Source organism: Cupriavidus sp. USMAA2-4 (genome assembly GCF_001854305.1).
GTDB lineage: Bacteria > Pseudomonadota > Gammaproteobacteria > Burkholderiales > Burkholderiaceae > Cupriavidus > Cupriavidus malaysiensis.
The window spans coordinates 2,482,214-2,539,290 of record NZ_CP017748.1 but is presented as its reverse complement, the minus strand read 5'-3'; the positions used below and the strand labels follow the sequence as shown (position 1 = coordinate 2,539,290).

At 69.9% G+C, this 57,077-nt stretch carries 46 protein-coding genes (2 of these 46 running past the window's edge); 20 read left to right on the top strand and 26 right to left on the bottom strand.

The annotated features are described in order from the left end of the window. The 6 genes from BKK79_RS11125 to BKK79_RS11100 form a co-directional block, all read right to left on the bottom strand. A protein-coding gene (locus BKK79_RS11125) for an AbrB family transcriptional regulator (protein ID WP_071037716.1) crosses the window boundary here: on the bottom strand, nt 1-634 show its 5' portion. The gene continues 425 nt to the left of window position 1, outside the view; 634 of the gene's 1,059 nt are visible here — the first part of the coding sequence; its start codon is at nt 632-634; its stop codon lies beyond the left edge, outside the window. A 145-nt stretch (nt 635-779) separates the two neighbouring features. Further along, nucleotides 780-2,294, bottom strand: a complete 1,515-nt coding sequence (locus tag BKK79_RS11120; RefSeq protein WP_071037715.1) for a tripartite tricarboxylate transporter permease — start codon at nt 2,292-2,294, stop codon at nt 780-782. Nucleotides 2,295-2,361: 67 nt separating this feature from the next. Next, entirely contained in the window at nt 2,362-2,835 is a 474-nt protein-coding gene (locus BKK79_RS11115) for a tripartite tricarboxylate transporter TctB family protein (protein WP_071010485.1), read from the bottom strand. A gap of 253 nt (nt 2,836-3,088) precedes the next feature. After that, on the bottom strand, nt 3,089-4,051 hold the full coding sequence (locus BKK79_RS11110) for a Bug family tripartite tricarboxylate transporter substrate binding protein (protein ID WP_071010486.1): 963 nt from the start codon (nt 4,049-4,051) through the stop codon (nt 3,089-3,091). 392 nt (nt 4,052-4,443) lie between these two features. Further along, on the bottom strand, nt 4,444-5,931 hold the full coding sequence (locus BKK79_RS11105; RefSeq protein ID WP_071010487.1) for a sensor histidine kinase: 1,488 nt from the start codon (nt 5,929-5,931) through the stop codon (nt 4,444-4,446). A 1-nt stretch (nt 5,932) separates the two neighbouring features. Continuing rightward, nucleotides 5,933-6,607, bottom strand: a complete 675-nt coding sequence (locus tag BKK79_RS11100; protein WP_071010488.1) for a response regulator — start codon at nt 6,605-6,607, stop codon at nt 5,933-5,935. Between the two features lie 185 nt (nt 6,608-6,792). On the opposite strand from BKK79_RS11100, the gene BKK79_RS11095 reads away from it, so the two are divergent. Next, nucleotides 6,793-7,953 (top strand): ABC transporter substrate-binding protein, encoded by a 1,161-nt coding sequence (locus BKK79_RS11095; protein ID WP_071037714.1) that lies wholly within the window; start codon nt 6,793-6,795, stop codon nt 7,951-7,953. A 24-nt stretch (nt 7,954-7,977) separates the two neighbouring features. On the opposite strand, the gene BKK79_RS11090 is transcribed toward BKK79_RS11095, so the two are convergent. Next, entirely contained in the window at nt 7,978-8,691 is a 714-nt protein-coding gene (locus BKK79_RS11090; protein ID WP_071010490.1) for a TetR family transcriptional regulator, read from the bottom strand. Nucleotides 8,692-9,167: 476 nt separating this feature from the next. Between BKK79_RS11090 and BKK79_RS11085 the strand changes: the two genes are divergently transcribed. The 4 genes from BKK79_RS11085 to BKK79_RS11070 all read left to right on the top strand — a co-directional run bounded on the left by BKK79_RS11085 (nt 9,168) and on the right by BKK79_RS11070 (nt 16,682). Next, on the top strand, nt 9,168-10,388 hold the full coding sequence (locus BKK79_RS11085) for an efflux RND transporter periplasmic adaptor subunit (RefSeq protein WP_071010491.1): 1,221 nt from the start codon (nt 9,168-9,170) through the stop codon (nt 10,386-10,388). A 30-nt stretch (nt 10,389-10,418) separates the two neighbouring features. After that, the gene (locus BKK79_RS11080; protein ID WP_071010492.1) at nt 10,419-13,574 is read left to right on the top strand and encodes an efflux RND transporter permease subunit; all 3,156 of its coding nucleotides are present in this window, start codon (nt 10,419-10,421) and stop codon (nt 13,572-13,574) included. Between the two features lies 1 nt (nt 13,575). After that, a complete protein-coding gene (locus BKK79_RS11075; RefSeq protein WP_071010493.1) occupies nt 13,576-15,054 on the top strand; it encodes an efflux transporter outer membrane subunit in 1,479 nt (492 codons plus the stop codon). Nucleotides 15,055-15,356: 302 nt separating this feature from the next. Next, on the top strand, nt 15,357-16,682 hold the full coding sequence (locus tag BKK79_RS11070) for an RNA polymerase sigma factor (RefSeq protein WP_071037713.1): 1,326 nt from the start codon (nt 15,357-15,359) through the stop codon (nt 16,680-16,682). Between the two features lie 16 nt (nt 16,683-16,698). Here BKK79_RS11070 and BKK79_RS11065 read toward each other — a convergent pair whose 3' ends face one another. The 6 genes from BKK79_RS11065 to BKK79_RS11040 form a co-directional block, all read right to left on the bottom strand. Next, nucleotides 16,699-17,547: an OmpW/AlkL family protein gene (locus BKK79_RS11065; RefSeq protein WP_071010495.1), complete on the bottom strand. Its 849-nt coding sequence runs from the start codon at nt 17,545-17,547 to the stop codon at nt 16,699-16,701. A 90-nt stretch (nt 17,548-17,637) separates the two neighbouring features. Next, entirely contained in the window at nt 17,638-18,999 is a 1,362-nt protein-coding gene (locus tag BKK79_RS11060; protein ID WP_071037712.1) for a DUF2957 domain-containing protein, read from the bottom strand. A gap of 275 nt (nt 19,000-19,274) precedes the next feature. Further along, nucleotides 19,275-20,192 (bottom strand): DUF1571 domain-containing protein, encoded by a 918-nt coding sequence (locus BKK79_RS11055; RefSeq protein ID WP_071010497.1) that lies wholly within the window; start codon nt 20,190-20,192, stop codon nt 19,275-19,277. A 238-nt stretch (nt 20,193-20,430) separates the two neighbouring features. Then, nucleotides 20,431-21,369, bottom strand: a complete 939-nt coding sequence (locus tag BKK79_RS11050; protein ID WP_071010498.1) for a TetR/AcrR family transcriptional regulator — start codon at nt 21,367-21,369, stop codon at nt 20,431-20,433. A 273-nt stretch (nt 21,370-21,642) separates the two neighbouring features. After that, nucleotides 21,643-23,238 (bottom strand): GMC family oxidoreductase, encoded by a 1,596-nt coding sequence (locus tag BKK79_RS11045; protein WP_071037711.1) that lies wholly within the window; start codon nt 23,236-23,238, stop codon nt 21,643-21,645. Between the two features lie 7 nt (nt 23,239-23,245). Continuing rightward, nucleotides 23,246-23,884 carry a hypothetical protein gene (locus BKK79_RS11040; protein WP_232346205.1) on the bottom strand — a complete coding sequence of 213 codons (639 nt, stop codon included), beginning with the start codon at nt 23,882-23,884 and terminating at the stop codon, nt 23,246-23,248. A gap of 189 nt (nt 23,885-24,073) precedes the next feature. Between BKK79_RS11040 and BKK79_RS11035 the strand changes: the two genes are divergently transcribed. The 6 genes from BKK79_RS11035 to BKK79_RS11010 all read left to right on the top strand — a co-directional run bounded on the left by BKK79_RS11035 (nt 24,074) and on the right by BKK79_RS11010 (nt 30,231). Next, nucleotides 24,074-25,156, top strand: a complete 1,083-nt coding sequence (locus BKK79_RS11035; RefSeq protein ID WP_071015902.1) for an AraC family transcriptional regulator — start codon at nt 24,074-24,076, stop codon at nt 25,154-25,156. Between the two features lie 329 nt (nt 25,157-25,485). Next, nucleotides 25,486-27,066 (top strand): flavin-containing monooxygenase, encoded by a 1,581-nt coding sequence (locus tag BKK79_RS11030; RefSeq protein ID WP_071037710.1) that lies wholly within the window; start codon nt 25,486-25,488, stop codon nt 27,064-27,066. A 183-nt stretch (nt 27,067-27,249) separates the two neighbouring features. Then, on the top strand, nt 27,250-28,149 hold the full coding sequence (locus BKK79_RS11025) for an SDR family NAD(P)-dependent oxidoreductase (RefSeq protein ID WP_071037709.1): 900 nt from the start codon (nt 27,250-27,252) through the stop codon (nt 28,147-28,149). After that, the gene (locus BKK79_RS11020) at nt 28,146-29,204 is read left to right on the top strand and encodes an alpha/beta fold hydrolase (RefSeq protein ID WP_071037708.1); all 1,059 of its coding nucleotides are present in this window, start codon (nt 28,146-28,148) and stop codon (nt 29,202-29,204) included. The genes BKK79_RS11025 and BKK79_RS11020 overlap by 4 nt, the downstream gene beginning before the upstream one ends. Next, nucleotides 29,201-30,070, top strand: a complete 870-nt coding sequence (locus BKK79_RS11015) for a metal-dependent hydrolase (protein ID WP_071037707.1) — start codon at nt 29,201-29,203, stop codon at nt 30,068-30,070. Before BKK79_RS11020 ends, BKK79_RS11015 begins: the two co-directional genes overlap by 4 nt. Next, nucleotides 30,067-30,231, top strand: a complete 165-nt coding sequence (locus BKK79_RS11010) for a rubredoxin (RefSeq protein WP_071010504.1) — start codon at nt 30,067-30,069, stop codon at nt 30,229-30,231. The genes BKK79_RS11015 and BKK79_RS11010 overlap by 4 nt, the downstream gene beginning before the upstream one ends. Before the next feature lie 695 nt (nt 30,232-30,926). Here the strand turns inward: BKK79_RS11010 and BKK79_RS11005 are convergent. After that, nucleotides 30,927-31,793: a MerR family transcriptional regulator gene (locus BKK79_RS11005; RefSeq protein WP_071010505.1), complete on the bottom strand. Its 867-nt coding sequence runs from the start codon at nt 31,791-31,793 to the stop codon at nt 30,927-30,929. A gap of 102 nt (nt 31,794-31,895) precedes the next feature. On the opposite strand from BKK79_RS11005, the gene BKK79_RS11000 reads away from it, so the two are divergent. From BKK79_RS11000 to BKK79_RS10990, 3 genes are all read left to right on the top strand, one after another. Continuing rightward, nucleotides 31,896-32,825, top strand: a complete 930-nt coding sequence (locus BKK79_RS11000; RefSeq protein ID WP_071010506.1) for a LysR family transcriptional regulator — start codon at nt 31,896-31,898, stop codon at nt 32,823-32,825. A gap of 130 nt (nt 32,826-32,955) precedes the next feature. After that, on the top strand, nt 32,956-33,936 hold the full coding sequence (locus tag BKK79_RS10995) for a Bug family tripartite tricarboxylate transporter substrate binding protein (RefSeq protein ID WP_071037706.1): 981 nt from the start codon (nt 32,956-32,958) through the stop codon (nt 33,934-33,936). A gap of 490 nt (nt 33,937-34,426) precedes the next feature. Further along, on the top strand, nt 34,427-35,407 hold the full coding sequence (locus BKK79_RS10990; protein ID WP_071037705.1) for a M14 family metallopeptidase: 981 nt from the start codon (nt 34,427-34,429) through the stop codon (nt 35,405-35,407). 43 nt (nt 35,408-35,450) lie between these two features. Here the strand turns inward: BKK79_RS10990 and BKK79_RS10985 are convergent, their stop codons facing one another. The 3 genes from BKK79_RS10985 to BKK79_RS10975 form a co-directional block, all read right to left on the bottom strand. Continuing rightward, nucleotides 35,451-35,975, bottom strand: a complete 525-nt coding sequence (locus tag BKK79_RS10985; RefSeq protein ID WP_071037704.1) for an Sbal_3080 family lipoprotein — start codon at nt 35,973-35,975, stop codon at nt 35,451-35,453. Nucleotides 35,976-36,182: 207 nt separating this feature from the next. After that, entirely contained in the window at nt 36,183-36,752 is a 570-nt protein-coding gene (locus BKK79_RS10980; protein WP_071010510.1) for an OB-fold putative lipoprotein, read from the bottom strand. A gap of 496 nt (nt 36,753-37,248) precedes the next feature. Continuing rightward, nucleotides 37,249-39,570: an NADP-dependent malic enzyme gene (locus tag BKK79_RS10975; RefSeq protein WP_071010511.1), complete on the bottom strand. Its 2,322-nt coding sequence runs from the start codon at nt 39,568-39,570 to the stop codon at nt 37,249-37,251. A 212-nt stretch (nt 39,571-39,782) separates the two neighbouring features. On the opposite strand from BKK79_RS10975, the gene BKK79_RS10970 reads away from it, so the two are divergent. Then, complete coding sequence (locus BKK79_RS10970) at nt 39,783-40,802, top strand: LysR substrate-binding domain-containing protein (protein ID WP_071037703.1); 1,020 nt, start codon at nt 39,783-39,785, stop codon at nt 40,800-40,802. Nucleotides 40,803-40,845: 43 nt separating this feature from the next. Here BKK79_RS10970 and BKK79_RS10965 read toward each other — a convergent pair whose 3' ends face one another. The 6 genes from BKK79_RS10965 to BKK79_RS10940 all read right to left on the bottom strand — a co-directional run bounded on the left by BKK79_RS10965 (nt 40,846) and on the right by BKK79_RS10940 (nt 48,409). Then, on the bottom strand, nt 40,846-41,505 hold the full coding sequence (locus BKK79_RS10965) for a methyltransferase family protein (protein ID WP_197523958.1): 660 nt from the start codon (nt 41,503-41,505) through the stop codon (nt 40,846-40,848). Nucleotides 41,506-41,686: 181 nt separating this feature from the next. After that, a complete protein-coding gene (locus tag BKK79_RS10960; protein WP_084084683.1) occupies nt 41,687-42,679 on the bottom strand; it encodes a tripartite tricarboxylate transporter substrate binding protein in 993 nt (330 codons plus the stop codon). Nucleotides 42,680-42,705: 26 nt separating this feature from the next. Beyond that, nucleotides 42,706-45,102, bottom strand: coding sequence for an acyl-CoA dehydrogenase family protein (locus BKK79_RS10955; protein WP_071037702.1), 2,397 nt, complete (start codon nt 45,100-45,102; stop codon nt 42,706-42,708). A 176-nt stretch (nt 45,103-45,278) separates the two neighbouring features. Then, nucleotides 45,279-46,049: an enoyl-CoA hydratase/isomerase family protein gene (locus BKK79_RS10950; RefSeq protein ID WP_071010515.1), complete on the bottom strand. Its 771-nt coding sequence runs from the start codon at nt 46,047-46,049 to the stop codon at nt 45,279-45,281. Between the two features lie 15 nt (nt 46,050-46,064). Then, on the bottom strand, nt 46,065-47,387 hold the full coding sequence (locus BKK79_RS10945; protein WP_084084681.1) for a CaiB/BaiF CoA transferase family protein: 1,323 nt from the start codon (nt 47,385-47,387) through the stop codon (nt 46,065-46,067). A 47-nt stretch (nt 47,388-47,434) separates the two neighbouring features. Further along, nucleotides 47,435-48,409, bottom strand: a complete 975-nt coding sequence (locus BKK79_RS10940; protein ID WP_071037701.1) for a Bug family tripartite tricarboxylate transporter substrate binding protein — start codon at nt 48,407-48,409, stop codon at nt 47,435-47,437. Nucleotides 48,410-48,619: 210 nt separating this feature from the next. On the opposite strand from BKK79_RS10940, the gene BKK79_RS10935 reads away from it, so the two are divergent. Beyond that, the gene (locus BKK79_RS10935; RefSeq protein ID WP_071010517.1) at nt 48,620-49,618 is read left to right on the top strand and encodes a LysR family transcriptional regulator; all 999 of its coding nucleotides are present in this window, start codon (nt 48,620-48,622) and stop codon (nt 49,616-49,618) included. A gap of 69 nt (nt 49,619-49,687) precedes the next feature. Here the strand turns inward: BKK79_RS10935 and BKK79_RS10930 are convergent, their stop codons facing one another. Together BKK79_RS10930 and BKK79_RS10925 are read right to left on the bottom strand one after the other, a co-directional pair. Then, the gene (locus tag BKK79_RS10930) at nt 49,688-51,757 is read right to left on the bottom strand and encodes an esterase/lipase family protein (protein ID WP_157903133.1); all 2,070 of its coding nucleotides are present in this window, start codon (nt 51,755-51,757) and stop codon (nt 49,688-49,690) included. An 11-nt stretch (nt 51,758-51,768) separates the two neighbouring features. After that, nucleotides 51,769-52,773, bottom strand: coding sequence for an Lnb N-terminal periplasmic domain-containing protein (locus tag BKK79_RS10925; protein ID WP_442873253.1), 1,005 nt, complete (start codon nt 52,771-52,773; stop codon nt 51,769-51,771). A gap of 439 nt (nt 52,774-53,212) precedes the next feature. On the opposite strand from BKK79_RS10925, the gene BKK79_RS40310 reads away from it, so the two are divergent. From BKK79_RS40310 to BKK79_RS10920, 4 genes are all read left to right on the top strand, one after another. After that, nucleotides 53,213-53,389 carry a hypothetical protein gene (locus BKK79_RS40310; protein ID WP_157128423.1) on the top strand — a complete coding sequence of 59 codons (177 nt, stop codon included), beginning with the start codon at nt 53,213-53,215 and terminating at the stop codon, nt 53,387-53,389. A gap of 810 nt (nt 53,390-54,199) precedes the next feature. Then, entirely contained in the window at nt 54,200-54,430 is a 231-nt protein-coding gene (locus tag BKK79_RS40305; protein ID WP_157128422.1) for a hypothetical protein, read from the top strand. A 440-nt stretch (nt 54,431-54,870) separates the two neighbouring features. Then, nucleotides 54,871-55,350 carry an ImmA/IrrE family metallo-endopeptidase gene (locus BKK79_RS38955; RefSeq protein WP_084084679.1) on the top strand — a complete coding sequence of 160 codons (480 nt, stop codon included), beginning with the start codon at nt 54,871-54,873 and terminating at the stop codon, nt 55,348-55,350. Between the two features lie 5 nt (nt 55,351-55,355). After that, nucleotides 55,356-55,862, top strand: a complete 507-nt coding sequence (locus BKK79_RS10920; protein WP_071037700.1) for a hypothetical protein — start codon at nt 55,356-55,358, stop codon at nt 55,860-55,862. A gap of 380 nt (nt 55,863-56,242) precedes the next feature. On the opposite strand, the gene BKK79_RS10915 is transcribed toward BKK79_RS10920, so the two are convergent. Beyond that, on the bottom strand, nt 56,243-57,077 hold the 3' portion of the coding sequence (locus BKK79_RS10915) for an anti-phage dCTP deaminase (protein ID WP_071037699.1). The gene runs 797 nt beyond the window's last position; the window shows 835 of its 1,632 coding nt (coding positions 798-1,632); its start codon lies off the right edge, out of view; its stop codon occupies nt 56,243-56,245.

The window sequence follows — 57,077 nt, the reverse complement described above, 5'->3', positions numbered from 1 at the left end:
CGATGACGAAGGGATTGGGCAGGTTGAGCCGCTTGAGCGCCAGCGCCGCGGCCAGCGTGATGGCGATCAGCACCAGCAGCCCGGGCACGTTGACGCTGCGCGGCCCCGGCACGAAGGGGTCGAGGCCGTGCACGCCGCCGTATTGCAGGATGGCCGGCACCACCACGACCACCAGCAGCACGCGCAGCGAATGCGCGGCGGCCACCTGGTCGATGCGCGCGCCGTTGCGTTCGGCCAGGTTGGCCATCTCGGAGGCGCCGCCGATGGCGGTGGAGAAGTAGGCCGTCTTGAACGCCACCCCGGTGGCGCGGCGCAGCAGCAGCGCGCCGCCGGCGCCCAGCGCCAGCGCGAGCAGCGAGGCGGCGACGATATAGGGCAGGAACTCGACCAGCTTGGCCACCACGTGGGGCGTGAAGTAGAGGCCGAGCGCGGTGCCGATGGCCCACTGGCCGGCGTTGCGTGCCTGGGTCGGCGCGCGCAGGTCGGCGCCCAGCATGCGCGCGGTCGCCACCGACAGCAGCGGGCCGATCATCCAGGGCAGCGGCGTGCGCAGCAGCAAGCAGGTCAGCGCGGCGGCGAGGCCGAGCAGCAGCGTCAGCAGGACCGGACGCCAGCGGTGAAGCAGAGAAGGCATTGGGAGGCGGCCTGGCGGCTGGCGCCGGCGCGTTTCTTCTTGTGGAAGGGTCGGGGGGTGCCGCCGGGGCGGCGCCGGCCGTCCCCGGCAATGGAAAAGGCCCGGCGCGCGCCTGGCGTGCCGGGCCTTGCCGGTGCGTGCGTGCTCAGCCCGCCGGGTCGGCGACGCCGCGGCCGGCGCTGCGCCGGGCCAGCCAGCCCAGCAGGCGCGGGATCAGCACCACGGCCACGGTCATGGCCAGGATGGTGGCGGAGATCGGCTGGGTCACGAAGACCGACCAGTCGCCCTGGCTGATCGACAGCGCGTTGCGCATCTGCTTCTCGGCGATCGGCCCCAGGATCAGGCCGACGATCACCGGCGCGGTGGGGAAGTCGAAGCGGCGCATCGCCATGCCGAGCAGGCCGATCACGAACAGCAGCAGCAGGTCGAACCACGACTGGCGGATGCCGTAGGCGCCCAGGCCGGCGAAGATCAGGATGCCGCCGTACAGCAGCGGCGTGGGGATGCGCAGCATGCGCACCCACAGGCCGATGGCCGGCAGGTTCAGCACCAGCAGCATCACGTTGCCGACGTAGAGCGAGGCGAGCAGGCCCCAGACCAGGTCGCCCGAAGTCTGGAACAGCATCGGGCCCGGCTGCAGGTTGTAGTTCTGGAACGCCGCCAGCAGGATGGCGGTGGTGTTCGAGGTGGGGATGCCCAGCGTCAGCAGCGGTGCCAGCGTGGCGGTCACGGCCGAGTTGTTGGCGGCCTCGGGGCCGGCCACGCCTTCGATCGCCCCCACCTTGCCGAACTCATCCTGGTGCTTGGACAGCTTCTTCTCGGTGGCGTACGACAGGAAGGTCGGGATCTCGGCGCCGCCGGCCGGGATCAGGCCGAAGGGGAAGCCGATGACGGTGCCGCGGATCCAGGCCGGCACCGAGCGCTTCCAGTCGGCACGGTTCATCATCACCGAGCCGACCTTGTTGAAAGTGCCGGCCGGCTGCGGGAAGAAGGCGTTGAAGAGTGCCTCGCCCACGGCGAACAGGCCCACCGCCACCACCACGATGTCGACGCCGTCGTACAGCTCCTGCACGCCCATCGAGTAGCGCGTCTGGCCCGACAGCGAGTCCATGCCGATCAGGCCGATGCCCAGGCCCAGGAACAGGCTGGTCATGCCGCGCAGCAGCGAGGAGCCGAGCACCGCCGAGACCGTGGTGAAGGCCAGCAGCATGATCATGAAGTACTCGCCCGGACCGAACTGCAGGGCCACGTCGGCGGCCACCGGCGCGAACATCGACAGCAGCACGGTGGCGATGGTGCCGGCCACGAAGGAGCCGATCGCCGCGGTGGCCAGCGCCGGGCCGGCGCGGCCGTTCTTGGCCATCAGGTTGCCTTCCATCGCCGTCACCATGGTGGACGACTCGCCCGGGGTGTTCATCAGGATGGACGTGGTGGAGCCGCCGTACATGGCGCCGTAGTAGATGCCGGCGAACATGATCAGGGCGGCGGTCGGGTCGACCTTGGTGGTCAGCGGCAGCAGCATGGCCACGGTCAGCGCCGGCCCGATGCCGGGCAGCACGCCGATGGCGGTGCCGAGGAAGCAGCCCACCAGGGCCCACATCAGGTTCAGCGGTGTGATGGCCACGGCGAAGCCGTGCATCAGCTGGTTCAGGGTATCCATATCAGACTCCGTGCCGGATTCAGGACCGACGAAACGAGGGCTTGGGGATTCGGTCTGAGGCGCGGCTTCAGAAGCCGGCCACCGGCAGCAGCGGCAGGTTGATGCCGAGCAGGAATTCGAACAGCGCCCACATCGGCAGCGTCACCGCCAGGCCGATCAGGGCATCGCGCACCAGGCGGCGGCTGCCGTAGCCGCGCGCCACGCACACCATCAGCAGCGTCGACGACAGCACGAAGCCGAGCGTGCCGATCAGGGCCATATTGGCCACCAGGCCGGCCGACACCCACAGGAAGCCGCGCAGGTTGTGCGGCGCGGAGGGCAGTTCGGCGTCCTCTTCCGGCATGTTGCGGAAGCCGCCGCGCACGCCCTGCCAGGTCAGCAGCGCGCCGCACACGGCCAGGCCGATGGCCACCAGCGTGGGCACGAAGCGCGGCGACAGCCCGGCATAGCCGGCATCGTCGGAGATGCCGGGCAGGCCGGTGAAGAAGAAGACGGAAAGCGCCAGCACGGCGATGCCGATGGCGAGATGCGAGGGCTTCATGGGGTGGGGCTCCTTCAGCCGGCTGGTGCCGGCGGGAGTCGATCGGATCCCGCGCGAGCGGGGGCCCGGCGACGTATATGGTTCTGGTTTTTCGGTATCGCAGGTGGCAGACGCCGGGCCCCGGCCCGTTCTCCACCGGCCGGCGCATGCCGGTCGGGGGCGGGTACGACGGGTGAAACGGTAGAAACGACGGAAACAGCGGCAACGACGGCAACGGCACGGGCGCCGGCGCTGGCGCCCGCGGGACGCGACCTTACTTGGCCACGCCCAGCTCGCGCAGGGTCGAGCCCAGGCGGGCCGATTCGCTGTCGACGAAGCGGGCGAACTCGTCGCCGGTCAGCAGGAAGGGCGTCCAGTCGTTCTTGGCCAGGGTTTCCTTCCACACCGGGCTCTCGGTCGCCTTGACCACCGCGTCGATCAGTGCCTTGCGCTGGGCGTCGCTGATGCCGGGTGCGCCGTACACGCCGCGCCAGTTGTAGATCTCGACGTTGATGCCCTGCTCCTTCAGCGTCGGGATGTCGGCGGTGCGGTCCTTCGAGGTCACGGCCAGCGCGCGCATCTTGCCGCTCTTGATGAAAGGCAGGAACTCCGACACGCCGGCGATGCCGGCGGTCACGTGGCCGCCCAGGATGGAGGCCGAGGCCTCGCCGCCGCCCTGGAAGGGCACGTAGTTGATCTTCTTCGGATCGACGCCGCCTTCCTTGGCGATCAGGCCGGCCAGGATGTGGTCGATCGAACCCTTGGAGCCGCCGCCCCAACTGACGCTGCCCGGGTTGGCCTTGAGCTGGGCCACCAGGTCCTTCATCGACTTGATCGGCGAGGAGGCCGGCACCGTGATCACCATGGTGTCGGCGAACAGGCGCGCGATCGGCGTGGCGTTCTTCAGCGTGACGGGCGGCTTGTTGGTCTCGATGGCGCCCACCATCACCGCGCCGGTCACCACCAGCGCGTTCGGGTTGCCCTTGTCGGTGTTGACGAACTGGGTCAGGCCGATGGTGCCGCCGGCACCGCCCTTGTTGTCGTAGGAGGCCGACTTGGCCACGCCCGCGGCGACCATCGCGGCGCCCAGCGAGCGGCCGGTCTGGTCAAAGCCGCCGCCGGGGTTGGCGCCGATCATGAACTTCACGCTGTCCACCGCATGGGCGGGGGCCGCGGCGATGGTGAGGGTGGCGGACGCCAGCACGGCGTAGGCAAGGCGATGCAGGTTGCGACGCATGGGTTCTCCTCTCGGGTTTGCCGGCCCGCCCGTTTGGGGCCGTGGGGCCGTGGCTTCGGCGGGCGCCGCGGGGGCGGGAGGAGCGATGCCGGCGCCCAGCCGGCACATGCCCGGCACCTGGGTGTCGCGGGTGTCGCGCTGTCTCCCGTCCCGGCATGGTCGACCTGCCGGACTCGTTGTTGTGCTTCTGCTTGTCTGGCCGGTAATACTTGAACCGGACCATGGCCGGATTCTAGGCGGGTGAAACTGTCAATTTGCTGTCAAAGCCGGCCCGATTCCCTAGGGGTTAACCTGGGGTTGAATGTCCTGTGCATAAGACATGGGGTCGTGGCGGCCCGCCGTTGCCGCCATGTCTCCCATTGCTTGGCCCCGAACGGTGCGAGCCGCGCGGGTCAGGCCAGCGGCAGGGTCAGCACGGCCCGCACGCCGCGTCCGCTGGCCGCCTCGCCCAGCACCACGGTGCCGCCGAAGCGCGCCGCCATCTCGCGCGAGATGGCCAGGCCGAGGCCCGAGCCCGGCTCGGTGTGGCCGACGCGGCGATAGAAACGTGCGAAGACCTTCTCGCGCTCCTCGGGTGGAATGCCCGGGCCGTCGTCCTCCACCACCAGGCGGGCGCTGTCGCCGGCGCGGGCGGCGGACAGCGTGATGCGGCTGCCGCGCGGCGAGTACTGGATGGCGTTGTGCACCAGGTTGGCCAGCGCCTCGCGCAGCAGCGCGGCATCGGCGCGCACCGGCAGCGCCAGCCCCTGCTGGCCCTCCCAGCCGAAGTCCTGCTGCTTGCCGCGTGCCAGCGGCAGGTAGTCGAGCGCCACCTGTCCGGCCACGGCCGCCGCGTCGACCACCTCGACCGTGTCGGCCGGCGCCGCCGCGCCGGCGCCTTCGCCATGGTGCTGGCGCACGCGCGCCAGCGCCAGCAGCTGGTTGGTCAGGCGCGCCGCCTGTTCGAGCTGGGCCACCATGCCGCCCACGGCCTCGCCCGCGGCCTGCTGCGCGGGGGCGGGGTCGGCCAGGCTGCCGAGCTGGCGCTGGGCGAACTCCGCCTGGGTCTTCAGCACCGCCAGCGGCGTGCGCAACTGGTGCGCGGCGTCGGCGATGAACTGTGTCTGCGCCTGCGTCAGCGCCGCCGAGCGCGAGACGTGGCGGTTGACCGCGTCGACCAGCGGCCGCACCTCGACCGGCACGTGCTCGAAGGCCAGCGGGGTGAGGTCGTCGGGCGAGCGCGCCTCGACGTCGTCGCGCACCCGCGCCAGCGGGCGCAGCACGAAGGTGACGCCGCCGATCACGATGGCCGCGCTGACCAGGATCAGCAGCAGGTCGCGCGCCAGCGCGCCACGCCACACGGTGCCGATCAGCGCCTGGCGCGGCTCGGCCGTCTCGGCCACCTGGATGACCACGCGCAGATGGGCGTTGGGACGGTAGACCGGATGGGCCAGCACGGCGATGCGGACCGGGTCGCCGCTGTAGCGGGCGTCGTAGAAGCGCGGCTGGTTGCTGACCAGCGGGCCCGCCGGCAGCGGCAGGTCGCCATAGCCGGTGACGGTCTCGATGCGGCCCTCGCGCTCGACCGAGACGCGGTAGAACACGCGCGTCTGGGCCGCCGTCTCGAAGGCTTCCATGGCGGCGTCCGGCAGCGTCAGCTGCACGTTCTCGCCGTCCATGCCGATGGCGTTGTCGATGGCGCGCACCGAGCCGTACAGCGAGCGGTCGTAGGCGGCGTTGGCGGCGTCGCGCAGCGTGCCGTAGGTCAGCCAGGTGTCCAGCGCCATCATGGCGGCAAGCGCCGGCAGCAGCAGGATCAGCAGTTGCCGGCGCAGGCTGCCGCGCAGCCAGCGCCGCACCGGGCGCGCCGGCCGGGCCGGCGCGGAAGCCTCGGCCGCCATCTCAGTGCGCGCCCTCCGGCTCGAGCAGGTAGCCGAAGCCGCGCAGCGTCACGATGGTCACGCCGTGCCCGCTGAGTTTCTTGCGCAGGCGGTAGATCAGCACCTCGATGGCGTCGGGGCTGACATCGGCGTCCAGCGAGAAGACCTTGTCGAGCAGTTGGGCCTTGGTCAGCGGCTGCCCGCTCCTGGCCAGCAGCGCGCCCAGCAGCGTCGATTCGCGCGGGGTCAGCGCGAGCGGCGCGCCGTCCAGCGTGAAGCCGCGCGTCTCGCCGTCGAAGACCAGGGTGCCGCACTGCAGGCGCGGGTGGGCGCGACCGCGGCTGCGCCGGATCAGCGCCAGGATGCGGGCCTCCAGCTCGGCGATGGCGAAGGGCTTGGGCAGGTAGTCGTCGGCGCCCAGGTTGAGACCGCGCACGCGCTCGTCGAGCGTGTCCTGCGCGGTCAGGATCAGCACCGGGGTGCGGTCGTCGCGCGCACGCATCGCCTTGAGCACCGACAGGCCGTCTTTGCCGGGCAGGCGCAGGTCCAGTACGACGGCGTCGTACTCTTCGGCCGCCAGCCGTGCCTCGGCCTTGAGGCCGTCGGCCACGTGCTCGATCACGAAGCCGCCCTGCTCCAGCGCGCGCGCCACCCAGCGCGCCAGTTCGATCTCATCTTCCACCAGCAGGATGCGCATGCCGGACCTCCCTACCACCCGATTGCCAGAAATGCGGGGCGCCGGCCGGGCCGCCGGTGCGCAGGGCGCACCGGGCGGAGGCGCGGCGGGCGCTCCGAGGGCGCCTATAATACCCCCGCCCCGCTCCCCCCGCCGCGCACGGGTCCGAGGCGCGCGGGCACGCCCCCGCTCCGCCGCCACCGCCGATGCCCAGCTCGCCCATCCTTCCGCCCGCCGGCACCCTGCGCCGGCGCTTGCTCGCCGCCGCCGGCGCCACCGTGGCCGGCTCCGCGCTGCCGGTGCTGCCCGCGCTGGCGCAGTCCGGCGCCCCGGCCGTGCCGGCCGGCTATCCCGACGACTACGAGCAGACCATCGCGCGCGGGCAGCGCGAGGGCGCGGTGACGGTGTATGCGACCACTGATCTCGACATCGTGCGGCCGCTGATCCAGGCCTTCGAGGCGCGCTATCCCGGCATCAAGGTCCACTACGAGGACCTGAACTCGCTCGCCCTCAACGACCGCTTCCTGGCCGAGTCGGCCCGCGCGCCGGGCGCCGGCGGCGCCGACGTGCTGTGGAGTGCGGCCATGGACCTGCAGGTCAAGCTGGTCAACGACGGCCACGCGCAGCGCTACGAGTCGCCCGAGCGCGGCGGTCTGCCGGCCCGCGCGGTGTGGCGTGACGAAGCCTGGGGCACCACCTTCGAGCCGGCGGTGATCGTCTACAACCGCCGCCACCTGGCGGGCGTGCGGCTGCCGCGCAGCCGCAGCGGCCTGGCGCGGTTGCTGCAGGACAAGGCGCCGGGCTGGCGCGGGCGGGTGGTCACCTACGATGTGGAGAAATCGGGCGTGGGCTACCTGCTGGCGCAGCAGGACGCGCGCATGGGCAGCGAATTCTGGTACCTGGCGCAGGCGCTGGGACGCTCGCGCGTGCAACTGCAGGCTTCGACCGCGGGCATGATCGAGCGCATCGCCAGCGGCGAGCTGGTGCTCGGCTACAACCTGCTGGGCGCCTATGCCCTGTCGCTGATGGAGCGCGGCGCCGACATCGACGTGATCGCCCCGCGCGACTACACCCTGGTGATCTCGCGGGTGGCCTTCATCGCCCGCCGCGCGCCGCATCCCAATGCCGCGCGGCTGTGGCTGGACTTCCTCTTGTCGGGCGAGGGCCAGGGCCTGCTCGGGCGCTCCAGCTCGCAGCTCTACACCGTGCGCACCGATACCGAGAATCCCTACAACGCCACCGCGCTGGCCGAGCGGCTGGGCTACGCGCTCAAGCCGATCGGCCTGGGCCCCGGGCTGCTGGCGGCCCAGGATGCGATGCGCAAGCGGGCCTTCCTGGCGCGTTGGCGCGCGGCGCTGGCCGGATAGGCCGGCGCGGGCCGGCGCGCCGGCTCAGGGCTGTGGCGGCGTGCCGCCGCCGTGGCCCGATGCCTCCGGTTGGTCGCCGATCGGGTTGGCGGGGCGCGGCACGTAGCCCCGGCGCAGCGCGGGCGACAGGCGCAGCATATCGATGATGCCGTCGGCCAGGCGCTCGGCGCTGGCGTCCAGGTCGAAGCTCTCGGGGGCAAACAGCCAGTGCGCCAGCAGGCCGTGCACCGAGGCGTGGAACAGCTGGGTGGCGGCGTCCAGGTCGAGTTCGGCCGGCAATTGGCCGCGCTCGCGCGCCAGGCGCAGGTGGTCGCGGATCTTGATGTTGCCGTCCTCGTGCGACTGGCGCTGGCGCTCGAAGATGGCGCCGTTCTCCTGCACCATCTCGCACTTGTGGAAGATGATCTCGTAGACGCGCCGCCATTGGGCGTTGCGCACGGTCTGGCGCATCACGAAGACGCAGATGTCGCGTACGCCGCCCAGCGGGTCTTCCTGGCGCTCGATATGCTCGGGCTCGCACAGGGTCTCGATCGGCAGGTGCACGCGGTCGCACATGGCGGCGAACACATCGCTCTTGTTCTTGAAGTGCCAGTAGATGGCACCGCGCGTCACGCCGGCGGCCTCGGCGATGTCGGCCAGCGAGGGGCGGGCCACGCCGCGGGCGTGAAAGACGGCTTCGGCGGCATCGAGAATGCGATTGCGCGTCTCCTGCGCCTCTTCCTTTGTGCGTCTGACCATATTCCTTTCTCTGCGGCCACGCGGACCGCGTCGGTTCCTCTCCCCAGGTCACGCCAGTGCCGGCGCGTGACGTCCGTTTCCTTGGTTGCGTCAAGCCTGCGCCGAAGCGGCACGGCGAATGGCGCGCATGCTAACGCATGCCAACTCCTTTGCGCACAAAAACATTGCGCCATGTGCAAAGCCCCGCACTGCAACAGGACTTTTACATACATGCTTGGATGTATATATAATACGCGCTTGCCTGGCATCCGGCAAAGCCGATCTGCCCGGCAGCCTGCCCCATCCATCGGGCAGGTCGTCACCTGAAAGCCGCCGTTCGTCGCATGTGCCGTGCCTGCATCACGGATCGTGGCTAGCATTGCGCTTTTTGCTTGTTTCCGCCGCCGTCCGCGCGGCGGTCGCGGCGTTTCCGCGACCGGCAGTAAAAGTCACCTGTCCGGGCGCCGCCGATTTCAATTGCCATCATGGGGTTATCGATGAGGAAGTCCCAACGAATCACCTGCGTTGCCGCTGCCGCGCTGACGGTACTGGCGTTGTCCGCCTGCGGTGACAAGAAGCCCCAGGCCGGGGCCGCCATGCCGCCGCCCGAAGTCGGCGTCGTCACCGTCACGCCGTCGCCGGTGGCGGTCGTCAATGAACTGCCGGGCCGCCTGGAAGGCGTGCGCACGGCCGAAGTGCGCGCCCGTGTCGAGGGTATCGTGCTGTCGCGCAACTACCAGGAAGGCGGCGAGGTCAAGGCCGGCCAGGTGCTGTTCCGCATCGACCCGGCGCCCTACCAGGCCCAGCTCGCTTCCGCCAAGGCCAGCCTGCAGCGCGCCGAGGCCAATGCCGTGACCGCGCGCCAGAAGGCCGAGCGCTACAAGCCGCTGGTCGCCGTCAATGCCGTCAGCAAGCAGGAGTACGCCGACGCCGTGGCCGCCGCCGGCCAGGCCGACGCCGACGTCGCCGCGGCCCAGGCCGCGGTGACCACCGCCCAGATCAACCTGGGCTACACCACGGTGACGGCGCCCATCGGCGGCCGTGCCGGCCGCGCGCTGGTGACCGAAGGGGCGCTGGTCGGCAAGGGCGAGGCGACCCAGCTGGCGCTGGTCGAGCAGGTCGACCCGATCCGCGTGACCTTCACCCAGCCCGCCAGCGAGGTGGCCAAGCTGCGCCGCGCCATCGAGTCGGGCCAGATCAAGGGCGTCGACGGCGGCGCGCGCGTGCATCTGTTCGTCGAGGACGGCCGCGAGTACGAGCACACCGGCAAGCTGCTGTTCTCCGACATGACGGTGGACCCGACCACGGGCGCCATCACGCTGCGTGCGCAGTTCCCCAATCCGAAGCGCGAGCTGCTGTCGGGCACCTTCGTGCGCGTGCGCATCGAGCAGGGCCTGAACGAGCAGGCGCTGACCGTGCCGCAGCGCGCGCTGATCCGCAATGCCCAGGGCGCCAGCGTGCTGGTGGTGGGCCAGGACGGCAAGGTCGCCGCCATGCCGGTCAAGGCGCCGCAGGCGGTGGACGATCGCTGGATCGTCACCGAAGGCCTGAAGGGCGGCGAGCAGGTCATCGTCGAGGGCCTGCAGAAGGTCAAGGTGGGCGCGCCCGCCAAGGCCGTGCCGTTCGTGCCCCAGGGCGCTGCGCAAGGCGCTTCGGCGCCGGCCGCGCCGGCCAAGAAGATCGAAGCCGAGGCCGGCGGCGCAGCCAAGCAGGGTTAATCCAAGCGGAACCAGAAGGGAGCCAGTTTTATGGCCAAGTTTTTTATCGACCGGCCGGTGTTCGCCTGGGTGGTCGCGCTGATCATCGTGCTGGGCGGGATCTTGTCGATCCTGCAGCTGCCGATCGCGCAATACCCCAACATCGCGCCGCCCACGGTGTCGGTGACCGCCACCTACCCGGGCGCTTCGGCGAAGACCCTGGAGGATTCGGTCACCACCGTGATCGAGCAGGAACTGAACGGCGCGCCCGGCCTGCTCTACTACAACTCCACCAGTGAGGCCACCGGCCTGGCGACGATCACCATCGCCTTCGAGCCGGGTTCGAACAACGACCTGAACTCGGTCGAAGTGCAGAACCGCCTCAAGCGCGTGGAAGCCCGCCTGCCGGCCGAGGTGCGCCAGCAGGGCGTGCGCGTGGACAAGGCCGGGAACAACTACATGATGTTCCTGACCGTGTCGTCGAAGTCGGGCCGGACCGATGCCATCACGCTGGGCAACTACGTGTCGGCCAACCTGCTCGACTCGATCCGCCGCGTGCCCGGCGTCGGCCAGGCCGACCTGTTCGGTACCGAGTACGCGATGCGCGTCTGGCTGGACCCGGCCAAGCTGACCGGCTTCAACCTGACGCCCAAGGACGTCACCGCGGCCATCTCCGAGCAGAACGTCCAGGTCGCCGTGGGCGAGCTGGGCGGCACCCCCTCGCCCAAGGGCACCGAGCTGAACGCCACGGTGACCACCGAGAGCCGCCTGACCACGCCCGAGCAGTTCGCCAACATCCTGCTGCGCGTGAATCCGGACGGCTCCTCGGTGCGCATCCGCGACATCGGCCGCGTCGAACTGGGCGGTGCCGACTACTCCACGCTGGCCCGCACCAACGGCAAGCCGTCGGCCGCGATCGCCATCAAGCTGTCGCCCAGCGGCAACGCGCTGGCCACCGCCACCGCGGTGCGCGCCAAGATGGAAGAGCTGTCGAAGATCTTCCCCGACGACTACCAGTACTCGGTGCCTTACGACACCTCCGCCTTCGTCAAGATCTCGATCGAGGAAGTGGTCAAGACGCTGCTGGAAGCCGTGGTGCTGGTGTTCCTGGTGATGTACCTGTTCCTGCAGAACATCCGCGCCACGCTGATTCCCACGCTGGTGGTGCCGATCGCGCTGCTGGGCACCTTCGGCACGCTGCTGGCCTTCGGCTTCTCGATCAACGTGCTGACCATGTTCGGCATGGTGCTGGCCATCGGTATCCTGGTGGACGACGCCATCGTGGTGGTGGAGAACGTCGAGCGCATCATGAGCGAGGAAGGGCTGTCGCCACGACAGGCCACCCGCAAGGCTATGGGCCAGATCACCGGCGCCATCGTCGGTATCACGCTGGTGCTGACCGCGGTGTTCATCCCGATGGCCTTCTTCTCGGGCTCGGTGGGCAATATCTACCGCCAGTTCTCGGTGTCGCTGATCGCCTCGATGGCCTTCTCGGCGCTGATGGCACTGTCGCTGACGCCGGCGCTGTGCGCCACGCTGCTCAAGCCGGTGCAGGCGGGCCACCATCATGAGAAGACCGGCTTCTTCGGCTGGTTCAACCGCACCTTCGCACGCGGTGCCAGCAGCTACCAGAGCGTGGTCGGCCGCGTGCTGGCGCGTACCGGCCGCTACCTGATCGTCTATGCGCTGATCGTCGGTGCGATGGTGGTGCTGTTCAAGCGCCTGCCCTCCTCCTTCCTGCCCGACGAAGACCAGGGCTACATGATCACGGTCGTGCAGCTGCCCAACGGCGCCACCCAGGAGCGCACGCTGGGCGTGCTCAAGCAGATCGAGGACTACTACCTGACCAAGGAATCGAAGGTGGTGGACCAGATGATCACGGTGGCGGGCTTCTCCTTCTTCGGCCGCGGCCAGAACGGCGGTATCGCCTTCGTGCGCCTGAAGGACTGGAAGGAGCGCACGGGCCCGGGCGAGACCGCGCAGGCGATGGTCGGCCGTGCCTTCGGCGCGCTGTCGGGCATCAAGGACGCCATCATCTTCCCGCTCAACCCGCCGGCGATCTCTGAGCTGGGCAACTCCTCGGGCTTCGACTTCCGCCTGCAGGACCGCTCCGGCCAGGGCCACGCCAAGCTGATGGAAGCCCGCAACATGATGCTCGGCATGGCGGCCAAGAATCCCGCCCTGGCCGGCGTGCGTCCGGAAGGGCAGGAAGATGCGCCGCAGCTGCAGATCGACATCGACCGCGAGAAGGCACGCGCGCTCGGCGTCGCCGTGGCCGACATCAACAGCACGCTGTCGGTCGCCTTCGGCTCGCTGTACGTCAACGACTTCATCTACGAAGGCCGCGTGCGCAAGGTGATCGCGCAGGCCGAAGGCAACGACCGCAAGCTGCCCGACGACCTGAGCAAGCTGCGCGTGCGCAATGCCAACGGCGACATGGTGGCGTTCTCGGCCTTCTCCACCTCGAAGTGGGTGATGGGTTCGCCGCGCCTGGAGCGCTACAACGGCCTGCCCGCGGTGAAGATCGCCGGCCAGCCGGCGCCGGGGCACAGCACCGGCGAGGCGATGAAGGAGATGGAGGCGATGTTCGCCAAGCTGCCGCCTGGCTTCAGCTACGAGTGGTCCGGCCAGTCGTACGAAGAGCGCCTGGCGGGTTCGCAGGAGCCGATGCTGTACACGCTGTCGATGATCATCGTGTTCCTGTGCCTGGCCGCGCTGTACGAGAGCTGGACGATCCCGGTGGCGGTGCTGCTGGTGGTGCCGCTGGGCGTGCTCGGCGCGCTGCTCGGCGTGACGCTGCGCGGCATGCCCAACGACGTGTACTTCAAGGTCGGCCTGATCGCCACCATCGGCCTGTCGGCCAAGAACGCGATCCTGATCGTGGAGTTCGCCAAGGACCTGCAGGCGCAGGGCAAGGGCCTGGTCGAAGCCACGCTGGAAGCGGTGCACCTGCGCTTCCGCCCCATCCTGATGACCTCGATGGCCTTCATCCTGGGCGTGCTGCCGCTGGCGATCGCCACCGGCGCGGGTTCGGGCAGCCAGCGCGCCATCGGTACCGGCGTGATCGGCGGCATGTTCACTGCCACGGTGCTGGCCATCTTCCTGGTGCCGGTCTTCTTCGTGGTGATCCGCAAGCGCTTCGGCAGCAAGCCGCAGCCGGAGCTGGAACACGGACAGGGCTGGAACGAGCCGCAAAAGGAAATCTGATATGACCAAGACTCTGACCGCACTGCTGCTGGTGGCCGGCGTCCTGTCCGGCTGCACGATGGCGCCGCGCTATGAGCGTCCCGAGGCGCCCGTGGCCGGCGGCTATCCGGCCGCGCCGGAAGGCTATGCCGCCGCCGAGGTGAAGAGCGGCGAGACCCGCCGCGCCACCGAGATCGGCTGGCGCGAGTTCTTCCGCGATGCGCGCCTGCAGGCGCTGATCGCCGCCGCGCTGGAGAACAACCGCGACCTGCGCACCGCGGCGCTGCGCATCGAAGAAGCGCGCGCCCAGTACCAGGTGCAGCGCGCCGACCTGCTGCCCACGCTGAATGCCCAGGCGGGCTACACCCGCCAGCGCTACGCGGCGGCGCAATCGGCCACCGGCCAGCCCTATGTGGCGCAGTTCTACCAGGTCGGCGGCGCCGTCGCCTCGTACGAGCTGGACTTCTTCGGCCGCGTGCGCAGCCTGTCCAACGCCGCGCTGGCGCAGTACTTCTCCACCGAGGAGGCACGCCGCGCCGCGCAGGTCTCGCTGGTGTCGGAAGTGGCCAAGGCCTACCTGTCCGAGCGTTCCTACGCCGAGCAGTACGACCTTGCCGCCGATACGCTGAAGACGCGCCAGGACACCTACGAGTTGTCCAAGCAGCGCTTCGCCGCCGGCGCCACCTCGGCGCTGGACCTGCGCGACAACGAGTCGCTGGTGGCGCAGGCACGCGTGTCGGCCGCGCAGCTGGCGCGCCAGCGCGCGCAGGCGCAGAACGCGCTGGAAGTGCTGGTGGGCAAGCCGATCGCGTCCATCGCCGGCCTGCCCGCGCCGATGCGCCTGTCCGACGAGCGCATCATCAGCGACATCCCGGCCGGGCTGCCGTCCGACCTGCTGGAACAGCGTCCCGATGTGCGCCAGGCCGAGCAGGCGCTGCTGTCGGCCAACGCCAACATCGGCGCGGCGCGCGCGGCCTTCTTCCCGCGCATCACGCTGACCGCCAATGCCGGCACCATCAGTCCGGGCTTCAAGAGCCTGTTCGATGCCGGTACCGGTGCCTGGTCGTTCGCGCCGCAGCTCGTGCTGCCTATCTTCGACTACGGCCGCAACCTCTCCAACCTGGACCTGGCCAATGTGCGCAAGAACATCCAGGTGGCCAACTACGAGAAGACGATCCAGAACGCCTTCGCGGAAGTGGCCGATGCGCTGGTGGCGCGCGGCACGCTGGAAGAGCAGGTGGCAGGACAGGAGCAGGTGCGCGAGGCCGAGGCGGCACGCTACGAGCTGTCGACCATGCGCTTCAAGAACGGTGTGTCGAGCGAGCTGGACCGGCTCGACGCGCAGCGCCAGCTGTTCACCGCGGAGCAGGCACTGGTGCAGGCGCGGCAACTGCGCCTGAACAATGCCATCGACCTGTATCGCGCGCTGGGCGGCGGCCTGGTGGAGACGGGCACGGTGGCCGCCGCGCCGGCGCCGCAGGCCGGCACCGCCACGCAATAAGCAACAGGCAGCAAGTCACAGGCAAGACGGCGCGGCCCGCAGCGCGGGCCGTGCAACCAGGCTGGGCGGAGCGCGCGAGCGCTCCGCCCTTTTTTTTCCGGCGCGCCACCACGCCACCGCGCCGTACCCTACCCCCCCATACCGGGCGGCTATCATCATGGTCATCATGGCAGGACCATCGCGGCGCCCCGCTCGCGGCACCACGATCCTCCAGCACCCGCCAGCGTGGCGGACAGATCACCGGAGACTTCCGTCATGCCGACCCTCCTACCGATGCCCGAACCGTCCGGCCCCGACGCGCCATGAGCGGCAGCCCGGACGGCCATGCGCCGCAGGCAAGCGCCGCGCGCGAGGCGGTACGGCGTGCCGTCGCCACGGTCTGGCGCGAGGAATCGGCCCGCATCGTCGGGGCGCTGGCGCGCCTGGTGCGCGATCTCGGCCTGGCCGAGGAGCTGGCGCAGGATGCTCTGGTCGCCGCGCTGGAACACTGGCCGGCGGACGGCCTGCCGGACAATCCCGGTGCCTGGCTGATGGCCGCCGCCAGGCACCGCGCGCTCGACCAGCTGCGCCACGGCAAGATGCGCGCGGCCAGGCTGGAACAGCTCGGGCAGGAACTGGAGGCGCAGCAGGCCGCGATCGTGCCCGATTTCGTCGATGCGCTCGATGCCGCGCGCGCGGACCCGATCGGCGACGACGTGCTGCGTCTCATCTTCACCGCCTGTCATCCGCTGCTGCCCGCCGCATCGCGCGTGGCGCTGACCCTGAAAGTGGTGGCCGGGCTGAGCACGGCGGAGATCGCGCGCGCCGGGCTGGTGCCGGAGGCCACCGTCGCGCAGCGCATCGTGCGCGCCAAGCGCACGCTGTCCGAGGCGCGCGTGCCGTTCGCGCTGCCGCCGGCGGCAGCGCTGGGCGAGCGCCTGGCCTCGGTGCTGGAGGTGATCTACCTGATCTACAACGAGGGCTACACCGCCACCGCCGGCAGCCACTGGATGCGGCCTGACCTGACCGCGGAGGCGCTGCGGCTGGGCCATATGCTGGCGGCGCTGGCGCCGCAGCGCGCCGAGGTGCACGGCCTGCTGGCGCTGATGGAGCTGCAGGCTTCGCGCGCGGCGGCGCGCACCGATGATGCGGGGCGTCCGGTGCTGCTCGCCGAGCAGGACCGCGCGCGCTGGGACCGCGTGCAGATCCAGCGCGGGCTGGCAGCGCTGGCACATGCCGAGGCGCTGGCGGCGGCGCAGGAGGATGGCCCGGGGCCCTACCAGCTGCAGGCCGCCATCGCCGCCTGCCACGCGCGCGCGGCCAGCGCGGCGCAGACCGACTGGGCCCGGATCGCCGCGCTCTACAGCCTGCTGGGGCGCGTGGCACCCTCGCCGGTGGTGGAGCTCAACCGCGCGGTGGCGGTCGGCATGGCCGAAGGGCCGCAGGCGGCGCTGGAGATCGTCGACACCCTGTGCGGCGACAAGTCGCTGCAGGCCTACCAGTGGCTGCCGAGCGTGCGCGGCGACCTGCTCGCCAAGCTGGGCCGCGAGGCCGAAGCCCGTGCCGAGTTCGAACGTGCGGCCGCGCTGGCCGGCAACGCGCGCGAGCGGGAACTGCTGCTGGCGCGCGCGGCCGCCATGCGCGGCTGAGGCAGGCCGGAGCCGCTCAGAACTTGTAGGAGGCGGCCACGAAGACGATCAGCGGGTTCGGTTCCAGGCGCGTGGTCGAGGACGACAGGATGGTGCCGTTCGAGGCCTTGATGGTCATGGTCGAATCCGTCTTCAGCGGGATGTAGGTCAGCGCCGCGGTCAGGCCCCAGTGTTCGGTGAAGTTGTAGGTGCCGCCGATATTGAAGATCGGCGCCCACGAGGGCGAGGCGCTGGCTTCCACCGAGGTCGGGCCGGGGATGCCGGCACCGGCTGCCAGGATGGCGCCGAGGTTGTTGTTGACCGAGCTGGCGAAGGCCGGGTTCACCGTGATGTTGGTGAAGAAGTTGTACGACACGCCCAGGCCCAGGAAGGGGCGGAACTTCGAGGTCGGCTCGAGGAAGTGGTACTGCACCATCGCCGCCGGGCTCCACTGGCGCGCCTTGGTGACGATCGGGTTGAGCGAGGGGTCGCCCAGGCTCTGGCGGCCGAGCGCGCCGGCCGGTCCCGGCGGGATCAGCTCGCCGTGGCCGTACAGCTTGAACTCGGGCGGGATGCCGCCCACCCCCGTCACCGCGATGTGGTCGGTGAAGAAGTGGCTGAAGGTCAGGCCCAGCGTATTGGCGTTCGAGCTGGAGATGCCGCTGCCCGGGGCGCTGAAGGTGCTGGGCAGGCCGAGCGGATAGTTGATCGGCGTGTCGGCCAGGCTGGTGGTCAGCGGGCCGCTGGTGCCGCGCGTGTTGATGTAGAACCAGCCGGCCGATACCACGTTGTCGCCGGCCTTCTGGGCGAAGGCGGCGGGAATGGCGGCGCAGGCGGCCAGGCCGGCGAGCAGGCAGTTCAGGGCGAGGCGTCGGATGTTCTTCATGGTCTTGTCTCCCGCGTGAAGCGTGGTTCAGGCTTTCTGTCGTTTTCTGTTGTCGTCAGGCCGGCGGGCGGCGTGGCGCCGCCCGCGCTCTCATTGCACGAAGGCGCCGATGGTGAAGTAGGGGCCGCTGCTCTGCGCCTCGAGGAAACCGAACACGCCCCCGGTGAAGACCAGCTTGCCGAAGGGGCCGCTGCCGGCGGCGGCGTCGCGGCGCGTGGTGGTGACCACGCCCGCCACCGTCTGCGTGTAGTTGAGCGTGTAGGGAGTCGCCAGCGAGGCATTCGAGGCCTGGAACGGGTCGAGCATGGTCGCCGCGGCATCGACCAGCGCGGTGGTGCGGTAGGCGAAGTTGCTGTCGACGCCCACGTACTCGCCGTTGACCGAGCCCACCCCGATGCGCGATGCCGGCGCCATCATGCCGATGCCGATCTCGTCGTCGGCGCCGAACGGGCCGCCGCCGAGCAGGCTGCCCGACAGATTGTCGTTGGCATAGCCGACGCGGATCATGACCGGCACCAGCTGGCCGCGCAGCTTGCCCACGATCAGGTAGGCGCGCCCCTGCACGGTGCCGATCGAAGGCGACACCTCGCCGGCGTAGTTGGTCGACAGCAGGGTGCCGCTGGCCGCCTGCGCCACGAAGTTGTTGCCGCGCTGCGAGCAGGTACCGGTGGCGTTCTGGCATACGGAGAACGAGCCGTTGGAGGCGAGCGCCATCGTGTAGTCCTGGCTGACCTGCTTGAAGTTCTGCGACGGCACTTCGTGGAAGCCCAGGCCGTTGTAGTAGCCGGCCACCTTGGACAGGTCGGTCTCGGTCTGCGTGAAACCGATGAACTGGAAGTAGTTGAAGGTGGTGTCTGGCACGTTCACGGTGCCCGGCAGGCCGGTGTACTGGATGCGCGCGCCGGGAATGGTGCCGCCCGCCACGCCCATGCCGACGAACATGCGGGCCGGCTTCGAAGCGTCGAGGCTGGCGCCGTTGAGGCGGAAGGCGCACTGGTTGAGCTTGTCGGTGGGCAGCCCGGTCTCTTGGGACAGCGTGCCGGACATCACGTTGGAGCCGCTGCTGGTATCGCTGCGCGATGGCTGCACGGTGCCGGTCTTGCGCGGCACCGACGAGTCGAGGAAGGTGACCTGCCAGGTCATCCTGGCGGTGTCGAGCTGCACCTTGACCAGTTCGCCCGCGCCGCTGCCGCCGATATAGGGCGTGGAGTAGTCGATCGCGGCCGGGCACAGCCGGTCCTGCGTGGTGGCGGCGGTGCTCGTGCCGCCATTGCTGCCGCTGCTGCTGGATGCGGCGGTGCTGCCGCCACCGCCATCGCCGCCGCCGCCGCAGGCGCACAGCGCGGCGGCCGCCAGCAGGGCGGCGGCGCGTGCGGCCAGCCCGTGCCTGGCGGCACCCGGCGTGGCGATGGTGGATGTGGAACGGTGCTGCGGATTCGTGTCGCGCTGCATGGTATGGGTCTCCTCTCCTCTAGGTTCCAGGCGTTCGGTACGGAACGGGCTGTCCTGCCGTCTGCGCGGCCGCCTGGTGTGCGGCGACTCTCGCCGCCGCCTCAATGCAGCGTCAATAGAGCGCGCGTTCCAAACATCGGGCCGGCGCACGGCACGCGGCGCGAGGCTTGCCGCAGGCCGGCGCCGGAGGCACCGCGCGCCCGCTGTTCAAACGCAGCGCGCGCCGGCCCGTTGCCTCCGTTTGAATGGCCGCCGCTGCCGCGCGGCGGTCCGGCTCAGAAGCGGTACTCGCTGTTGGCCGGATCGAAGGCCGCGGCGTCGAAGGTCTTGCGCACGGCTTTCTCGAAGACGATCTTCTCGACCATCTCGCCGTTCTCGTTCCACGCGGTTTCCACGCGCGGCCAGGGATTGCGCAGGTCCAGCATCAGCTGCACCTTCTTGGCGTAGTAGGCCGGCGCGCCGGCCGGCAGGTCCCAGGTCAGCGCCACCATGCGCGTGCCCTGCTCCTGCACGATGTCCACGCGGCTGTATTTCTCGCTCAGGCCCGCGGCGCGCAGCGAGCGGGCGTCGCGCTCGAGCATGGACAGCACGAACTGGAAGCCGAGGTCGCGCACGGTATGGTTGGACTGGCCGCGCGCCAGCGAGCCGTCGAGCGCGATCCACATCGAGGCGAAGCTCATCAGCCCGCCGAGATGGCCGTACATCTCGTCCTTGCGCCTGGTCTCGTCGTAGACGATCTCCTGGCCGGCCTGCGCGCCGCCGGGCAGCCACTTCGCGTACAGCTGGCGCGGCTGGTGGCGGTAGCGGATCATCATGCGCGCGGGCTGTTCCTGCCACTGGCCGTTGAGCCGCTCCTGGCGGCTCATCCAGTACTCGTATTCCGGATAGCGGTTCATCTCGGCGCGTGCCCACAGCAGCAGGGTCCCGGGCTGCAGCGCGTGGAAGGTCGCGAGCAGCTGGGCGTCGTCGAGCTTGCGCAGCTCGCCGCTGGCGACCTGGCGCGAGAACAGGCTCGCCTGCTGGCCGGCGGGCAGGCCATCGTAGGGGGTGCCCTGCGCCGGCGCGGCAGCGGGCGCAGCGGCGGCTGTGGCGGCGGGCGCCGGCTGGGCGAAGGCCGCGGGCGGCACGGCCAGCGGGGCGGCCATCAGGCCCAGGGCGCAGCCGATGGCGGCGGCGATGAACAACGGTCTCATCTGAAGTCTCCTGTGTCTTGGTGCGTCCTGCTGCGGCTTCGACTTCGGCTTCGGCTTCTGCGGCCACTACGGTGCAGCTTCGGGCGATGCAGGCCGCCGTCGGGCGACAGCGGGGCGACAGCGGGGCGACAGCGGGCGGCAAGCGCCCGTGCGCCTGGCGCGCGGCGCCATCGCAGTCGGATTGCGGTTGGGGAAGACGGGCCGGCGAGGCGGCGCGGACGGCGCCGCCGTGGCGGCCCTAGTTCCTGGAGCGCGTGCGCATCCAGTCGTCGAGCGGATTGCTCGGGAACGGCGGTGGCCGCTCGCGCGAGCTGCCGCGTACCGGCAGGCTCGTCACGGCGGCGCGCGCGGCTCCCTCGCTGCGCGTGCTGGTGCGCACGCGCCGCGCGGGCTCGGCCGCGGCCCTGGTGGACGGCTGGGATGGCGCCGACCCTTCAGGCTGCGCCGGCTGCCGCACGCTCTCGTCGGCGTGCTGGCGCTCGCCGATCTCGAACACCGCGTGCAGCGCGCCGAGCTGCTGCTCGGCCGGCGCGGGAGCCTTCAGCGCAGCCACGACCATCGCGCTGAGCTGGGCCAGCACATGCGCGTCGCTCATGGTCTTGCCCTGCGTGAAGGCGGGCATCAGGTTGCCCAGGTCGTCGCCGGCCAGCACGCCGGCGAGCGCCTTGAGGGCGAAGTGCAGGCGCCAGCCGAGTTCCTGGCGCGGCAGCTCGGGCAGGGCCCGTGCGAAGGCGTCGAAGAAGCGGCCGAACACCGGGGCGTAGTGCCCCATCAGGTAGGACTGGATGAAGGGCGAGGTATCCGAGTAGACCCGGCCCAGCAGGCGCAGGAAGGCCGGCCCGCCGATGCCGGGCTCGCGCGCCATCTGCAGCGCGGGCACGAACAGCGCGCCCATCACGTGCTCGCAGCGGATCTGCTCGCCGGGCCAGCTGGCCTCGCAGGCGTCGAGCAGGGCCAGCCGCCGCGCGTTGAGCGGATCGAGGCGGCGGCTCAGCACCGCCTGCATCATGATGTCCTTGCTGCGGAAATGGTAGTTGACGGCGGCCAGGTTGACGATCGCGCGCGACGTGACCTGCCGTAGTGAGGTGCCTTCGTAACCGACTTCGATGAACAAGCGCTCGGTGGCATCCAGTATCCGAGCCTTGGTGTCTCCCGCCGTGCTTCTCCCGGTCTTCATGGGGGGCGTCTCTCTGCTTGTGCTGCGTGAACCCCAAGCAACAAACACTGCAACTGTCCCGCTCCATGCTCTTGTCGGCGAACGGATGCTTGAAACAGTTGTACGAAGCCTAGCGACGCAATCGAGCGTTTCACAAGCCCGAAATTCGAAGAATCCTTCTAGGCTTCGCGGTGCACCGGCGGATGCCGCCAAGGACCGCGGCACGCGGCCCGGCGGCCGCTGCGGCCTCTGCGCCGGCGCGTGGCACGGCGTTCCGGGCGGCCCCGGGCACTGCTACGCGGCCAGCCGCTGCACCAGCGCATGGGCATTCTGCGCCGTCAGCGCGAACACTGACAACTGCGGATTGGCCCCGATACTGGTGGGGAATGCCGATCCGTCGAAGACCGACAGGTTGCCCAGCTGGTGATGGCTGCCGTGGCTGTCCACCACGCCCTGGCGCGGGTCGTCGCTCATGCCGCAGCCGCCCATCAGATGCGCGCTGAACAGCGCGGCGCGGAAGGCCTTCAGCGGCAGCGCGGGAATGGCCTGCCGGGCCTCGGCCCAGCTCGTGTAGTAGGGTGCGTCGAGGTGGGCCGGCCGCACGCGCGCCGCGCCGCCGGCGAACTGGGCCTCGGCCATCGACAGCCAGGCGCGGCGCACGCCGTCCCACAGGTAGTCGCTGACCTCGTAGTCGAGGATGGGGCTGCCGTCGGCCGCCACGCGCACGCGCCCGCCTGCGCTCTGCGGCACGAAGCCGTCGCGCAGCAGCGCCAGCATCGCGCTGGTATTCGGCAGCGCCGCCATGTCGTGCCGCAGCGGTTCGCCGATCGCATTGAAGACGCCGGCGCTGATGCCGGGGAACAGCGGCGGCACCTCCAGCTTGTAGCCGGCCGGCCCGGTCGCGCCGTCCTTCCACTGGAAATGGTCGGAGGCGATCGACTGCGGTGCGCCATAAAAGGGATCGATGCGATCTGGCATCTGTGCGATGCTGAGATTCACCGGATGGATAAAGGTGCGCTGTCCCAGCCGCTCGTGCGGGTCCGGCGCGCCCGAGCGCAGCAGCAGCGCGGGCGTGTTGATGGCACCGCCGGCGGCGACGTAGTGGCGGGCCTTGACGGTGATGGTGACGCCGGTCGGCGTGACCCCGTCGGCGCCGAGTGCCGCGCCGGCCAGCCCCTGCACGCGCTTGCCGTCGTGCTGCAGCGCGCGCACGCGCACGCGGTGGACCAGGGTGGCGCCCTTGGCCAGCGCCGCCGGGATGGTCGAGACCAGCATCGACTGCTTGGCATTGACCGGGCAGCCCAGGCCGCAGTAGCCCGAGTTCCAGCAGCCCTTCACATTGCGCGGGATCACGTGCCATTCCCAGCCGAGCTGCTCGCAGCCGCGGCGCAGCACGTCATTGTTGGCGTTGGGCGCCATGGCCCAGGGTGCCACGCCCAGGCGCTCCTCCATGCGCGCGAACCAGGGCGCCATGTCCTGCGCGGAGTGGCCGCTGACCGCATGCTGCTCGGCCCAGTGCGCCAGCGTCTGCGGCGGCGTGCGGAAGCTCGACGACCAATTGACCGTGGTGCTGCCGCCGACCGAGCGGCCCTGCAGGATGGCGATGGCGCCATCGGAGGTGGCGCGCCCGGCTGCCTCCTGGTACAGCTCGCGGTAGGCGCGCCCCTCGTCCATGTCGCGGAAGCTGTCCGAGGTGCGCAGCGCGCCCTCCTCCAGCAGCACCACGCGCAGGCCGGCGGCGCTGAGGGTCTCGGCGGTCACGCCGCCGCCGGCGCCGCTGCCGATGATGGCCACGTCCGCCTCGAAGTGGCGCGGGGCGGTGAAGGTGGAGGCGTCGTGCACCTGCCAGCCGGAGGCGATGCCGGCCGTGTAGAGATCGTCGATGGGCATGGCGGGATCAGGCGTGGATGGCGCGGTAGACCGCGGCGTTGGGACCGGGATAGCCGCTACCGCTCCAGGCAGCCGGCGTGACGAAGTAAGCGACGCTGGAGAGCTTGACCAGCACCACCGCGCCCGCGTTGAGCGTGGCGAAGCGGCTGGCGCGCCAGCGTGCGAGGAAATCCTGCACGCGCGCGTTGTCCGCATCCGCCCAGTCGCTGCCGACGCCGGTCAGCGCCCAGCGCAGCGCGCGGTTGTCGAGCAGGCCGAGCAGCTTGCGCAGCTCGCCCTGGGCATGGCTGCCCATGGCCGCGCAGGTGCGGTCGATATTGGACAGCGCGAGCTGCAGGTGCGCCTCGCGCGTCTTGGCGTCGAGGGCGGACAGTTCGCTGACTACGGCGCCGAGCAGCGCGCGGAACAGCGCCGTGTCGGCCTCGCGCAGGAAGGCCAGGCCGGGCGCCGCCGTCGTGCTGGACGGCGCGCAGCCCGACAGTGCCGGCAGCAGCGAGGCACAGGCCAGCGCGGCGGAAAAGCCGAAGCCGACCTTGAGGAAGCCGCGGCGCGACAGGCCGGCGGCGGTGGCTGCGAGGCCGGCGGCGCCAGGGTGGCCGGCGGCGGCCGGCCCGGCACCGCGCCGCGCGGGCGAAGGGGTTGGCATGGTTGTCTCCTGTGGCGTCATCGGCGCAGGCCGGCGGTGGCCGGCTGCGCGCTTTCTTTCTGCTTCGACTGATGCGGACTGTGCGTCCTGCGGCGGCACGGCGGAACCTGCGGCGGCCCCGCATTGACGCTCGCCGGAGTTTGGATAAAGATCGGCTCCCGGTCTTGATTCCCGATGACAGGTGATTTGATGCCACGCGCCAACGCAAGGCCAGGCGGGGCGGCCTTCCCAGACAGCGGCGCTGCCGCGAGCGGCGGCACGGTGTCGGCCGCCTATCTGCGCACCGTGCTCGACTATGGCGAGGCCGCGGGCGTTTCCACCGCCGAGCAGCTCGCCGCGGCGGGCATCGACGGGCAGGCGCTGGCGCTGCCCGCTGCGCGCGTGCCCTGCGCACGCTACCTGGCCCTGCTCGACTGGCTCGAGGCCCGCACCGGCGATCCTCATGTCGGCCTGCATGCGGGCGCGCAGTTCCGCCCGCGCCACTACGCCGAGATGGGCTACGTGGTGCTGACCACGCCGACCGTGCGCGAGGCCGTCCTGCAAGGCATCCGCTATGAGGCGCTCGCCAACGACATCGGCCGCACGCGGCTGGTGGAGAGTGCCGAGGGCGGGGAAATGCGCTGGGCGCCGCTGCACGGCCCGCTGTCGCGCCACGCGCACGAACTGCACATGGCCACCTGGAGCGTTTTCGCACAATGGCTGCTGGGCGATAGCGTGCATGCACGCCTGGTGTTGTTCCCGCACGCCGCCCCGCCCGATGTGCGCGAGCATGAACGCGTGTTCGGCTGCCCGGTGGTGTTCGGCGCTGACCGGCACGCCATGCAGCTCGATGCCGCGCTGCTGGCGCGGCCCTCGCTGCAGGCCGACGCCGAGATGCAGGCGCAGATGACGCGCATCGCCGACGCCCAGCTGCGCCAGCACGCCGCCGCCGATGCCGGCAGCGACGAGATCGCGCGCATGCGCGCTTTCGTGCGTGGCGCGCTGGCCCAGGGCGAGCCCACCCTGGCGGCCGCCGCGGCCTGCCTGCGGCTGCCGGTGCGCACGTTGCAGCGCCGGCTGCAGGCGCGCGGCCTCAGCTACAGCATCCTGGTGGACGGCGAGCGCCATGCCCTGGCCGTGCAGTACCTGGCCGATCCCGCCATGCCGCTGGCGCAGCTCGCGATGCAGCTCGGCTTCTCCGAACAGAGCGCGTTCACCCACGCATTCAAACGCTGGACGCAGCAGACGCCGACGGCATGGCGCCAGCATCACGTTCTCGGCGCGCGCGACTGAAAGCGGGCCGGCACTGACACGGCAATGCGACATTGCTGCATCGCCGCAAGAAAAATTCCAAGCCAGCGTTCCGGTTTCAAACGCACGGGGCCATGCCCCGCCAGAGGCGCCTCATCACGCACGAACGGCGTTTAATGTGATGCGAACGACGCTGGAAAAGAGCGAAAAATAGAGTAATCCTTCAAATCACGGCATTGACCCGACCTGGGCGGCTACCTACGATGACATTCATCAATGTCACAATAAACAGTGTTGCAAAGCCGTTCCCGTCTCATCCGCCCTAGCGGCGGCCAGGCGACCGGGGCGGCGGCGCGGCACGAGGAGCGCCCATGAATGCCCCCCGCGTGGACTTCCCGATCGACAGCGTGCCGGCGGCCGCCGGCAGCGAGCACATCGACATCGCCATCGTCGGCAGTGGTTTCGCCGGCCTGGCCATGGCGATCCGCCTCAAGCAGAGCGGCCAGCACGATTTCGCCATCCTCGAGAAGGCCGACGCGGTCGGCGGCACCTGGCGCGACAACCACTATCCCGGCTGCGCCTGCGATGTGCAGTCCCACCTCTACTCCTTCTCCTTCGCGCCCAACCCGGGCTGGTCGCGCATGTTCTCCACGCAGCCGGAGATCCGCGCCTACCTGGAGCACTGCGCCGACCGCTTCGGCCTGCGCCCGCACCTGCGCCTGTCGCATGAGCTGCGCCGTGCCGCCTGGGACGAGGCCGGCGCCTGCTGGCGCCTGGAGATGGCCGATGGGCGCCGCCTCAGCGCGCGCGTGCTGGTATCGGGCATGGGCGGGCTGAGCCGCCCGGCCTACCCGCGCATTCCGGGCCTGGACAGCTTCGCAGGCGAGGCCTTCCACTCGCAGCACTGGAACCACGGCTACGACTTCCGCGGCAAGCGCGTGGCCGTGATCGGCACCGGCGCCAGCGCCATCCAGTTCGTGCCGCAGGTGGCACCGCGCGCGGGCCACCTCGATCTCTACCAGCGCACGCCGCCGTGGATCATGCCCAAGCCGGACCGCCGCGTGACGGCGGCCGAGCGCTGGCTGTTCCGCCACCTGCCGTTCACGCAGAAGCTCGTGCGCACCGGCATCTACTGGGCGCTGGAATCTCGCGTGCTCGGCTTCGTGGTGCATCCCGGGCTGATGAAGCTGGTCGAGCGCGTGGCCCGGCGCCATATCCAGCGCCAGGTGCCCGATGCCGCGCTGCGCGCCAGGCTCACGCCCGACTACACCATCGGCTGCAAGCGCGTGCTGATCTCCAACGACTACTACCCGGCGCTGACGCGCGCCAACGTCGACGTGGTGAGCACCGGCATCGCACGCGTCGAGCCCGACGCCATCGTGCTGGCCGACGGCACGCGCCGCGAGACCGACTGCATCATCTTCGGCACAGGCTTCCACGCCACCGACCCGATCCCGCGCGGCGTCATCCTCGGCCGCGACGGCGTCGACATCCTCGATGCCTGGCGCGACGGCGCGCAGGCCTATCTCGGTACCACGGTGGCGGGCTTCCCCAATTTCTTCATGGTGGTGGGCCCCAATACCGGACTGGGGCACAGCTCGATGGTGTTCATGATCGAGTCGCAGGTCGCCTACATCCTCGATGCCCTGCAGCGCATGCGGGCGGGCCACGTGCACGCTGTCGACGTGCGTGCCGAGGTGCAGCGCGACTTCAACGACGGCCTGCAGGCGCGGCTCGGCCACGCGGTGTGGTCGGCCGGCGGCTGCGCCAGCTGGTACCTCGATCCCAGGACCGGGCGCAACACCACGCTGTGGCCAGGCTTCACCTGGCAGTTCCGCCGCGCCACCGCCACCTTCCGCCTGGCCGACTACCACACCCTGCCGCAGCGGCGCAGCGCCGTGCGCCCGGGCGAGGAGCGGCATGCGGGCGCGGCGCAGGTGCAGGGCGCCTGAGGCAGCCCGGGGGGAGGAGCGCCGCTTTCGCAGCCCGCCACGCGTCACCACATCGCCACCCATCGCCACACATTGCCACCCATCGCACTCGCCGCGGCCGCGCCATGCGCAGCCGTGCCGGGGGCACGAACCCGATCCGGACCCGATCCAGACCCAACACTGACAAGAACCAGGAGACCCGTCATGAAGGACTTCCGCAACAAGGTCGCCGCCATCACCGGCGCCGGCTCGGGCATCGGCCGCGCGCTGGCGCTGGCGCTGGCGCGCGAGGGCTGCCACCTGGCCCTGTCGGACCGCAACGAGAGCGGGCTGGCCCAGACCGTCGGCGAGGTGGCGCGCGCGGCGCCGGGGCTGCCGGTCAGCCAGCACTGCGTCGACGTGGCCGACCGCGCCGCCGTCTATGCCTGGGCCGAAGAGACGGTGCGTGTGCACGGCCGTGCCAACCTGATCTTCAACAACGCCGGCGTGGCGCTGTCGAGCACCATCGAGGGCATGGACTACGACGACCTGGAATGGATCATGGGCATCAACTTCTGGGGCGTGGTCCACGGCACCAAGGCCTTCCTGCCCTACCTGAAGGCCAGCGGCGAAGGGCACGTGGTCAACACCTCCAGCATCTTCGGCATCTTCGCCCAGCCCGGCATGGGGGCCTACAACGCCAGCAAGTACGCGGTGCGCGGCTTTACCGAAGCGCTGCGCCAGGAGCTGGACCTGATGGACTGCGGCGTGTCGGCCACCACCGTGCACCCCGGCGGCATCAAGACCAATATCGCACAGGCCAGCCGGGTCTCGTCCAACCTGAACGGCTTCCTGGTGCGCGACGCGCAGCAGGGACGCGAGCAGTTCGAGAAGTTCTTCATCACCTCGCCCGACACGGCCGCGCGCGTGATCCTGCAAGGCGTGCGGCATAACCGCCGGCGCGTGCTGATCGGGCCCGATGCCTATGCCGCCGACGCGATGGCCCGCCTGCTGCCGGCCGCCTACCAGGCGCTGGTGGTGCGCGAGACGCGCCGCACGCGCCAGGTCGGCGACGCATCGGCGCCCGGCACGGCCGCGGCGGCGCAGCGCGGAGAGCGCGCATGAGCCGCGCCGCCCTCGCCCGCCCGGCCGCGCCGTCCGACGCGCTGGCGGCGCCGCCCGGAGTGCTGGCGCGCTGGTTCGGCCAGGGCCGTGTCGGCCTGTTCAGCCTCGCGCGCGAGACGCTGGCCCGCCGCTACGCCCTGCCCGCCTCGCGCTGGCTGCCGGTCATGGACACGCTGGTGCACTACACCGAAGAAGGCCCGGCCGACGGCGAGCCGCTGGTGCTGATCCACGGCTTCGGCGCCTCGCTGCACACCTGGGAAGGGGTGATGCCGGCGCTCACCGCACGCTACCGCGTGCTGCGCCTCGACCTGCCGCCCTTCGGCCTGACCGGCCCGCTGCGCGACACGCGCGGGCGCATCGTGACCATGGACGTCGATCGCTACCGCGCCTTCATCGACGCCTTCTTCGCCGCGCTCAAGCTGCCGCGCGCCAGCGTGATCGGCAACTCGCTGGGCGGCCTGATCGCCTGGGACCTGGCCGCGCGCCATCCGCACCGGGTCGACAAGCTGGTGCTGATCGACGCCGCCGGCTTCCCGATGAAGCTGCCGATCTACATCGGCCTGTTCAACCACGCGCCGGTGCGCTGGTCGGCGCCGTGGGTGCTGCCCGAGTGCATCATCCGCGCCGCCACGCGCGACGTGTATGGCAACGCGCGGCGCGTGCCGGAGGCCACCTTCCGGCGCTACGTCGATTTCTTCTACGCCGAAGGCGCGCGCGAAGCGATCGGCCGCATGGTGCCCCGGCTCGACTTCGACGCCCTCGACACCGCGCGGTTGGCGCGCATCGGCTCACCCACCCTGGTGCTGTGGGGCGAGCGCGACCGCTGGATACCGCCCGCGCACGCGCAAGCCTTCGCCGCGCAGATACCCGATGCCACCCTGGTGCGCTATGCCGGGCTCGGGCACATCCCGATGGAGGAGGACCCGCGGCGCGTCGGCGCCGACCTGCTGGCCTTCCTCGCGGGCAAGACCGCGGCCGCCCGCCGGGCGGCCCCCGCAGCAGACGCCACGCCGGCCACGGCGGGCGCAACCGAAACGACAGGAGAACCCTCATGATGCCAATCCGCCGCGACGTGCATCCCCACCTGCCGCCCGAGCGCATCGGCGACTGGCACCGGCTGGGCCCGCACGTGACCCACTTCGTCAACGCGCTGTCGATCTTCTTCCCGGCAGGCGAGCGCTTCTTCATGGACAGCGTGCGCAACTACCGCGACCAGGTCGACGATCCCGAGCTCAAGCGCGCCATCGCCGGATTCATCGGCCAGGAAGCGATGCACACGCGCGAGCACATGCTCTACAACAAGCTGATGGACGACGCCGGCCTGCCCGCCTCGCGCCTGGACGGCATGGTGTGGAAGCTGCTCGACCTGCTGCGCAAGATCCTGCCGAAGTCCTGGCAGCTCGCGCATACCATCGCGCTCGAACACTACACCGCCATGCTGGCCGGCGGCCTGCTCGCCGACGAACGGCACCTAGGCGGCTCCGAGCCCGGCTACCGGCAGGTGTGGACCTGGCACGCACTCGAAGAGACCGAGCACAAGGCGGTGGCCTACGACGTCTGGAACGCGGTGATCAAGCCCGGTCCCTACCGCTATTTCCTGCGCACCTTCACCATGCTGACCACCACCGTCACCTTCTGGGCCATGGTGTTCGTCTTCCACGTGCGGCTGGTGATGGCGGACAAGCAGTGCAAGCACAAGCTGCTCGGCTTCGGCCGCGTGATGCACTTCCTGTGGGGCTCGCCCGGCGTGCTGCGCAAGATGATTCCCGAATGGTTCGATTACTTCCGGCCGGGCTTCCATCCGTGGGACGACGACAACCGTGCCCAGCTGGCGCGCATCGACCCGCTGATCGCCGAGATCGAGGCCAATGCGATCCGCCATGGGGCTTCCACCAGGGCGCCTTCGGTGAGGGCGGCATGACGGTGTGGCAATGCAGGATCTGCGGCTTCGTCTACGACGAAGCCGCGGGGATGCCTGAGCACGGCATCGTGGCTGGGACGCCTTGGCAGGCGGTGCCGGAATCCTGGAGTTGTCCTGAGTGTGGGGTCAGGAAGGGGGATTTTGAGATGGTGGAGGTGTAGGGTTGCCGTTGTTGCGGTGTCGCCTTGGCTTTGGCGGTGTTGGTGTGCGAGGCAACGGCTTGTTTGGGCTCTCGTGACTTGATGCTTTGGCGCTTGTTTTTTGGCGGTGTTGGTTTGCGAGACAACGGCCTGTTTCGACTCCCCCTGCGGGGGAGCCGACCTACTTTCTTGGTCTTGCCCAGGAAAGTAGGCAAAGAAGGCGCGCCGGGTGCGGCTCAACCCCCCCTCGCGGGCTGAGGCAAAGAGCGGCCGGGCCCCAACTCGGATCGCCTTAAGGCGATCCTCAGACAGGGGGCCCTCTAATCCGCTCTTTGCCTCAGCCCGCGAGGCGCCGCACACGGCAGGGAAAAGATGCCACGCCTCGCTTCGCTTCGGGTGGGCTGTGTTCGGCCAGCTGCTGGCCGAACACAAAGGCTCAGCCAGCCAACCAAGTCAGCATGCGAGAGCAAGCCCGCTCGCATACCAACGGTTGGCCTTTCCCTCCCGTGTGCGGCGCCTTTCTTTGCTTACTTTCTTTGGCGAGACAAAGAAAGTGAGTCGGCTCCCCGCAGGGGAGTCGAAACAGGCTTTTGCCTCGCACACCGACATCGCCCAAGTCAAAGCGCCAAGGCATCAATTCACTGGCGAAGAAGCAGACCACGATCGCCAACACCAAGGCGAGAAGTTTCAATGCATCGAAACGCGCAGACCCCCGCCTACGCCGCAGGCGTACCACCACCGCCTGAACCGCCGCCACCCCCCTCCCCATCATGCAAATGCTCAATAATCGCCGCCACCCGATCCCCCAGGTACTTATTGGCCGACTGCTCCAGCGCCCGCATCATCTCCGCCTCCACCGCTGCCATCGCCAGCGGCCGGATGCGCCATAGGATGTCGACCAGCCGCGGCACATCCTGCGGCGGCGGCAGCTTGCCTTCGCCGAAGCGGTCGAGTTCGCCTACCACCATGGCGACGAGGCGGTCCGATACCGCTTCGAAGTGGCTGCGTGCGTGTTCGATGATGCCCAGCACTTCTTCCAGCGGGAAGCCCGCGCGCGCGATCTCGGCGCCGGCCTGCAGCACGCGCGGGCTGCGCGCGAGGTAGCCGAGGCCGTCGGGTTCGAGCAGGCCGAGGGCGATGGCCTTGGCCAGCGCCGGGCGCGAGACCGAGCGGCCGAACAGCCGCGCCAGCGCCAGGGGCGAGTAGTGCCGTGGCGTTTCGTTGGACCAGGGACTGGCGATGGCCGATTCGAGGCCGAGGATGGAGCGCAGGTCGTGGCCTTCGACGATGGCCTTGAGCAGCTCCATGATGTTGGCCAGCGTGTAGCCGCGTGCCAGCAGATGGTTGATCAGCTTGAGCCGGCCCAGGTGGGCCTGGGTGTAGATGCCGACGCGGCCGCGCCGTTCGGGCGGGTCGATCAGGCCGCGGTCCTGGTAGGAGCGCACATTGCGCACGGTGGTGCCGGCGGCGCGCGCCAGTTCGTCGATGGTGTACTCGGCTGCCGGCGGGCCGCCGGCCTTGCCGTCTTGCGCGGCGGCCGGGCTGGCGGGCGGTTGCGGGGAGCTGCGCTTGAAGAGGGCCATGTGGAAAATTCTACCGCGAGCGCCGTGGCGGCGCCGCTACAATGGACCGGCCCGTTCTCCCATGCCAGCCCACAACCCGCGCCGCGGCGCGGGGCGCGTCTCATGCACATCCATTGGCTCGAAGACTTCGTCTGCCTCGCCCAGGCCGGCAGCCTCGCGCGCGCCGCCGAGCTGCGCAACGTCACGCCGCCGGCCTTCGGCCGCCGCATCCAGGCGCTGGAGGTGTGGGCGGGCGCGCCGTTGATCGACCGCGGCGCCTTCCCGGTGCGGCTCACCGCCGAGGGGCGGCAGTTCCTCGAAGCGGCGCAGGAGGCCCTGGCCACGCTGGAGCAGGCGCGCGTGGCGCTGCGCGCCAGCCACCATGCCGATGCCGCCACGCTGACCATCGCCACCGGCAAGACGCTGGCGCGTTCGCTGGTGCCGGGCTGGCTGGCGGGCTTGCGCCAGGTCCTGCGGCAGGACCCGGAGGCGGCCGGGTTCCGCACGCGGCTGTCGACGTTCCCGATGCATGACGCGCTGGCCATGTTCGTCGAGGGCGATGCCGACTTCCTGCTGTGCTACAGCCCGCCCGACCTGCCCGTGACGCTGGACGATGCGCGCTACCGCTTCCACGCGGTCGGCGTCGAGCGGCTGGTGTGCGTGAGCGCGGCGGATGCCGGCGGCGGGCCCTTGTTCCGGCTGCAGGCGCGCGGCAAGGGCGCGGCGGTGCCGATGATCGCCTATGCCGAGACCTTGACGCTGGGCCGCATCGTCAACCAGGAGATCGCGCGGCGCAAGCTGGCGCCGCGCCTGGAGGTGATCGCCGTCAGCGATTTCGCCGAATCGGTGCACGAGATGGTGCGCCAGCGCATGGGCCTGGCCTGGCTGCCCGCCCGCCTGATCGCCGACGACCTGCACGCGGGCCGGCTGGTGCGCGCGGGTGCCGAGGCCGGCGGCGAGGCCGACCTGGCGCTCGACATCCGCCTCTACCGTCCGCGCGCGCCGATGCGCCCGCTTGCCGAGGCCTTCTGGCGCGCCGCCTCGGCCGGCTGAGCCGCGCATCACACCTTCGCGCGGGCCATTGCCGGATCGGCAAGGCGGCTTGCCAAAGCGGCATGGCCGGCTGCCCCGTGCTCACTAAGATCGGCGCTGAGCCAATTCCAAGAGCCGAGGAGCATCCCACATGAGCCGACTGCTGCGCGCCACCGGCGCCGCCACCCTGACCGTCCTTGCCATTGCCGCCAGCGCCAGCGCCCAGGCCGGCACCTGGCCGTCCAAGCCGATCAACCTGGTGGTGGGCTACACCGCCGGCGGCAGCGTCGACCTGGTCGCGCGCACCATCGCGCCAGAGCTGGGCAAGCGCCTCGGCCAGAGCGTGGTGATCGAGAACCTGGGCGGCGCCGGCGGCACCATCGGCGCGGCCCGCGTGATCAAGGCCGAGCCCGACGGCTATACCCTGCTGATGGGCTCGGGCAGCGAGGTGTCGATCGCCCGCCTGACCAATCCCGCGGTGCGCTACGACGGCGAGAAGGACCTCGCGCCGATCACCTTCGTCGGCACGCAGCCGATGGTGCTGGTGGGCAAGAACGGGCTGCCGGCCAGGAATGCCGACGAGCTGATCGCGCTGGCCAGGTCCCAGCCCGGCAAGCTGTCCTATGCCTCCTCCGGCGTGGGCACGCCGCTGAACCTGGCCGGCGAACTGATCAAGCAGCAGGGCAAGGTCAACATCACGCACGTGCCGTACAAGGGCGCCTCGGCCATGGCGACCGACCTGCTCGGCGGCCAGATCGACCTGGCGGTGATGGTGCTGTCCTCGGCGCTGCCGCATATCCAGGCGGGGCGCGTCCACGCCTACGGCGTGACCGAGGCCAAGCGCTCGACGGCCGCGCCCAACGTGCCGGCACTGGCCGAGAGCCAGGCGCTCAAGGGCGTGAACATGGGCGTCTGGTTCGGCCTGATGGCGCCGGCCGGCACGCCGCGTCCGGTGATCGACCGGCTCAACGGCGAGATGCAGGCCGTGCTGGCCCTGCCCGAGGTGAAGAAGAAGCTGGCCGAAGCCGGCGTCGAAGTGGCGCCGCGCCCGCCCGCCCAGTTCGCCGCCTTCGTCAAGAGCGAGACGGCGCGCTACCGCACCATCGTGCAGGCAGCGGGAATCCACGAGTAAGGTAAGTGGCGGGTGGTTTCGTCCAGTGCCATGAGCATCGCACTGCGCCGGTGTGCTCCCCTCTCCCGCCTGCGGGAGAGGGGCCGGGGGTGAGGGCCGGCGCTGGCCGGCCGCAGTGGTTTGGATCACACTGTCGGCTTCGCCCTAGTGCTCGCGTGCTGGACAACGCTGTCGGCTTCGTCCTGAGGCTCGCGTGCTGGACCACACCGGCGGCTTCGTCATGCGTGGCGCCTTGCTAGACCACCCCTCTCCCCCACCCTCTCCCCATGCGGGGAGAGGGAGCCAAGACCTTGTGCTTGGCGCGCGGTGTTGGTGCATCTCGCCGGCTTCGTCCAGCGTGATGGGATCCCCGCCCGCGATGGAATGCGCTATAGCTCGCTATAACCCGCTACAACCCGCTATAACCCTCTACACACCGCAGCAATCCGCATCCAGGCCGCCAGCGAGCGGCCGGTAACCCCTCCCGGCACTTCCGAACCCGATTCCTACCATGAGCCAAGACCAGGTCCGTCCCGCCTTCGATGCCTATCCCGTCGAGGTCGAGTTCCCCGATATCCAGCCCTATGCCGCGGGCAACACCGGCATCCCTTTCGTCTATACCTTCGACAGCGGCGTGGCCGGCCCGCATGTAATGGTCAACGCGCTCACGCACGGCAATGAAGTGTGCGGCGCCATCGCCGTCAAGGGCCTGCTCGATGCCGGCCTGCGCCCGCGCTGCGGCCGCCTGACGCTGTCCTTCGCCAACGTCGAGGCCTACGGGCGATTCGATCCGGCCAGGCCGGATGCCTCGCGCTTCGTCGACCAGGACTTCAACCGCGTCTGGAGCGCGGCCATCCTCGATGACGCCGGCCGCGACTCGTCCGAGCTGCGCCGCGCGCGCGCCATGCGCCCGGTGGTCGACACGGCCGACCTGCTGCTGGACCTGCATTCGATGCACGAGAAGAGCCGCCCGCTGATCGTCTCGGGGCCGCTCGACAAGGGTGTGGCGCTGGCGCGCGCGCTGGGCACGCCGGCCGATGTCATCGTCGACGAGGGCCATCCCGAGGGCCGGCGCATGCGTGACTATGCCGATTTCGGCGATGCCGCCAGCGCGCGCAACGCCCTGCTGATCGAGTGCGGCCAGCACTGGGAAACGGCGGCGGTGGAGGTGGCGCGCGACAGCACGGCGCGCTTCCTGCTGCTGGCCGGCGTGGTCGACGAGGCCGACCTGCCGGCCGGCTGGCTGCGCCCGCTGCCGGCCGCGCAGCGCGTGGTGCGCGTGACCGAGCCGGTGGTCGCCACCAGCATGGATTTCCGTTTCGCCGGTCCCTACACCGGCCTGGAGACCTTCGCCGAGGCCGGGACCGTGATCGGCTGGAGCAACGGCGAACCGGTGCGCACGCCCTACCCCAACTGCGTGCTGGTGATGCCTTCGCTGCGCCAGCTGCGTCCCGGCGTGACCGTGGTGCGGCTGGGCCGGCTGGAGGCCTGAGCGGCCATGCCCGGCAGCCGCCGGGCATCGGGCCGCCGCGGAATCAGGACGGCTGCGCGGCCGCGGCCGAGGCGCCGGCCGGGTTCTGCTGCACGCGCGGCGAGTCGGGAAACAGCTGGCCGACCAGGTCGTCGATCTTGGACCCCGGCGGCACCAGGTTGCTGAGGTTGGTGCCGCCCGCGCTGCGGTTGGCGTTGTAGATGGCCTTGCCCGCCCGCAGGCCGTCGCGGTAGATCGTGATGTCGGCCGAGTCGAGGAAGTTGGTCCAGTAGTTCTGGCCGCTGGCCAGGTAGACCGCCGTCATCTGGCAGGATTCCAGCGGTGCGCCAGGCGACAGCATGCGCACGTCGAAGCCGCGCGCCTTCAGCGCGTCGCGGAACTCGGGCAGGTAGGCATTGCGGGCCGACGAGCCGCTGATGACGCAGATCAGGGTATTGTCGGCGGCCGGCTGCTGCATCGCCGCGATGGGATCGATGCGTGCCAGGCCTTCCACCGGGGTGACGGCCTGGTAGGTCGAGCAGCCGGCGAGGATCAGGCCGAGGCCGGCGGCAAGCAGTGCTTTTTGCATGGGATGTCCTGGGGTCGGTCGGCGGGCGTCCAGCCGGGCCCGGCCCCCTGCCGGGACGCCGCACGGTCGCCTCCAGCCTGCACTGTATGTCCGCGCCGGCGGCGCCAATGGGCGGAACAGAGGGCAAAAGCCGACGCAATCGCCAGGGTGGCCGCGGCATGTCCGCGGCATGTCCGCTGCAAGCAGTGCCCGGCCCGCGCCCGGCCGTCAGTTGGCCCCGCCGCGCACCAGGCAATCGACCAGCAGCGGCGCCGCGTCCACCAGGCCGGCGCCATTGCACTCCACCGCCACCTTCTGTCCGCGCCGCACCATCGAGGCGCGCTGCTCCACCACGCAGGAGCGGGTGCCGGGGCCGCAGATCTGCCGCTCGCGCAGGCGCGCGCGCACCACCTGGTTGGGATCGCTGCTGCGGATCTCCAGGTAGACGGCGTCGTTCTCGTCGCGCCGCACGCCGCTGGCGACTCCCTCGACGATGAAGTAGCTGCCGCGGTAGCGGTCGTCGGCCGCGCCGCCATTGTCGCGGTAGTCGTTCAGGATGGTGTCGGCCTGGTACTCCGGCAAGCGGTCGGCGGGCCGCGCCGGGTCGATGCTGACCGGATCCAGCACGCCGTTGCGCGGCACGCCGCGCGGCTGGCTGGCCGGGGTCTGCTCGCTCGCCGCTTCGTCATTGAGCGGGTCGGTGGTGCCCTGGTCCTTGCCGTTGCCGGCAAACCACAACATGGCCAGCACCGCCGCGCCGACGGCGAGAATGAGGCGCTGCTGCGTACGATTCAACATCTGCGATTCCTGTCTCGTCTCGATTCCCGGCGTGCTTCATGCGGCGCGCCTTCTCCTTGTCTTCACGCGGCCGCTGCCGGCCGCCGTGCCACTGCCCGGGTCTCCCGCCTGCCCTGTTCCACCCGGTGCCGCCTGCAGGTCGCCGGCATGGCGCCGGCCGGTGCCGCGGCGGGTCAGCCCCGATACTAAAGCGCGCTGGCTTCAAATTCCTTTCGATGCGCGCCGGCTTGGCCGCTGCCGGCATGTTCCGTGGCCGCAAGTGCTGCACGGGACGCACCTCGCGGACGCCGGAACGATGGCAAGTGTACAGAACGGCATAAGACAGGGGCCGGATGGCCTGCGCCGGCATGCTGCCGGCGGCCGCCGGCGGTCTGAAGCGCCGGCAACGGCGAAGAGAGGCGGAAAGCGGAGAGCCGGAACAAGCGGAAAAAAAGGGCTGCGTCGCCGCAGCCCCCGGTATGCGTCGGCGGGTGCGGCCGAGGCCGCACCGCCCGTCTCAGCGCGCCTGCGCCGGCACGCCGCCGCGGTTGGCCTTGATCACCGTCAGCGCCGCCATATTGACGATGCGGCGCACCGTGGCGCTGTTGGTCAGGATGTTGACCGGCGCGTTGGCGCCCAGCAGGAAGGGGCCGACGGCGACGTTGTTGCCGGCGGCGGTCTTCAGCAGGTTGTAGGCGATGTTGCCGGCGTCCACGTTGGGGCAGACCAGCAGGTTGGCCGCGCCCTTGAGCGAGGACATCGGCAGCACGCGCGCGCGCAGCGCCTCGTCCAGCGCGCAGTCGCCGTGCATCTCGCCGTCCACTTCCAGCTCCGGCGCCTGCGCCCGGATCAGCTCCAGCGCCTGCTGCATCTTCGAGCCGGAAGCCGAGCTGCCCGAACCGAAGTTGGAGCGCGACAGCAGCGCCGCCTTGGGCGCCAGGTTCATGCGCGCCATTTCCTGCGCGGCGGCGACCGTGAACTCGGCGATCTGCTCCGCGTTCGGGTCGTCGTTGACGTGGGTGTCGACCAGCGCCAGCGTGCGGTCGTCCAGCAGCAGGATGTTCATTGCCGCGTAGGTGCGCGCGCCCGGCTGGTGGCCGATGACCTGGTCGATGAAGCGCAGGTGGTCGTGGTAGGCGCCCACGGTGCCGCAGATCATGCCGTCGGCGTCGCCCAGGTGCACCATCATCGCGCCGATCAGCGTCAGCCGGCGGCGCATTTCCACGCGCGCCATCTCCTTGGTCACGCCCTTGCGGCACATCAGTTCCCAGTAGGTGGTCCAGTACTGGTGGAAGCGCTCGTCGTACTCGGGGTTGGTGACTTCCACGTCCTGGCCCAGGCGCAGGCGCAGGCCGTACTTCTCGATGCGCGACAGCAGCACCTCGGGGCGGCCCACCAGGATGGGGCGCGCCAGCTTTTCGTCCACCAGCACCTGCACCGCGCGCAGCACGCGCTCGTCCTCGCCTTCGGTGAAGACGATGCGGGCGCGGCCGCCCTCGCGCACGATCTGCTTGGCGGCGGCGAACAGCGGCTTCATGAAGGCGCCGGAACGGTAGACGAACTGCTGCAGCTGCTCGGTGTAGGCGTCCAGGTCGGCGATCGGGCGCGTGGCCACGCCGCTCTCCATGGCCGCCTTGGCCACCGCCGGCGCGATGCGCACGATCAGGCGCGGATCGAACGGCTTCGGGATCAGGTACTCGGGGCCGAAGGCCACGCCGTAGCCGCCGTAGGCCGCGGCCACCACCTCGTTCTGCTCTTCCTCGGCCAGCGCGGCGATGGCGTACACCGCGGCGTGTTCCATCTCCGGCGTGATGCTGGTCGCGCCCACGTCGAGCGCGCCGCGGAAGATGTAGGGGAAGCACAGCACGTTGTTGACCTGGTTGGGGAAGTCCGAACGCCCCGTGGCCACCACCGCGTCGTCGCGCACCGCGTGCACCTCGGCGGGCAGGATCTCGGGATTCGGGTTGGCCAGCGCCAGGATCAGCGGGCGCGCCGCCATCTTCACCACCATGTCCTGCTTGAGCACGCCGCCGGCCGACAGGCCGAGGAAGACGTCGGCGCCTTCGATCACTTCGGACAGCCGGCGTGCCTCGGTCTTCTGCGCGTAGCGGGCCTTGTGCGGGTCCATCAGCTCGGTGCGGCCCTCGTAGACCACGCCGGCCAGGTCGGTCACCCAGATGTTCTCGCGCGGCAGGCCCAGGTCCACCATCAGGTCCAGGCAGGCCAGCGCCGCCGCGCCCGCGCCCGAGGTGACCACCTTGATCTCGCGGATGTCCTTGCCCACCACCTTCAGGCCGTTGATGAAGGCGGCCGAGACGGTGATGGCGGTGCCGTGCTGGTCATCGTGGAAGACGGGGATCTTCATGCGCTCGCGCAGCTTCTGCTCGACGTAGAAGCACTCGGGTGCCTTGATGTCCTCCAGGTTGATGCCGCCGAAGGTGGCTTCCAGGCCGGCGATGATGTCGACCAGCTTGTCCGGGTCGGTCTCGTTGATCTCGATGTCGAAGACGTCGATGCCGGCGAATTTCTTGAACAGCACCGCCTTGCCTTCCATCACCGGCTTGGAGGCCAGCGCGCCGATATTGCCCAGGCCCAGCACCGCGGTGCCGTTGCTGATCACGCCCACCAGGTTGCCGCGCCCGGTGTAGCGGAAGGCGTTCATCGGATCGGCGACGATTTCCTCGCAGGGTGCGGCCACGCCAGGCGAATAGGCCAGGGCCAGGTCGGTCTGGGTCACCAGCGGCTTGCTGGCGACCACCGTGGTCTTGCCGGGCACGGGGTACTGGTGATAGTCGAGCGCGGCCTGGCGGAAAGTGGTCTGGCGATCCGTATCGGACATGGTCTGATCTCCTGTCGGGGGGGCGCCGGGGTGGCGGCGCGGGTCGGTCCCGCCGGCGCGGCGCAGGCGGAAAAGTGGTGCAGCCGGCTTTTCTTGGGATTTTCCGTGGGGTCGGCTGCACGGATTGCCATCATTCTAGGCAGCAGGCATAAGAACAACATTTTGATTTGCTATGCTTCCATCATCTTTACCTGATGGCTGGGTGGCGGGCGATGGAAGCTTTGGAGCATTTCGATGCGGATGAGGTGGGCAGGCGCCTGGGCGGGCGCCTCAAGATGCGCCATCTCAAGCTGCTGCTGGCCATCGAGCGGCACGGCTCGCTGACGCGCGCGGCCGAGGCCATGGCCAGCAGCCAGCCGGCGGTGACCAATGCCCTGGCCGAGCTGGAGTCCATGTTCGGCGCGCCGCTGTTCGCGCGTGGCGCGCGCGGCATGTCGCCCACCGAGCTGGGCCGCGTGGTGCTGGACCGGGCCCGCGCCATGACGCAGGACCTGGACCACCTGGTGCGCGACATGCAGGCGGTGGTGGCCGGCCATGCCGCCCACCTGCACATCGGCGTGATTCCCTTCGTCTCCGGGCAGATGCTGTCGGCCGCCATCCGCCGCACCCGCCCCGAGGGCGGGCGCCGCCTCACCGTGACCCTGCACGAAGGCACCAGCGACCAGCTGCTGCCCATGCTGCGCGACCACGTGCTCGACATCGTGGTGGCGCGCGCGTCCTCGGCGGTGCCGCGCGACGAGGCCAGTTTCGAAGTGCTGTACCACCAGCAGCCGCGCCTGATCGCCAACCGGCGGCTGGCGGCGCGGCTGGCGCGCACGGCGCTGGACTGGGGCAGGCTGGCCGAACTGGACTGGATCCTGGGCGCGCCCAATACCCCCATGCGCGAGCAGGTCGCCGACCTGTTCCTTGGCGCCGGCGTGGCGCCGCCCACGCCCATCGTCGAGAGCTACTCGTCCAAGCTGATCGCCGAGATGATCGCCGCCAGCGAGACGGCGGTGACCATCGTGCCGGCCGATATCGCCGAGGAACTGGTGCGCATTGCCGGCGTCGCCATCGTGCCCTACTCCTTCGGCTGGACCCTGCCGCCGGTGGCCATGTTCGTGCGCGCCGACCGTCCCGGGCGCCCGGTCGACCTGCTGTTCGCCGAGTCGCTGCGGCAGGTGTGCCGCGAGGGGCCGCTGCGCGTGGCGGCGCCGCCACTGACGCCGACGCCGGCGGGCGGCCCGCTATGAGCGCGGCCAGCGCGCGGGCGCCCGTGCCGCCCTGCCGCGCCCGTCAGTACACCCAGGGAATCAGGCGCCAGGTGCGCGCCCGGTAGACGGCGTATTCGTCGCCGAAGTGCGTGCCCAGCAGGGCTTCCTCCGCATGCATGCGCGCCACCAGCGGCGGCACCATCAGCAGCGCCAGCGCCACGCCGGCCAGCGAGCGGAACACCAGCGCCCAGCCCAGCGCATTGACCAGCAGGCCGAGATAGCTGGGATTGCGGATGGTGCCGTAGAGGCCCTCGGTCACCAGCGTGTGGCCGGGCTGGATCGCCACCAGCCCGCTGAAGCGCCGGCCCAGCACGAACACCGGCCACAAGCGCAGCACACCGCCGGCGACGAACAGCGCCAGGCCGAGCCAGCGCACGCCGTCGCCGCCGAAGACCCAGCGCTCGTGGTGGTCGCACCAGGCAGGCAGCCAGGCGGACAGCAGGCCGAGCACGCCGAACACCGGCAGCACCCAGCGGTTGGCGCGGTCCTCGCGCTCGCCCGCGCTGACATTGCCCTCGCTGAACAGCGCGGTGACGGCGAGCGCCAGCAGGAAGGCCGCCGCGCCCACCACCGCGGGATGCGACAGGAAGGCCGCGAGTCCGCCGGCGCCCAGCACGGCCAGGCCGAGATAGGCCAGCGTGCCGGCCGCGTTGAACAGGGCGAGCCTGGGGGTGGTGTGCAGGGCGAGATGCATGGTCGTCAGCGCGAAACCGGCAGGATCCAGGCGCTGCGGCGCCGCCGGCCGCGCGCAGCGGCCTGAGGCACCTGAAGCACCTGAAGCACCTGAAGCACCGGCCGCACCCTTCATCGTAGTACGCGCGCCCACCCGCGGCGAGGGCCGGGCGCGACCGCCGCTCCCGCCGTCAATCCAGGCTCAGGTGCGCATTGCGGATGACCGCGGCCCAGCGTTCGCGCTCGGCGGCAACGAAGGCGGCGAAGTTCTCGGGCGACTGGCCGCCGGGAAGTCCCCCCAGCTTGCGGATCTGTGCCTGCAGATCGGGATCCTGCATCGTCCCGGTCAGCAGCGTCTTCCATTGCGAGACGATGGCCGGCGGCGTATTGGCGGCGACGAAGATCCCGACCCAGGCGGTCGACAGGAAATCGTCGAAGCCGGCCTGCGCCATGGTGGGTACCTCAGGCAAGGCGGGCACGCGCTGCGCGGCCGTGACGGCCAGCGCGCGCAGCTTGCCGGCGCGGATATGCGGCAGCGCCTGCGTCAGGTTGTCGAACTGGAAGGTGGTCTCTCCTGCCAGCAAGGCCGTGGTGGCCGGCGTCGAACCCTTGTAGGGCACGTGGATGGGATCGGTGCCCGTGCGCATCTTGAGCAGCTCGCCCGCCAGGTGGCTGGTCTGGCCGATGCCGGCCGAGCCGAAGGAGAGCCGCCCGGGCTGCTGCTTCAGCTGCGCGACCAGGTCGGCGACGCTGCGCACGGGCGATTGCGCATTGACCACCAGCACATTGGGAAAGGCGATCACGTCGGTGATCGGCAGCAGGTCGGACGGACGGTAGGCGAGGCGTTGGTAGGCGCTGTAGTTGATGGCCTGCGGACCGACATTGCCGGCCAGCAGCGTATAGCCGTCGGCCGGAGCGTGCAGGAAGACCTGCGTGCCGATGATGCCGCCGCTGCCGGGACGGTTGTCGATGACGACGGGTTGGCCGATGCGCGCGCCGAGCTTCTGCGCCAGCATGCGGATGGGGATATCGATGGTACCGCCGGCCGCGCCGGGAACGATGACGGTGACCGGCCGCGCCGGCCAGGCGGGTTCGGCGGCACCGGTGGCGGCCAGCGGGGCCAGCGGGGCGAGGGCGCACCACAGCGCCAGGGTGGCGCGCTTCGCGCGATGGACTGTCTGCATGTTGCTGTCTCCTCCAGGGGGCTCGTTCAACGCGTGCCGGCTCGGTCCGGCTTGCCGTGGACGGTGTCCGTGGCCGCCACGAAGCGGCCCAGGTGGGTCGACGCGTTGCCCAGCAGCAGGTCGTTGCCGACCAGCCGCTTGCTGTAGTGGCTGATCGGCGTTTCGTCCTGCAGCCCGATGGCGCCGTGCAATTGCAGGACATCGAGCGCGATCGCGCGGCCGGCCGTGCCGCACAGATGCTTGGCGGCACTGACGCCGCGCGCGCGTTCGGCGCCGCAGGCGGTGTGCCAGCCGGACAGCACGTGCCCCAGCAGATGGCGCGCGCCGTTCCATGCGCGATAGTGGTCGACCACGCGGTGCCGCAGGACCTGCTGCTCGGCCAGGGCGCGATCGAACTGCCGGCGTGTGCGCAGGTAGTCGACCGTGATGCCGAGCGCGCGGCGGGCGGCGCCGATGCTGTCCGCGCACAGGGCCAGGGTGGCGATGGCCAGGGCCTCCTCGAGGATGGCGGTGGCGTGTTCCGGGCCGCACAGCAGGGCGGAGGCGGGCAGGCGGACGTCATCGAGGCGGATCTCGGCGGCGCTGCGTCCATCGTGGAGCGGATAGGCGCGCGTGACGACACCCGCGCAAGCGGCCGGCACGGCGAACAGGCCGAGGCCGCCGTGTTCGAGCCCGGCCGCGACCAGCAGGTGGTCGGCCTGGGCGCCGCCCATCACCAGCGGGCACGCGCCGTCGAGCCGCCACGCCTCGCCGGCACGCCGCGCGGTGTAGGCCGGGCGAGGCGAACGCGCGAAGTCGGTGCCGGCGTCGCAGGCAAGCGCGCAGCGTGCTTCGCCGCTCGCCAGCGCGGCCAGCAGCGCGTCGCGCGCGGCTCCCTGCGGTACCGCAAGGAGGGCGTGGGTCGCCAGCGCCGCGCTCCAGACCAGGGGTTCCAGGACCAGCGCTTCGCCCGCCGTTTCGAGCAGCGGCAGCAGGTCTGCCACCGCGTGGCCCAGGCCGCCTGCCGCCTCCGGCACCAGCAGGCCGGTCAGGCCGAGCGCCGCGAAGCCGGCCCAGACCGAGGGGTCGAAGCCGCCGCGCGCGCCGAGGATTTCCTGCCGGCGCTCGAAGCGGTAGTGCTTGTCCAGCCAGCGGCGCATGGCATCGACCATCATGGCCTGCTGCGCGCCGAGGTGGCCGTGGCGCGCAACCTCCAGTTCCGTCCTGCCGCCGAAGATGGCCTTGGCGATGATCTCGCGCTGGATCTCCGTCGAGCCGCCGGCCAGCGAGCTGCCGCGATAGCGCCACAGATGGAGGGCATGGTTGCCGGCCGCGCCGTCGGCGCCGGACGGTCCGTCGAGCCGGCCCTCCACCGCGGCGGCATCGAAGGGCAGGGCGGCGGCCCCGTGCGCGTCCATGCGGAACAGGTGCAGGTCCTGCAACAGCTGGATACCCTCGATCTTCAGCAGGGAGGCTTCCAGTTCCGGGCTGCCGCCCTCGGCGGCCTGCCGCACGGCCGGCCACCAGGCGGCTTCGAGCGCGCGCATGCGGATGTCCAGTTCGCCGTGCCGGCGCGCCAGCATGCCGGCCTCGGCGCGGCTGTCCGGCTCCGCTTCCCGGCGCCGCAGGTGGACCAGCTCGGCGGTGTGGGCAAGCTCCGCCTTGCATTCGGCGACCCGCGCGACGAAGAGGCGCTCGATCACCAGCAGGCCCTTGGCGACGGCCCAGCCCTGGTCGACCTCGCCGACCACGTCGCCGGCCGGCACGCGCACATCGTCGAAGAACATCTGCACGTGAAAGTGCGCCCCGTTCATGTAGCGGATCGGCCGTACCGTCACGCCGGGCAGGCCCAGGTCGACCAGCAGCACCGAGATGCCGTCCTGCTTGCGCCGCGCGCCGGGATCGGTGCGGGCCAGCACCAGGGCCCGGTTCGCCCAGTGGCCCAGGCTTTGCCAGATCTTGCTGCCATTGAGGATCCAGGCATCGCCGTCACGGCGGGCCGTGGTGCGCATCGAGGCCAGGTCGGAGCCGGCATCCGGCTCGGAGTATCCCTGCGCCCAGAAGTCGTCGAAGGACAGCATGCCGGGCAGGAAGCGACGGCACTGGTCCGGCGTGCCATGGCGGATCAGCGTCGGCCCGATGGTGTCGATGCCGAGGTTCTCGACGTTGGGCGCATCGCTGGCGGCCAGCTCCTCGCGGAAGATGGCCTGCTGCACCAGCGACCAGCCCGGGCCGCCATGCTCGCGCGGCCAGCCGGGCGCGGCCCAGCCGCGCGCGTGCAGGATGCGGTGCCAGCGCGCGGCCTGCTCGCGGGTGATCAGGCAATGCGCGCGCTTGGCGGCACGGATGTCGGGCGGCACCGCCTCCTGCAGAAAACGACGGACTTCCTGGCGGAACACGTTGTCGGCGCAGCCGACGGCGTCATGGTCCACGGCAATCGGCATGACTTGTCTCCTCATCGATGCGTTGGTTTCGGCGGGGCCATCGTGGCCCCTCAGCGCAAGTTGGCGGGCGTGTCGTGATGCAGGCTGCGACGCGGCGCCGCGCGCGGCGGGCGTCTTCCGGCCGGCCCTGCGCGCGGGGCTCGGTCCTGCCCTCAGTCCGGCCCTCAGTCTTGCCCTCAGTCTTGCCAGTAAGGCTTGCGCTTCTCGACGAAAGCAGCGATGCCTTCGCGCGCGTCATCGGTGGCCGCGACGTTGCCGAAGCTCTCGACGGCGCCGGCCACGCCGCGCCGGTAGTCGGCGTCGTTGGCCCGGTGGAAGGCCATGCGTCCCATGCGCATCACCACCGGCGACTTGGCGCACAGCGTGCGCGCCAGCGCGCGCGCCTGCTCCATGACGTCGGCGTCGGGCACCACCCGGCTGACCAGGCCGAGCGACATCGCTTCGGTGGCGCCGAAGGTGCGTCCGGTGAAGAGCAGGTCGAAGGCACGGTGCCGGCCGACGATGCGCGGCAGGTGCGTGTAGTGGATGGCGGGCGTCAGCCCCACGTCGATCTCCGGATAGCCGAAGGTGGCGCTCTCGGCGGCGACGATCAGGTCGCAGTGGATGGCCAGCGTCATGCCGCCGCCGCGCGCGGTGCCGCCGACCGCGGCGATGGAAGGCTTGCCCAGGTGGAACTGCGCCTCGCACAGCCCGTTGTACAGCTTGTCGACCAGCGCATAGGCGCGCGCCGGCGGCGCGCCGTGCAGCGCGTCGAGCTGCAGCCCGGCGCAGAAGCGGCGCGGCACCGCGCTGCCGAGGATGACCGCGCGCACGTCGTCGTCCTGCGCGGCGCGGCGCAGGGCCTGCAGCAGGGCATCGATCATGCCTTCATTGAGTGCGTTGACGGGCGGGCTGTCGAGCAGGATCTCGGCGACCCGGTCGCGGACTTCGTAGGTGACGGTGGACATGGAGGCTTCCTCGAGTCAGGCGCCGGCAGGCCGTGCAGCCGGCGCCATGGCGGTATCGATATGGGTATCGATGCTGGGACCGATGTCGGGATCGGCAGGGTCGGGAACGGAGCGGCCGGCATCGGCATCGTCGCCGTCGCCGCAGCAGCCGGCCGAGGCCACCACGCCGCCGGCCTTCAGCCTGGCGATCGCCGCGGCGCCGTAGCCGGCCTGACGCAAGATCTCGTCGGTGTGCTCGCCGAGCAGCGGCGGCGCGCGGTGCGCCTGGCGCGCCTCGCCGCGGAAGCGCACCGGCAGGCCGATGTTGCGGACCTTGCCCAGCAGCGGATGCTCGGACTCCACCACCAGCCCGCGCGCGGCGAGTTGCGGGTGGGCCAGCGCCTGGTCCAGCGTGTGGATGGGCGCGCAGGCCACGCCGGCGCGCCGCAGCGCCTCCAGCCAGTAGGCGACCGGCTGCGTGGCGATGCGGGCCTGCACCAGGGCCACGGTCTCGTCGAAATGCGCGACGCGCGCCGCATTGGTGGCGAAGCGCGGCGAGTCGGCCACCTCCTGCAGGCCGGCCACCGGGCAGAAGCGCTGCCACTGGGCATCGTTGCCGACGCCGATCATGACCGGGCCGTCGGCCGCCTCGAAGACCTGGTACGGCGCCATGGCGGGATGAGCGGTGCCCATCGGGCGCGGCGGCTTGCCGCTGCACCAGTAGTTCTGCGCAAGATAGCCCATGAAGCCCATCGCCGTGTCGAGCAGCGAGACCTCCAGGTGCATGCCGCGCCCGCTCCGCTGGCGTTCCAGCAGCGCGGCCAGGATGCCGCTGAAGGCATGCATGCCGGTGCCGAGATCGACCGGCGAGAAGCTGGCGCGCGCCAGCCTGCCGCCCGGCTCGCCCATGCTGCTGATCATGCCGCTGAAGGCTTGCAGCATGACGTCGTAGCCGGGCTCCTGGCCGAGCGGGCCGCTGCGTCCATAGCCGGAGATCTCGCAGTAGATCAGGCCCGGGTTGGTGGCAGAGAGCGTCTCGTAGTCCACCCCCAGCCGCCTGGCGGCGCCACTGCCGAAGCCCTGCAGCACCACGTCGGCCTTGGCCGCCAGCGCCTGCACGACCTGCCGGCCCTCGGCGGTCTTGAGGTCGACGGCGAGGCTGCGCTTGTTGTGGTTGACGGCCAGGAAGGTGGCGGACTGGCCACGGTCCTGCGGCAGCCAGGCGCGTGTGTCGTCGCCGCGGCCGACCGGTTCGACCTTGATGACCTCGGCGCCCAGTTCGCCGAGGTACTGGCCGCACAGCGGGCCGGCCAGCACCTTGCTCAGGTCGAGCACGCGGATTCCTTGCAATGCAATCATGTCTGTCGAGGGAAAAGAGGGAGGGGGCGGAGACGGGGCCGGAAGGCCTACTCGGGCTTGATGTCGATCGAGCGCGCCAGCGCGGTCCAGCGCGCGGCGTCGCGGTTCACATAGGCCTGCACCTCGGCCGGGGCGAGGTGGAAGGGCTCGGCGCCGCGCGCCACCAGCGACTGGCCGTAGCCGGCGTCGCGCGTGCATGCCGCCACCGCCTGCCGCAGGGCCTCGACGATGGCCGGCGGGGTCTTGGCCGACACCTGCAGCGACAGCCAGAACTTCAGGTCGAGCGCGGGATAGCCGGCCTCCTTCAGCGTCGGCACCTCGGGCAGCAGCGGCGAGCGCGCGGCCGAGGTGATGGCCAGCCCCTTGAGCTTGCCGCCGCGGATCTGGCCGATGCAGGTGGTCATGCTGTCGAAGAGGAAATCCACATTGCCCGCCATCACATCGCTGCTGGCCGGCGCGCTGCCCTTGTACGGCACCGCCACCGCGGTGAAGCCCGCGGCCTTCTGCAGCAGCGCGCCGTAGATATGCGGCGAGCTGCCCGCGCCGTAGGTGGCGTAGCTGAGGTAGTTCGGGCGCTGGCGGCCGAGCCGCACCAGCTCGGCCAGGCTGTGCACGCCGAGCTTGCTCGGATGCACCACCAGCACGTTCGGCACCGCCGCCACCACGCCGATGGCGGTGAGGTCGCGCTGCGGCTGGAAGCGCAGGTCGGGGAACATCAGCGGGTTGACCGCATGCATGCCGACCGTGTTCAGCAGGAGGGTATAGCCGTCGGCATTGGCATCGAGCACGCTCTGCGTGCCCAGGTTGCCGCCGGCGCCCGGCTTGTTCTCCACCACCACCGCCTGCCCGAGGCGCTGCGCCAGCGGGATCGCGATCAGGCGCGCGACGAAATCGCCCGGGCCGCCCGCGGCGAACGGCACCACCAGCCGGATCGGCCGCGCGGGCCACTGATCGGCCAGCAGCGGTGGCGTGAGCAAGGCGGCGCCTGCGCCAGCCAGGAAGGTACGGCGGTTGAGTCCCATCTTGTCTCCTGCGAGGGTCTGTGCCCGGCTCCGCGTGCATGGCGCGGGGCTGCCGCCACTATCGCGTGCGCTGGCATATATGTCCAAGATAGGTTATTGATGCAGGGTATCGTGGATTGATATACCCACATCCGGCCGCAGCGGCCCGCACGGTGCGCGCGGCGAAGGTGCGGGACGGGCTCACGGAGACACAAGGAGACGACGATGGGAATGCCCGTGGACGTGCGCGGCCTGCGCTGCTTTCTTGCCGTGGCCGCATCCGGCTCGATCTCGCGCGCGGCCGAGGTGCTGCACCTGGCGCAGCCGGCGCTGAGCCTGCAGATCAAGCACCTGGAAGAGGCCCTGGGCGTGGCGCTGTTCACGCGCAGCCACAAGGGCGTGGTGCCGACCGCCGCCGGCCAGCGCTTCGAGAGCCATGCCAGGGAGATCCTGAAGCGGCTCGACCTGGCCTGCGAGGACGTGCGCGATCTGGTCACCGATCCCGAGGGCCGCGTCGCCATCGGCCTGCCGCAGTCGATGGCCAAGATCCTGACCGTGCCGCTGGTGCGCGAAACCATCCGGCGCTGGCCCAAGGTGCGGCTGCAGGTGATCGAACTGAGCACCGGCTATATCCCCAGCCACCTGCTGAGCGGGCATATCGACATCGGCCTGACCTTCCAGGCCGGCAGCGGCTCCGGCCTGCTGTTCGACCACGTGGTCGACGAGGACCTGGTGCTGGTGGCGGCGCCGGGCCGCCTCGGCGCCGGCCGCGGGCGTGCAGCACCCGGTGCGCATGGTGCGCACGGTGCATCCGGCGAACCCCTGGCGGGCACCGTGCGCCTGCGCGACCTGCGGCGTTACCCGATGATCCTGCCGGCCGGCGAGCATGGCCTGCGCGCGCTGATCGACGGCTACCTGCGCACCCACGAGGTGGAACTGGACGTGCTGGCGGAAGTGAATGCCATCCCCGAACTGATCGCGCTGGCGGCGGCGGGCGTCGGCTGCACCATCCTGTCCTATGCCTCGGTCCACGCCGAGGTGCGCAACGGCTGGCTGTCGGCCGCCCGCATCAGCCACCCGGCCGTGTCGCGGCCGGTCTACCTGTGCCGCTCGGCCACCATGCCGCTGTCGATCGCGGCCTCGGCGGTGCTGGACCTGCTGGGCGAGATCGTGGCCGCGCAGATCGCCGACGGCAGCTGGCCGGCGCGCGTCGGCAGCGCGGCGCGCTGACGCCGCACGGGGGCGGGGAAGAAGACGGCGCCGCCACCCGCCCCCCGCACGGCGACGCGCGGGCCGCGCTCAGCGCGCGGCGGGCGCGCTCCGCGCCGCGGTCTTTCCCGCAGCCTCACCCGCCGCGCAGCCCCAGTCCAGGTCCTCGTGCAGGATGCGCCGGATCTCCAGGATGGCCGCGGCGGTCTCCTGCACGCTGTGCCCCGAGGGGATGATCTTTTCCGACGCCGCACCGTCCAGGTGGGCGCTGCGGTAGGGCACCACCCCGTCGTCGGAATCGGCCAGGGGCACCTTGGGGTCGCGCCGGGCGATGATGGAGTGGTAGCAGACGCGCGGCGAGATCGGCAGCGTGGCGGCGGTCTTGACGAAGGGATCGCCGGCGTTGAGGTTGTCGATGCTGCTGGGGATGCGCGGCATCTCGCCGTCGGGCCGGCCGGGGCGCGCGCCGGCCAGCGCGCGGGCCACGTCGTCGAAGCCTTCCAGCACGGTCAGCGGCAGCCGGATCAGGCTGGAGAACCAGCGCGCGATGCGGTTGCCGGCGATGTCGGTGCCGCGGTGCGGGGCGGCGATGAAGATGGCGCGCTCCACGCCCGGCAGCGGCGTGAAGCTCAACGCCGGCTCGATGCGGTCGCGGATCGCCGCCATCTTGTCGCTGTCGGCGTCGATCTCGTACTGGGTCGAGAACCAGTCCCACAGCTGCCCGCCCGACGACGACACCAGCAGCCGCGACAGCACGCCGCCCATGCTGTGGCCGATCAGCACGATGTCGTGCGAGGCCGCGGCGCGGCCCTGCGGGTCGAAGTGCGCCAGCGTTTCGGTGATGGCGTGGCGGATGGTGGCTTGGTTGATGGCCAGCGGCAGGTTGGTCGGGTAGTAGACCTGCCAGACCTGGAAGCGCTGGCGCAGCGTCTCGTCGCCCAGCACTTCGTTGGCCACGTTGACCCAGGCCTCGGGGCTGCTGGCCAGGCCGTGCAGCATCACGATGACACGGCGGTCCGGATCGTAGGGCTGCATCATGTACAGGTGCGGGCGGTCGATGCCGCGCCGCAGGCCCAGCAGCGTGCGCAGCGATTGCCCGGCGAAGTCCGAGCGCGCCAGCCACAGGCCGTAGCCCGCGGTGTAGTTGGCCGCCAGCGGCACCTGCTGGCCGTGCAGGGCGAAGAAGGCGTCCTTGTAGGGGTCATGCGCGCTGATGAGTACGTCGCGCGTGGTGAGCACGTCCTCGAGGTCGTCGCCGGGAAAGCGCAGCAGCAGCGTCAGCGACGGCGACGGCATCTCGCTGAAATCGCGCGTGCGGTCGCGGTGCCAGCGCGCGCCGCGCGCCGCCGTGCCGTCCTCGCTCGCGGTGTCGGGCGCCTCGCCGCGGCTGGCCGACGAGGCCACCGGGTCGTCCTCCAGCACCGCCACCAGCTCCGCGCCGAAGCCGTCGCGCCGGTAGGTGCTGCGCAGGCCCGCAAAGGACAGCGAGGCAGCCGGGATCAGCTCGCGCGGCACGGTCACCCCCTCGGGCAGGCGCAGGCCGGTGATGTCCTTGTGGATGGTCCAGGCGCCGTGGCGCATCGGCGCCGTGGATTCGGCCGTGCCCTGCGTCGTGCTGGCGCGGAACAGCGCGATGGCGGCCTCCTGTGCCGCATAGTTGTAGTAGTCGCGCACCTGGGTCTGGCGTTCCTCGAAGGCACGCTCGCCCGGTCCGCGCGCGGTGAAGAACAGGTAGGCGTAGGCGAAGCGCGCGGTCTCCAGCCAGGCGTCGATGGCAGCCGCCTGCGTGGTGCCGGCGGCGTCCGGCGCGGCCTTCGCCAGCGTCATGGCCTGCTGCAGCCACAGCTCCGACAAGGTCGCCAGGCGGCGTTCGTCGCCGAGGACGGTGGTGCGCGCCAGTGCGTCGATGCAAGCGGTCGACGGCTTGCTGCACGGCCCCTGCTCGAGCCCCGCCACCCGCAGCGTCTCCTCGCTGGCGTCGCTGAGCCGTCCGCGCGTGAGGATGTCGCCGCGCTTCTGCGCGATGAACTGGCTGGCGCTGACCGACTTCACCTCGACCATCGCGCAGCCGTCGAGCAGCGCGGCGGCGGCCACCAGCAACACCAGCAGGACACCGCGCCAGCCGGGACGGCGCAGCCGGCCCCGGGCCGGGAACGTCATGGCGGCGCCCCTCACAGCCCGGCCTCCGCCGGCGCGATGCCCGGCACGCCGCGCCGGATCGCCTGCGAGAACGGCAGCGCGGGATGCGCATCGGCCTGCAGCGCGCGCGCATTGATATGGCCCAGCGCGTGCAGGGTGGCGTAATCGAAGCCGGGTGCGAGGCCGCCCTGGTCGTAGGCATACTCGGCGAAATAGCCGGACAGCAGCAAGCGGTAGTCGAGCGGCAGCCCCGGCACGATCTGGCGGGCGAGATCGAACACGATGGTGGTGCAGTTACTGGTGAGGGTGTTGTAGAAGGCCGGCGCGCGGCGCAAGGCCTCGGCGCGCGCCATATAGCCGAGGAAAAGCTGGCGCAGCGCCTGCGGCGAGGCCGCCAGCCGGTACAGGTAGACGTCCTCGCCGCGCGCATTGCTGCGCGTGCGCACGATGTCGCGCTCGTCGGCGGCGATGATCACCGACTCGAAGCGGCGGAAGAAACCGCCGATGGCCGAGAAACTCTCGTGCCGCTCCTTGCGGATCTCCAGCGACAGCACCACGCGCCCGCCCGCGCCGAAGTCGAAGGAAACCAGCGTGTGCGCGATCGCCGGCCCCATCCAGTACGACAGGATCAGGTCGGCCGAGCGCAGTTGCGACAGGTCATACTCGCGGGTCTCCCAGCGCGGCGTGTAGTCGGTCTCGCTGCGCCAGTCGAAGTTGCGCACATTGCGCAGCACCACGCGGTCGCCCTCGACCCGCGCCTCCAGCAGGCGCGCCACGTCGTCGGCCCAGACGCGCTCGTGCGAAGGCTTGATGGTGTGCCACCAGCCCAGCAATGCCAGCAGCGCGGCGCCGAAGGCGGCCAGCCACAAGCGCCGGGCGCGCGCACTGCGGCCCAGGCAGAGCGTGCCCAGGCAGACCAGGCCCAGCAGCGTCCACGCGGCCACGGGCGGAACGCGCAGCGCACCGGCGGCGGGGAGCTGGAACCACAACGCCAGCGCGCCCCAGGCGGTGGCGGCAGCGACGGCGATGGCCAGCAGCGTGCGCAGCGGCCAGGGCAGGCGGCTGTGCGTTGGTGTGTCGGGCAGGGGCGGCTGGAACGGCTGGAACGGGGATCGGCTCACGAGGGTGGTTGGGATGGCGGATGGCGCATAGTGTAAAGGCTGGCCGGGGCGGTACCGTCCGCGTGAACTGCTTGTGGAAGCCGCGAAGCGGCTTGCGCCGGTCGGGGCGTGGGTATGGCCAGGTCGTGCGATGCGCGATTGGGTCCGCCATCAGCCGTGCAATGGAGGGGCGGCAGGCCCGGTTCTTGTCGCCGGTCGGTAGCGGCTCGAGCGTGTCTGGGGCGGCGATCGGCGCATTCCCGTCGGCATCGCTGACGTGCCGGTGCCGGTCGAACGTCATCGGGGGCTTGCTCGTCGGCCACGGCATGTCGTAGCGCGTGGCCGGCATTGTGTGCCGCACCGCGGGCAGCGAAGCATGGGAAGCGCAAGGGCGGCGCTCGGCGACGTGTCGGGACAGATCTACAAGGCGTTCTGGTATGTGCCGGAAATCGGGCGCTGGGTGAAGTCGGTCGAGGAGTACTACGCCAGCAATGGCGTGTGCACGCAACGGATTTCCAGTAAACGGGAGTCCTTCATACACGCGGTGAACTGAGGGGCAGGGCATCGCCGCTCGTGATTGGCAGCGCCGCGGAAGAGGGACGCCGCCCGGAAGTCATGGCGCGCGATGCCTCGTGTGATCATGCGGGGCCGCGCGCGGCCCGAGATTCTTCACTTGCCGATACGGGAGCTTTCCGAGGCGCGTTGGCTTGTGTATGGGTTCCTGTATCAGACAGCCGATGCGCCCCAGTTATCCACAGGCTTGTCCATCTCTGCCAAGTTGATGCCGACGCGCACGGCGACTGCCCAGATCCAACCGCCAGGCTTCCCACGGATCAAAGGTGAGCGCCGATGACTCGCTGACGGAATAGACATGGCTGTTGTGCTGGCGCCAGCTGCTGCACGATCGATAAGCGGGAAAAACGGACAACGGTAGAATCCTCTTGCGAGGTCGCCGGAGGTTTAAGCTAGCCCGCCCTGGCAGCGGGATGTACCTTACTTAAACGGCGGCCCCGCCGCGTGCGGCAACCGGAGGTTCAAACCATCCCGCCCTGGCAGCGTGCGAGGTACCTTACTCAAACGGTTGGCCGCACACCTTCAAGCCTTGCCACCCGCGCGCCTCGCATCTGTGCCCGGCGCTCCCGCCGCGATGCGGCAGCCCGGCGCTGGGCTCGGGGCCGGCTCCTGGTAGTGCGGAGAGGCCGGCACCGACGGCCACTCGACTGCGGCAAGCGGACGTGTCGCCCGGACAGCGCGCACAAGTTCCTGGGAAAGCCGGCTAGGGTAAGCACCAGGCCCTTCGGAGGGGTGTATTCGGTCGACCGTGCATGCAACGCTCGGGGCACCAATACAACAAGGAGGGACCATGAAAACACTGCTTGCGCTGCTGATCGCCGCAGGACTTGTTGCGTCACCGCTCGCTCAGGCGAAGGGAGGCGGCAAAGGCGGCGGCGCCAGACCCTCCTATTCCGGCAGCAAGCATAGCGGCAGCCATGGCGGCCACTATGCCGGGGGGCGCGGCTCGTCGCACAAAGGGGGCGACTACAAGAACGCCAAGTCAGATGATCGATATGGCAAGCACCAAGGCGGCAATTGAAGCTTCAAGCCCCGCGGGGCAGTAGCGTTTCCCCATGGTCCGGCGCATCGCCAATGCCGATGCGCCGCCTTCATGCCTGTGGTGTGAGGTTCGATGTGGTGTCACCGCATGAGCGCGCCGATCGCGCTGCGTCAGCGGGCCGCGCACACGGCCCGCTGCCCCTCCGATACAGAAGCTAGCGATATTCCGTAAGTAACTGATTTTGCTAGGGAATCTGTGCCAGTCATTTTGGTTGTGTACTTACCTGTGTACTAAAGGCTGCGGGTGATCTGACTTATCCACAGGGAAGGTCGTCGTGCGGCGACGACTGGCGACCATCTGACCAAGCAATCTATCCAGGTTGATCTGGTGATTTCGCAGAATCGTCAGGCGGCCACAGCTATAATTGGCCGAAAACGTCCGTCACCGCCCACAGGCGTTCGCAATCACTCCACTCAACCATGCCCGCACGCGCCGCACAAGCATTGCTCGATCGGTACTGGGACCGCAAATTGCCGGTCGATCCAGTGGCCATCGCACGTGCTGCTGGTGCACGAGTTGTCGGGGAGGCACTAGGTACGCTCTCCGGGAAATTCGATGTTTTGGAGGGTAACTCAGAGACCCCTGGTGGCCCGGTTATTGCCTTCAATGCCTTCGATCCGCCTGTCCGGCAGCGCTTCACAATCGCACATGAGTTGGGGCACTTCGCGCTCAGGCATGGCCCACGCTTCCGCGATTCGACGCAGAGCTTTTCCTTGTCCAACTACGATCCAATCGAGACAGCCGCAAATAAGTTTGCAGCGGAACTCCTGATGCCAGCCACCGTGGTTAATGGGTTGATCACCGGGCGTGGCATATCGGACTTCAACACTCTGGCCGCAATGTTCAATGTGTCGCCGGCTGCAATGCGGTTTCGCCTCAAGAACCTAGGTTGGCTATAACCTTAATGAGTGACGACAACAAAGGTACGCCGAATGACGGTGTAGAGGAAAAAGCGCGTCCAGCGAAGGGGATTACTTGGGAACAGCTTGGCGAGGGTAGCCTCGATGATCTATCCGGGAGCGGCATTCTCCCCGAAGATGTGAGCGGGTTACTCTCGGAGCAAATCAAGGATCGCAAGCAGTTCCGGCACTTTCGGTATGTTGCGTTCTATGGTGTCGCAATGCTCGTTATTGGCGCGGTCGCGGCATTGATTGCGTGGACATGGTGCGTTGGTCGGCACGTTGCTGAATCATCCTCGACGGCAACCTATCAAGCTTCACTCTTCATTACGCCGCTGATCGTCCTGGCGTCGTTCGCAGCCTTGCTCGTGCTAGCACTTCTGCGATTTGCCTTCCGCTCCTTGGACAGTAAGGAGAAGGATGATTCGCCCGACGCACTGGGGGTCGTACACGCACTCGGCCGGGAGGCGCTAGCGGTGCTAAAAGACTACCTCGGCAAGAAGGTAGGCTGATATGCGGCAGACGCTACGCGCTTGACCACACAACGAAAGAGCCGGCACTTGGCCGGCTCTAGTGTCTCGATGTGCCGAAAGTTGCGGAAAAGCGACAGTCGCCATCAGCGCGAAGTGCTCACTAGGTAACTACAGAGTTACCAGGGAAGGGCTCGCGCGTAGGACGTCAGGCCATCAAGGAACCTGATCTTCCGCTCAGTCTCGACAGTTGGCTTGGGGTCTTCGTTAGGTCGGGAATAGGCCAATACCAACGTTGCAGGGCGATCTTGCGCCGAACGACGTGCTGAGCTTGAGAAGTCGAGTTCGAGTTGTTCGAAGGGACGGTTCTTCATGATGCTCCTCACTAGGTGGCGCGAGGGTAGTGGGTACTGCAGATCCAGTCAAGAGTCAGCTTCGTGTCTACTTGGCGGCAAGATCTCAGCCAAGTGTGCCACAACCTTTGCCTCAAAGTCACGGTAGTCGTCAAGGTACTCATTGACCGCTTTTGACGCTTGAGTTGGCACAATCTTGATGACCCTACCTCCTGAATCCTTCCGTGAGTTCATTGTGAAGAATCGCAGATATTGCCTTGGCGCTATGCCTTCGAAGTGAATGAACTTCACATGTTCGCTGTCGGCGCTGCGCTTCACTCCTGCAATGGATTCCTCCGTATCGAACTGAATTGCATCCGAATGGAGGTTTTTTGCCAAGCTCTTCTCATAGGGTTCAATGTAGTACACACGCTTGATCCCCGCGGCGACAATGTGCCTGGCGCAGCTATGACATGGAAAGGTCGTTGTGTACAGAACCGCATCCGTAAGCCCGCTGCTACCGCCACGGGCGAGCGAGATGATGGCCTCCATTTCGGCGTGGACAGCCCTTGAGAACTCAATTAGGTCCTTGATCCTTGATGCGCCATAGATTGCCTCCACGATTGCCTCAAGCACCTCAGGCTTGGCTGCCAGATCAGTTGCGACCTCAGCGAGTTTGGTGCTCAAGGAAGTCCGCATTGCTTCGCGCAACACGGTCTTTTCTCGGTCATTGAAGCAAACTTGCTCCTCGCGGTGGACGCAGCGGTGGTCGTTTGATCCGTCCTCCGTCTCGTATAGCCCACCGCCAGCCTTGGGCACATCATTGCAGCCTGTCGCGATTATCTCTCCGTCTGCATTAGCAATTGCTGCCCCAACTTGACGTGACATACATGCCGACTTTAGCCCCGCTGCATAGGCCACGTAC

Coding starts and splice junctions, on each gene's coding strand:
- BKK79_RS11010 (WP_071010504.1), top strand. CDS start 30,067: ATGACGGTGTGGCAATGCAGGATCTGCGGCTTCGTCTACGACGAAGCC.
- BKK79_RS11110 (WP_071010486.1), bottom strand. CDS start 4,051: ATGCGTCGCAACCTGCATCGCCTTGCCTACGCCGTGCTGGCGTCCGCC.
- BKK79_RS40305 (WP_157128422.1), top strand. CDS start 54,200: ATGAAAACACTGCTTGCGCTGCTGATCGCCGCAGGACTTGTTGCGTCA.
- BKK79_RS10985 (WP_071037704.1), bottom strand. CDS start 35,975: ATGCAAAAAGCACTGCTTGCCGCCGGCCTCGGCCTGATCCTCGCCGGC.
- BKK79_RS40310 (WP_157128423.1), top strand. CDS start 53,213: ATGGGAAGCGCAAGGGCGGCGCTCGGCGACGTGTCGGGACAGATCTAC.
- BKK79_RS10960 (WP_084084683.1), bottom strand. CDS start 42,679: ATGCAGACAGTCCATCGCGCGAAGCGCGCCACCCTGGCGCTGTGGTGC.
- BKK79_RS10935 (WP_071010517.1), top strand. CDS start 48,620: ATGCCCGTGGACGTGCGCGGCCTGCGCTGCTTTCTTGCCGTGGCCGCA.
- BKK79_RS10940 (WP_071037701.1), bottom strand. CDS start 48,409: ATGGGACTCAACCGCCGTACCTTCCTGGCTGGCGCAGGCGCCGCCTTG.
- BKK79_RS11100 (WP_071010488.1), bottom strand. CDS start 6,607: ATGCGCATCCTGCTGGTGGAAGATGAGATCGAACTGGCGCGCTGGGTG.
- BKK79_RS11090 (WP_071010490.1), bottom strand. CDS start 8,691: ATGGTCAGACGCACAAAGGAAGAGGCGCAGGAGACGCGCAATCGCATT.
- BKK79_RS10955 (WP_071037702.1), bottom strand. CDS start 45,102: ATGCCGATTGCCGTGGACCATGACGCCGTCGGCTGCGCCGACAACGTG.
- BKK79_RS11025 (WP_071037709.1), top strand. CDS start 27,250: ATGAAGGACTTCCGCAACAAGGTCGCCGCCATCACCGGCGCCGGCTCG.
- BKK79_RS11060 (WP_071037712.1), bottom strand. CDS start 18,999: ATGCAGCGCGACACGAATCCGCAGCACCGTTCCACATCCACCATCGCC.
- BKK79_RS10975 (WP_071010511.1), bottom strand. CDS start 39,570: ATGTCCGATACGGATCGCCAGACCACTTTCCGCCAGGCCGCGCTCGAC.
- BKK79_RS11005 (WP_071010505.1), bottom strand. CDS start 31,793: ATGGCCCTCTTCAAGCGCAGCTCCCCGCAACCGCCCGCCAGCCCGGCC.
- BKK79_RS11050 (WP_071010498.1), bottom strand. CDS start 21,369: ATGAAGACCGGGAGAAGCACGGCGGGAGACACCAAGGCTCGGATACTG.
- BKK79_RS10995 (WP_071037706.1), top strand. CDS start 32,956: ATGAGCCGACTGCTGCGCGCCACCGGCGCCGCCACCCTGACCGTCCTT.
- BKK79_RS11120 (WP_071037715.1), bottom strand. CDS start 2,294: ATGGATACCCTGAACCAGCTGATGCACGGCTTCGCCGTGGCCATCACA.
- BKK79_RS10945 (WP_084084681.1), bottom strand. CDS start 47,387: ATGATTGCATTGCAAGGAATCCGCGTGCTCGACCTGAGCAAGGTGCTG.
- BKK79_RS11015 (WP_071037707.1), top strand. CDS start 29,201: ATGATGCCAATCCGCCGCGACGTGCATCCCCACCTGCCGCCCGAGCGC.
- BKK79_RS11105 (WP_071010487.1), bottom strand. CDS start 5,931: ATGGCGGCCGAGGCTTCCGCGCCGGCCCGGCCGGCGCGCCCGGTGCGG.
- BKK79_RS11020 (WP_071037708.1), top strand. CDS start 28,146: ATGAGCCGCGCCGCCCTCGCCCGCCCGGCCGCGCCGTCCGACGCGCTG.
- BKK79_RS11065 (WP_071010495.1), bottom strand. CDS start 17,547: ATGAAGAACATCCGACGCCTCGCCCTGAACTGCCTGCTCGCCGGCCTG.
- BKK79_RS11035 (WP_071015902.1), top strand. CDS start 24,074: ATGCCACGCGCCAACGCAAGGCCAGGCGGGGCGGCCTTCCCAGACAGC.
- BKK79_RS10980 (WP_071010510.1), bottom strand. CDS start 36,752: ATGTTGAATCGTACGCAGCAGCGCCTCATTCTCGCCGTCGGCGCGGCG.
- BKK79_RS10990 (WP_071037705.1), top strand. CDS start 34,427: ATGAGCCAAGACCAGGTCCGTCCCGCCTTCGATGCCTATCCCGTCGAG.
- BKK79_RS10930 (WP_157903133.1), bottom strand. CDS start 51,757: ATGACGTTCCCGGCCCGGGGCCGGCTGCGCCGTCCCGGCTGGCGCGGT.
- BKK79_RS11080 (WP_071010492.1), top strand. CDS start 10,419: ATGGCCAAGTTTTTTATCGACCGGCCGGTGTTCGCCTGGGTGGTCGCG.
- BKK79_RS10950 (WP_071010515.1), bottom strand. CDS start 46,049: ATGTCCACCGTCACCTACGAAGTCCGCGACCGGGTCGCCGAGATCCTG.
- BKK79_RS11095 (WP_071037714.1), top strand. CDS start 6,793: ATGCCCAGCTCGCCCATCCTTCCGCCCGCCGGCACCCTGCGCCGGCGC.
- BKK79_RS10920 (WP_071037700.1), top strand. CDS start 55,356: ATGAGTGACGACAACAAAGGTACGCCGAATGACGGTGTAGAGGAAAAA.
- BKK79_RS11000 (WP_071010506.1), top strand. CDS start 31,896: ATGCACATCCATTGGCTCGAAGACTTCGTCTGCCTCGCCCAGGCCGGC.
- BKK79_RS10970 (WP_071037703.1), top strand. CDS start 39,783: ATGGAAGCTTTGGAGCATTTCGATGCGGATGAGGTGGGCAGGCGCCTG.
- BKK79_RS11070 (WP_071037713.1), top strand. CDS start 15,357: ATGAGCGGCAGCCCGGACGGCCATGCGCCGCAGGCAAGCGCCGCGCGC.
- BKK79_RS11085 (WP_071010491.1), top strand. CDS start 9,168: ATGAGGAAGTCCCAACGAATCACCTGCGTTGCCGCTGCCGCGCTGACG.
- BKK79_RS11045 (WP_071037711.1), bottom strand. CDS start 23,238: ATGCCCATCGACGATCTCTACACGGCCGGCATCGCCTCCGGCTGGCAG.
- BKK79_RS11040 (WP_232346205.1), bottom strand. CDS start 23,884: ATGCCAACCCCTTCGCCCGCGCGGCGCGGTGCCGGGCCGGCCGCCGCC.
- BKK79_RS11030 (WP_071037710.1), top strand. CDS start 25,486: ATGAATGCCCCCCGCGTGGACTTCCCGATCGACAGCGTGCCGGCGGCC.
- BKK79_RS11055 (WP_071010497.1), bottom strand. CDS start 20,192: ATGAGACCGTTGTTCATCGCCGCCGCCATCGGCTGCGCCCTGGGCCTG.
- BKK79_RS11075 (WP_071010493.1), top strand. CDS start 13,576: ATGACCAAGACTCTGACCGCACTGCTGCTGGTGGCCGGCGTCCTGTCC.
- BKK79_RS38955 (WP_084084679.1), top strand. CDS start 54,871: ATGCCCGCACGCGCCGCACAAGCATTGCTCGATCGGTACTGGGACCGC.
- BKK79_RS11115 (WP_071010485.1), bottom strand. CDS start 2,835: ATGAAGCCCTCGCATCTCGCCATCGGCATCGCCGTGCTGGCGCTTTCC.